The 57671-nt window shown below is 69.7% G+C and carries 49 protein-coding genes and 1 tRNA gene (2 of these 50 running past the window's edge); 29 read left to right on the forward strand and 21 right to left on the reverse strand.

Features of this window, described 5'->3' with window-relative positions; genetic code table 11:
• Window positions 1–513, forward strand: the 3' end of a protein-coding gene (locus LXT21_RS02565; protein WP_254036476.1) for a periplasmic substrate-binding domain-containing protein. Its footprint begins 858 nt before the window's first position; 513 of the gene's 1371 nt are visible here — the last part of the coding sequence; its start codon lies beyond the left edge, outside the window; the stop codon is at window positions 511–513.
• Between the two features lie 391 nt (window positions 514–904).
• A complete protein-coding gene (locus LXT21_RS02570) occupies window positions 905–2578 on the forward strand; it encodes an ATP-binding protein (protein ID WP_254036477.1) in 1674 nt (557 codons plus the stop codon).
• Between the two features lie 423 nt (window positions 2579–3001).
• Here LXT21_RS02570 and LXT21_RS02575 read toward each other — a convergent pair whose 3' ends face one another.
• Both LXT21_RS02575 and hpf read right to left on the reverse strand, forming a co-directional pair.
• Window positions 3002–5083 carry an MXAN_5187 family protein gene (locus tag LXT21_RS02575; protein ID WP_254036478.1) on the reverse strand — a complete coding sequence of 694 codons (2082 nt, stop codon included), beginning with the start codon at window positions 5081–5083 and terminating at the stop codon, window positions 3002–3004.
• Between the two features lie 145 nt (window positions 5084–5228).
• On the reverse strand, window positions 5229–5588 hold the full coding sequence (gene hpf / locus LXT21_RS02580) for a ribosome hibernation-promoting factor, HPF/YfiA family (RefSeq protein WP_254036479.1): 360 nt from the start codon (window positions 5586–5588) through the stop codon (window positions 5229–5231).
• Window positions 5589–5753: 165 nt separating this feature from the next.
• On the opposite strand from hpf, the gene LXT21_RS02585 reads away from it, so the two are divergent.
• Both LXT21_RS02585 and LXT21_RS02590 read left to right on the forward strand, forming a co-directional pair.
• Entirely contained in the window at window positions 5754–6140 is a 387-nt protein-coding gene (locus LXT21_RS02585) for a response regulator (RefSeq protein ID WP_254036480.1), read from the forward strand.
• Between the two features lie 84 nt (window positions 6141–6224).
• On the forward strand, window positions 6225–6671 hold the full coding sequence (locus LXT21_RS02590) for a DUF2007 domain-containing protein (protein WP_254036481.1): 447 nt from the start codon (window positions 6225–6227) through the stop codon (window positions 6669–6671).
• A 6-nt stretch (window positions 6672–6677) separates the two neighbouring features.
• Here LXT21_RS02590 and LXT21_RS02595 read toward each other — a convergent pair whose 3' ends face one another.
• Window positions 6678–7631, reverse strand: a complete 954-nt coding sequence (locus LXT21_RS02595; protein WP_254036482.1) for an N-acetylmuramoyl-L-alanine amidase-like domain-containing protein — start codon at window positions 7629–7631, stop codon at window positions 6678–6680.
• Complete coding sequence (locus LXT21_RS02600) at window positions 7628–8620, reverse strand: HEAT repeat domain-containing protein (RefSeq protein ID WP_254036483.1); 993 nt, start codon at window positions 8618–8620, stop codon at window positions 7628–7630. The genes LXT21_RS02595 and LXT21_RS02600 overlap by 4 nt, the downstream gene beginning before the upstream one ends.
• Before the next feature lie 150 nt (window positions 8621–8770).
• Between LXT21_RS02600 and LXT21_RS02605 the strand changes: the two genes are divergently transcribed.
• Window positions 8771–9088: a DUF4398 domain-containing protein gene (locus tag LXT21_RS02605; RefSeq protein WP_254036484.1), complete on the forward strand. Its 318-nt coding sequence runs from the start codon at window positions 8771–8773 to the stop codon at window positions 9086–9088.
• Between the two features lie 17 nt (window positions 9089–9105).
• Window positions 9106–10521: an OmpA family protein gene (locus LXT21_RS02610; protein ID WP_254036485.1), complete on the forward strand. Its 1416-nt coding sequence runs from the start codon at window positions 9106–9108 to the stop codon at window positions 10519–10521.
• Window positions 10522–10726: 205 nt separating this feature from the next.
• Here the strand turns inward: LXT21_RS02610 and truD are convergent, their stop codons facing one another.
• The 3 genes from truD to LXT21_RS02625 are packed head-to-tail and all read right to left on the reverse strand — an operon-like array spanning window position 10727 to window position 14117.
• Entirely contained in the window at window positions 10727–11752 is a 1026-nt protein-coding gene (gene truD / locus LXT21_RS02615) for a tRNA pseudouridine(13) synthase TruD (protein WP_254036486.1), read from the reverse strand.
• Window positions 11749–13101, reverse strand: a complete 1353-nt coding sequence (locus LXT21_RS02620) for a DUF4388 domain-containing protein (RefSeq protein WP_254036487.1) — start codon at window positions 13099–13101, stop codon at window positions 11749–11751. The genes truD and LXT21_RS02620 overlap by 4 nt, the downstream gene beginning before the upstream one ends.
• An 8-nt stretch (window positions 13102–13109) precedes the next feature.
• Window positions 13110–14117, reverse strand: coding sequence for a DsbA family protein (locus LXT21_RS02625; RefSeq protein ID WP_254036488.1), 1008 nt, complete (start codon window positions 14115–14117; stop codon window positions 13110–13112).
• Window positions 14118–14170: 53 nt separating this feature from the next.
• Between LXT21_RS02625 and LXT21_RS02630 the strand changes: the two genes are divergently transcribed.
• Together LXT21_RS02630 and LXT21_RS02635 are read left to right on the forward strand one after the other, a co-directional pair.
• Complete coding sequence (locus tag LXT21_RS02630) at window positions 14171–15232, forward strand: asparaginase (RefSeq protein ID WP_254036489.1); 1062 nt, start codon at window positions 14171–14173, stop codon at window positions 15230–15232.
• Window positions 15233–15304: 72 nt separating this feature from the next.
• The gene (locus LXT21_RS02635; RefSeq protein ID WP_254036490.1) at window positions 15305–16216 is read left to right on the forward strand and encodes a GGDEF domain-containing protein; all 912 of its coding nucleotides are present in this window, start codon (window positions 15305–15307) and stop codon (window positions 16214–16216) included.
• 58 nt (window positions 16217–16274) lie between these two features.
• On the opposite strand, the gene LXT21_RS02640 is transcribed toward LXT21_RS02635, so the two are convergent.
• Complete coding sequence (locus LXT21_RS02640; protein ID WP_254036491.1) at window positions 16275–17864, reverse strand: HEAT repeat domain-containing protein; 1590 nt, start codon at window positions 17862–17864, stop codon at window positions 16275–16277.
• Window positions 17865–17994: 130 nt separating this feature from the next.
• On the opposite strand from LXT21_RS02640, the gene rpsU reads away from it, so the two are divergent.
• The 6 genes from rpsU to LXT21_RS02670 all read left to right on the forward strand — a co-directional run bounded on the left by rpsU (window position 17995) and on the right by LXT21_RS02670 (window position 23731).
• On the forward strand, window positions 17995–18189 hold the full coding sequence (rpsU, locus tag LXT21_RS02645; RefSeq protein WP_002614080.1) for a 30S ribosomal protein S21: 195 nt from the start codon (window positions 17995–17997) through the stop codon (window positions 18187–18189).
• Between the two features lie 95 nt (window positions 18190–18284).
• Complete coding sequence (locus LXT21_RS02650) at window positions 18285–18743, forward strand: GatB/YqeY domain-containing protein (protein WP_254036492.1); 459 nt, start codon at window positions 18285–18287, stop codon at window positions 18741–18743.
• A 332-nt stretch (window positions 18744–19075) separates the two neighbouring features.
• The gene (gene dnaG / locus LXT21_RS02655; RefSeq protein ID WP_254036493.1) at window positions 19076–20887 is read left to right on the forward strand and encodes a DNA primase; all 1812 of its coding nucleotides are present in this window, start codon (window positions 19076–19078) and stop codon (window positions 20885–20887) included.
• A gap of 92 nt (window positions 20888–20979) precedes the next feature.
• A complete protein-coding gene (rpoD, locus tag LXT21_RS02660) occupies window positions 20980–23106 on the forward strand; it encodes an RNA polymerase sigma factor RpoD (RefSeq protein WP_254036494.1) in 2127 nt (708 codons plus the stop codon).
• A gap of 91 nt (window positions 23107–23197) precedes the next feature.
• The gene (locus LXT21_RS02665; protein WP_254036495.1) at window positions 23198–23572 is read left to right on the forward strand and encodes an MGMT family protein; all 375 of its coding nucleotides are present in this window, start codon (window positions 23198–23200) and stop codon (window positions 23570–23572) included.
• An 86-nt stretch (window positions 23573–23658) separates the two neighbouring features.
• Window positions 23659–23731, forward strand: a tRNA-Ile gene (locus LXT21_RS02670).
• A 58-nt stretch (window positions 23732–23789) separates the two neighbouring features.
• Here the strand turns inward: LXT21_RS02670 and LXT21_RS02675 are convergent.
• Window positions 23790–24278: an Lrp/AsnC family transcriptional regulator gene (locus LXT21_RS02675; RefSeq protein WP_254036496.1), complete on the reverse strand. Its 489-nt coding sequence runs from the start codon at window positions 24276–24278 to the stop codon at window positions 23790–23792.
• A gap of 64 nt (window positions 24279–24342) precedes the next feature.
• On the opposite strand from LXT21_RS02675, the gene LXT21_RS02680 reads away from it, so the two are divergent.
• Complete coding sequence (locus LXT21_RS02680; RefSeq protein WP_254036497.1) at window positions 24343–26448, forward strand: M3 family metallopeptidase; 2106 nt, start codon at window positions 24343–24345, stop codon at window positions 26446–26448.
• Window positions 26449–26485: 37 nt separating this feature from the next.
• Here the strand turns inward: LXT21_RS02680 and LXT21_RS02685 are convergent, their stop codons facing one another.
• On the reverse strand, window positions 26486–26992 hold the full coding sequence (locus LXT21_RS02685) for a hypothetical protein (protein ID WP_254036498.1): 507 nt from the start codon (window positions 26990–26992) through the stop codon (window positions 26486–26488).
• 166 nt (window positions 26993–27158) lie between these two features.
• Between LXT21_RS02685 and LXT21_RS02690 the strand changes: the two genes are divergently transcribed.
• Together LXT21_RS02690 and sigJ are read left to right on the forward strand one after the other, a co-directional pair.
• The gene (locus LXT21_RS02690) at window positions 27159–28148 is read left to right on the forward strand and encodes a hypothetical protein (protein WP_254036499.1); all 990 of its coding nucleotides are present in this window, start codon (window positions 27159–27161) and stop codon (window positions 28146–28148) included.
• Between the two features lie 110 nt (window positions 28149–28258).
• Window positions 28259–29155 carry an RNA polymerase sigma factor SigJ gene (gene sigJ / locus LXT21_RS02695; RefSeq protein WP_254036500.1) on the forward strand — a complete coding sequence of 299 codons (897 nt, stop codon included), beginning with the start codon at window positions 28259–28261 and terminating at the stop codon, window positions 29153–29155.
• Here the strand turns inward: sigJ and LXT21_RS02700 are convergent.
• A complete protein-coding gene (locus LXT21_RS02700) occupies window positions 29143–29628 on the reverse strand; it encodes a carboxymuconolactone decarboxylase family protein (RefSeq protein WP_254036501.1) in 486 nt (161 codons plus the stop codon). The two genes, sigJ and LXT21_RS02700, sit on opposite strands and share 13 nt — an antisense overlap.
• A 189-nt stretch (window positions 29629–29817) precedes the next feature.
• Between LXT21_RS02700 and LXT21_RS02705 the strand changes: the two genes are divergently transcribed.
• Both LXT21_RS02705 and LXT21_RS02710 read left to right on the forward strand, forming a co-directional pair.
• A complete protein-coding gene (locus tag LXT21_RS02705; RefSeq protein ID WP_254036502.1) occupies window positions 29818–31125 on the forward strand; it encodes a hypothetical protein in 1308 nt (435 codons plus the stop codon).
• Between the two features lie 163 nt (window positions 31126–31288).
• Window positions 31289–31492, forward strand: coding sequence for a YjzC family protein (locus LXT21_RS02710; RefSeq protein WP_254036503.1), 204 nt, complete (start codon window positions 31289–31291; stop codon window positions 31490–31492).
• A gap of 26 nt (window positions 31493–31518) precedes the next feature.
• On the opposite strand, the gene LXT21_RS02715 is transcribed toward LXT21_RS02710, so the two are convergent.
• From LXT21_RS02715 to LXT21_RS02740, 6 genes are all read right to left on the reverse strand, one after another.
• Entirely contained in the window at window positions 31519–32145 is a 627-nt protein-coding gene (locus tag LXT21_RS02715; protein WP_254036504.1) for a DUF2306 domain-containing protein, read from the reverse strand.
• A gap of 86 nt (window positions 32146–32231) precedes the next feature.
• Entirely contained in the window at window positions 32232–33374 is a 1143-nt protein-coding gene (locus LXT21_RS02720; RefSeq protein ID WP_254036505.1) for a hypothetical protein, read from the reverse strand.
• A 78-nt stretch (window positions 33375–33452) separates the two neighbouring features.
• On the reverse strand, window positions 33453–34364 hold the full coding sequence (locus LXT21_RS02725) for a CheR family methyltransferase (RefSeq protein WP_254036506.1): 912 nt from the start codon (window positions 34362–34364) through the stop codon (window positions 33453–33455).
• Entirely contained in the window at window positions 34342–34914 is a 573-nt protein-coding gene (locus LXT21_RS02730; RefSeq protein ID WP_254036507.1) for a chemotaxis protein CheW, read from the reverse strand. Before LXT21_RS02730 ends, LXT21_RS02725 begins: the two co-directional genes overlap by 23 nt.
• A gap of 11 nt (window positions 34915–34925) precedes the next feature.
• Window positions 34926–36587, reverse strand: a complete 1662-nt coding sequence (locus LXT21_RS02735) for a methyl-accepting chemotaxis protein (RefSeq protein WP_254036508.1) — start codon at window positions 36585–36587, stop codon at window positions 34926–34928.
• Between the two features lie 2 nt (window positions 36588–36589).
• On the reverse strand, window positions 36590–38338 hold the full coding sequence (locus tag LXT21_RS02740; protein WP_254036509.1) for a chemotaxis protein CheA: 1749 nt from the start codon (window positions 38336–38338) through the stop codon (window positions 36590–36592).
• A gap of 587 nt (window positions 38339–38925) precedes the next feature.
• Here LXT21_RS02740 and LXT21_RS02745 point away from each other — a divergent pair.
• A complete protein-coding gene (locus tag LXT21_RS02745; protein ID WP_254036510.1) occupies window positions 38926–40617 on the forward strand; it encodes an LVIVD repeat-containing protein in 1692 nt (563 codons plus the stop codon).
• 106 nt (window positions 40618–40723) lie between these two features.
• Window positions 40724–41314 carry a hypothetical protein gene (locus LXT21_RS02750; protein ID WP_254036511.1) on the forward strand — a complete coding sequence of 197 codons (591 nt, stop codon included), beginning with the start codon at window positions 40724–40726 and terminating at the stop codon, window positions 41312–41314.
• A gap of 27 nt (window positions 41315–41341) precedes the next feature.
• Here the strand turns inward: LXT21_RS02750 and LXT21_RS02755 are convergent, their stop codons facing one another.
• Entirely contained in the window at window positions 41342–42121 is a 780-nt protein-coding gene (locus tag LXT21_RS02755) for a DNA/RNA non-specific endonuclease (protein ID WP_254036512.1), read from the reverse strand.
• A 399-nt stretch (window positions 42122–42520) separates the two neighbouring features.
• On the opposite strand from LXT21_RS02755, the gene LXT21_RS02760 reads away from it, so the two are divergent.
• A complete protein-coding gene (locus LXT21_RS02760; protein ID WP_254036513.1) occupies window positions 42521–45427 on the forward strand; it encodes a PQQ-dependent sugar dehydrogenase in 2907 nt (968 codons plus the stop codon).
• Here LXT21_RS02760 and LXT21_RS02765 read toward each other — a convergent pair.
• Window positions 45388–45870, reverse strand: a complete 483-nt coding sequence (locus LXT21_RS02765) for a DUF4267 domain-containing protein (protein ID WP_254036514.1) — start codon at window positions 45868–45870, stop codon at window positions 45388–45390. The genes LXT21_RS02760 and LXT21_RS02765 overlap by 40 nt on opposite strands.
• Before the next feature lie 145 nt (window positions 45871–46015).
• On the opposite strand from LXT21_RS02765, the gene LXT21_RS02770 reads away from it, so the two are divergent.
• The 5 genes from LXT21_RS02770 to LXT21_RS02790 all read left to right on the forward strand — a co-directional run bounded on the left by LXT21_RS02770 (window position 46016) and on the right by LXT21_RS02790 (window position 53146).
• Window positions 46016–46951, forward strand: a complete 936-nt coding sequence (locus LXT21_RS02770; RefSeq protein ID WP_254036515.1) for an AraC family transcriptional regulator — start codon at window positions 46016–46018, stop codon at window positions 46949–46951.
• 115 nt (window positions 46952–47066) lie between these two features.
• Window positions 47067–47948: a DUF6973 domain-containing protein gene (locus LXT21_RS02775; RefSeq protein ID WP_254036516.1), complete on the forward strand. Its 882-nt coding sequence runs from the start codon at window positions 47067–47069 to the stop codon at window positions 47946–47948.
• A 30-nt stretch (window positions 47949–47978) separates the two neighbouring features.
• Entirely contained in the window at window positions 47979–48335 is a 357-nt protein-coding gene (locus tag LXT21_RS02780; RefSeq protein WP_254036517.1) for a hypothetical protein, read from the forward strand.
• 75 nt (window positions 48336–48410) lie between these two features.
• Window positions 48411–49466 (forward strand): hypothetical protein, encoded by a 1056-nt coding sequence (locus LXT21_RS02785; RefSeq protein WP_254036518.1) that lies wholly within the window; start codon window positions 48411–48413, stop codon window positions 49464–49466.
• A gap of 98 nt (window positions 49467–49564) precedes the next feature.
• A complete protein-coding gene (locus LXT21_RS02790; RefSeq protein ID WP_254036519.1) occupies window positions 49565–53146 on the forward strand; it encodes a chitobiase/beta-hexosaminidase C-terminal domain-containing protein in 3582 nt (1193 codons plus the stop codon).
• Window positions 53147–53200: 54 nt separating this feature from the next.
• On the opposite strand, the gene LXT21_RS45305 is transcribed toward LXT21_RS02790, so the two are convergent.
• Both LXT21_RS45305 and LXT21_RS02800 read right to left on the reverse strand, forming a co-directional pair.
• Complete coding sequence (locus LXT21_RS45305) at window positions 53201–54421, reverse strand: M57 family metalloprotease (protein WP_323393989.1); 1221 nt, start codon at window positions 54419–54421, stop codon at window positions 53201–53203.
• Between the two features lie 242 nt (window positions 54422–54663).
• On the reverse strand, window positions 54664–55560 hold the full coding sequence (locus LXT21_RS02800; RefSeq protein WP_254036520.1) for an AraC family transcriptional regulator: 897 nt from the start codon (window positions 55558–55560) through the stop codon (window positions 54664–54666).
• 156 nt (window positions 55561–55716) lie between these two features.
• On the opposite strand from LXT21_RS02800, the gene LXT21_RS02805 reads away from it, so the two are divergent.
• Both LXT21_RS02805 and LXT21_RS02810 read left to right on the forward strand, forming a co-directional pair.
• Window positions 55717–56466, forward strand: a complete 750-nt coding sequence (locus tag LXT21_RS02805) for an SDR family oxidoreductase (RefSeq protein WP_254036521.1) — start codon at window positions 55717–55719, stop codon at window positions 56464–56466.
• 370 nt (window positions 56467–56836) lie between these two features.
• Window positions 56837–57671 carry the 5' end (the start) of a tetratricopeptide repeat protein gene (locus LXT21_RS02810; protein WP_254036522.1) on the forward strand. 1040 nt of this gene lie beyond the right edge of the window, so the window shows 835 of its 1875 coding nt (coding positions 1–835); the start codon lies at window positions 56837–56839; the stop codon falls past the right edge of the window.

Here is a 57671-nt window from a genome sequence, read left to right on the forward strand (position 1 = left end):
CGGCCCACGGCGCCCCCGGCGGGCCCGGCCCACAAGGTGACGCTCATCTACGACACGGCGCTCGAGGACCAGCGCGCGGTGGCGGAGCGCATCCAGGTGAAGCTGCATGAACGTGGCTACACCGTGGCACTGGAGCCCTTGTCGCGAGCGGCCCTGCGCACGCGGTGGGCCAAGGGCGACTTCGAGTTGATGCTGCACGCGCTGATGCTCCCACCCGCGCCAGGCCCCGCGTTGGCCGTGGTGCTGGACGCGGGTGGGCGCAAGGACCTGCTCGGCGTGGAGCTGCCCCCCATCGGCGCGTTGACGGACATGGCGGCGCGCGACGCGCGGGCCCGTGAGCGTGCGTTGGCGCTGGCCGCGACGCTGCCCCTGTTGCCGCTGTATGCGCAGGGACTGGGCGTGCGCGCCATGCCGGAGGTCGGAGGGCTCGCCATGGATACACAGGGCCTGCCGACGCTCGACGGCGCGTTCCTGCTTCCAGCCGAGGGCGCCGCGATGGGAGGGCGCCCGTGAGCATGGCGCGGTGCCCTCGCGGCGAGGGGGCGAGGCAAGCAGGGCCTGCCAACGCTCGACGGCGCGTTCCTGCTTCCAGCCGAGGGCGCCGCGATGGGAGGGCGCCCGTGAGCATGGCGCGGTGCCCGCGCGGCGAGGGTGCGAGGCAAGCAGGACCTGCCAACGCTCGATGGCGAGTTCCTGCTGCCCGCCGAGGGCGCCGCGAGGAGAGGACGCCCTCGAGCAAGGCGCGGTCTCCACGCGTCCCGGATGAACGGCAAACAGGGTCTGCCGCCGTTCGATGGCGCGCTCCCGCGGCCCATCGAGTACGCCGCGATGGGAGGCCAGCCGGAAGCGTGTCGACATGGCGTCCGCACGGCACGGCTGAGCGGCACGTGAGGAGGAGCCACCCTTGAGACTGAGGACCCGACTGGCGCTCGCCTTCGCGCTGCTCGCGTTGGTGCCTCTCGCGGTGGTCGTCCTGCCCACGCTGTCGCGCCTGCGTGACACCCTCTCGCGCGAGCTGGATGCCCGCATGGAGGCGGCCACCCTCAGCGCGAAGGAGTCGCTGGAGCGCTCGGCCGCCACGGCCCGTCGCGCGGTGGAGGAGCTGGTCGAAAGCCCCGCGATGGAGGACCTGGCCCGCGAGGCGCGTGAGCGCCCCACCCGCGCCATCCAGGCCGGCACGGCGGAAGCGCTGATGAAGACGCGCGGACTGACGGTGCTCGCGCTCTTCGACCGGGGAGGCACGGTGTTGTCCTCGGGCCACCTGCCCGCGCGGCGCGGCGACCCAGACCCCGTCCTCTTCGCCGTCACCCGCGAGTCGTCCCCCAAGCCGGTCCCCGTCCGCGTGGAGGTGCGCACGTCATCGGGCCTCCGGCAGATGCCCGCGCTCGTCACCGCGCGCCCCATCGACTACGGCGACCTGCGCCTGTGGGCCGTGGGCGGTGTGCTGCTCGATGACAGCCTGGCGCAGCACCTGGCGAGACTGACGCAGGCCCAGGTCACGCTGGTCTCGGGAGAGAATGAGCTGGCCCGCGCCGGAACCGCGCTGCCGCCCACGGTGGCGCGCGAGCTCCCGCTGGGGGACACCGCCACGGTGCGACTGGTCTTCAGTCGCGCCGCCGCGCGCGAGGCCGAGGAAGGCGTCATGCGCGCGTTCGTCCTGCTCGCGGGCCTGGGCGGTGCGTTCGCGGTGCTCCTGGGACTGCTCGTGTCACGGTGGATGACGAGGCCCGTGGAGGCACTCACCGAAGGTGCTCGCCGCGTGGCCGAGGGCGCGCTGGACGTGCAGGTGACGGCGGACGCCACGGGTGAGGTGGGAGAGCTGGTCCGGACGTTCAACCACATGACGTCCGAGCTGAAGGCCACCACGGAGCGACTGGTGGCCAGCGAGCGCATCGCCGCGTGGCAGGAGGTGGCGCGGCGGCTCGCGCATGAAATCAAGAACCCGCTCACCCCCATCCGCATGTCGCTGGAGACGCTGCTCGCCGCGCAGGAGGCGCGCCATCCGCGCTTCCCGGAGCTCTTCAAGGAGAGCGCCGGGGTGGTGCTGGAGGAGGTGGACCGGCTGCGGCGCATCGTCGACGAGTTCAGCCGGTTCGCGCGGATGCCCAAGCCGCAGCTCTCGCCCGTGGACCTGTCCGAGCTGACGCAGAGCGTGCTCGCGCTCTACGCCACGCCGCCCGAGGGCATCCAGATCCTGCCCGCCCTGCAGACGGGCGTGGTGGCGCGGGTGGACCGGGACATGCTGACGCAGGTGCTGGTCAACCTGGTGAAGAACGCCGAGGAGGCCATGGCCGGCAAGGGTGGCAACCTGCGCGTGCGCGTGAAGGGCACGGACACCGACGCGCTCATCGAGGTCGAGGACAGCGGCCCGGGCATCCCCCTCGAGCACCGGGCCCGCATCTTCGAGCCGTACTTCACCACCAAGGACGGAGGCACCGGGCTCGGGCTCGCCATCGCGGCGCGCATCCTCCAGGAGCACGGCGGCAAGCTCGAGGTCGGCGGAGAGCCGGGCCAGGGCGCGCGATTCAGCGTCGTGCTCCCCCGCGCCGAGGGCATCAGCGCCGTCGGCGTCCGGTAGGCCGCGCCCCTCGCTCCGGAACAGAGCGCGCGGACACGGCGCGGCAAGCCATCCCGCCTCGAGCCAACACACAGCGCGCACGCCAGCGAGCAGCGAGTCTCGCCAGTGCGCGGGTCTCGTGATTGCGCGGTGCCTGGAACAGGGTGCAGCGAGCCCATCGCCTGGAGTCGACACCTCGTGCGCGGGCCCTCGAGCAAGGCGCCTCGTGCAGGCGAGGACCTGGCACCGCCCCGTGCTGCACGGCACCTGGGTCGAGGCGTGAGTCCGCCTTCGATGTGCCACCGCGGGAGCACACGAGAAGCGCGGGAGCACGGCGCCTCGCACGGGTTCCAGCCACCGCGTGACTCCGCCCCCAGAAACGAACGAAGCCCGAGGCGACCTGCGCCCCGGGCTCCGACTGTCACCTCACGGTGAACGCCGCGCTCAGTCCTTGACGGGCGTGGCCTTGAGGGCGGCCTTGCCCTCCTTCACGTAGACCTGGAAGCGCACCGTCTTGCACGCGTACTTCTGGACGAGCTGTTCCTTGTTCTTGCGCAGCTTCTGCACGAACTTGTCGTACGTCAGGCCGTCCGCCGGCTCCCCACAACGCTCGCGCGTGGTGATGAACTCGCGGAAGACCTCCTGGAAGTGCTGCTCCTCGGAGAGCGCCACCGCGGAGTTGCCCGAGGGCCCCGCGCCCGGCAGCGGAATCGCCGCGGGAGCCGCCCCACCCCGCGCCGGCAGCGGAATCGGAGCATCGGGGGGACGCGCACTCGCCTGGAGCAGCTCGCGCGGGATGGCCGCGACACGGGTCGTCTCCGGGTTGTCCGGAGCCTGCGCCGCCGCCAGGGCGAACGGATTGGCCGCCTGCTGCAGCGAGTACGCCGCCGTGGGCTGGTCCTCGAACGCGAACGCGCCCCGACGAGGCGAGGCCGGCGACAGGGACTCACCATTGGGCTCCGGCTCGAACGGCATGGACGACGCGGAACCGAACGGCGTCGCGGGCGGCACGGCCGGGGGAGGCGGCGCCGAGGGAGGAGGCGCCGGGAACGGGAACGGCTCGGCCTGGCCGAACGGATCCGCCCCACCGAACGGGCTCGAAGGCGCCGCCGAGGGAGGCGGCAGCGCGAACGGATCCGCCATCGGCGCGGGCGCCGCGGGAGGAGGCGGCAGCGCGAACGGGTCCGCCCCGAACGGCTGAGCCGCCGCGGGAGCCGGCGCCGCATGGGCGAACGGGTCCGCCCCGAACGGCGGGGCCGCGGGAGGCGGCGGCGCGGAAGCGAACGGGTCCGGCAACGGCCCCGGCGTCGGCGCGGGAGGCAGCGGCGAGGACGCGAACGGATCCGGCAACGGTCCCGGCGTCGGGGCCGCGGCCACCGGCTGCGGCGCGGGCGGAGCATGCTGCGCGGCGGGCATGGCCGCCGGAGCGCTCGCCGCCATCGCGGCCGACAGGCTCAGCGTGTCGGAAGAGCCCTGGACCTCGTCACCCGAGGCCCGGGCGCCGCCCATCATCGCGGCCCACACCAGCGTCAGCACCAGCAGGCCCGCCAGCGCGAAGAGCGCGTTCTGCTGATAGTCCGCCAGCGCGCCCAGCACCGCCTGCGTCCCGGCCACGGAGAACACCTCCACCGAGGTCCCCTCCAGCGCGCGACGAGAGGCCACCGCCAGCGGCGCCTGTCCCCCCATCACATCCCCGTCGGTCAGCATCGGCAGGGCGATGGGCCCCAGGTTCTGCAGGGCGCCACGGCGCACCACCACGCCGTTCGTGTTCGCGGCCACCTGCGCCAGGGACCCCTCCGCCAGGAGCTTGTCCGGCCCGAAGGCCGTCACCGAGTCACCCTTCACCAGACCGAGCGCCGTGACGCCCGTGGCCTGCACCGCGGCCTCCAGCGCGCCCTCGTCGAACAGCGGCGCGCCCACCACCAGCGTCACCGCCGGCTGCACGCCGAAATCCCCGCCCCACAACACCGGCACCGCGGCGAACACGTGGGTCGTCCCCAGCGCGTCCACCACCGTCGTGCCCGCCTTCGCCAGCGCGGCGACATCCAGCTTCGCGGTGTCCGAGGAAGGCTCGCCGCCCACGACCGCGTGGAACGCCGCGTCCGGGGCCGCCAGCGCCACCACCGCGCCCTTGAGCTCCTTGGGCAGCACGGCCTCGGCGGCGGTGCGGATGGCGGAGAAACGCTCGGCCGTCAGCGGCTGCAGCGCGGCCTTGTCGTCCTCCTTGTCCTTGTCGCGGGAAGAAGAGGCGCCGTACTGAGGACGCGCGGGCGTCGCGGGCTTGGGCGGCTGCAGCGCGTGCACCGCGCTGGCCACATCCGGAGTGGCGGCCAGCTTGAGCGCCAGCGCCTGGACCTCCGCGCGACGCGCATCCACGCGGCGGGCCACCTCCGTCACGCCCGAGGCGGACTGAGCCGTGGCTCCTTCCACCGCGCGCGCGCGAAGCGGTCCCGACAACATCGGGAGATGAGCAAGCCCCAGTCCAATGACCAGGAACGCGAAGAGGAGGAACTTGAGGCGGACCATCGCCGTCCTTTAGCCCATGGGTGAAGGGTTCCGCTTATAGCGTTCACCATTCGGACCCAGCAAGATTCGGACAGCGGACAACTGGGGCCCGGCCGCCTGGCCCACAGCCAGGAAGACCGGGCCCTACACCCTGATACGTCTTGCGCTAATAGGTGGGCACGTTCGCCGCCACGTCGTCGGGCAGCCCGTCCGTGCGCACCTCGCGGCGCCGCTCCACGGCCTTGCGCACGCTGCGCTCCAGCCGGTCACGCGCCGCGTCGATGGCCTGGAACAGCGTCTCCGCCGCCTCCGTGACGTGGATGGCCGCGAAGTTCGGCATGCGCACCGTCGCCCGACACTCCTTGTCCACCCCGCCCTTGGGGCCGTTGATGTCCACCAGCGAGATGTCGATTTCCGCCGCCTCGTCGTCCGCGTACCGCTCGATGTGGCTCACCAGATGTTCCTGCAGATAGTCCCTCAGGGAATCCGTCAGGGTCAGATGCACGCCCCGCATCAACACCTTCATGGCATCACCTCCGGGGCCAAAGATGGACAGTCCCGCGCGGATGGACAGCCCATTGCCCCACGGTGAGGGACGCTCTTCCGCCCGGCTGCCCTCCGAGCGGCGCGGCACGCGAGGCGCGGCGCTCGCGGCGGACGTTTCCGACAGGTGCCAGGGTTACCCAGACGCATGGGCGCCGACCGAATCAAGGTCCTCCTCGTCGAGGACGACGCAGACAGCCGGGAGCTCCTCGCGGAGCTGCTCGAGTTCGACTTCGACGTCGTCACCGCGAGTGACGGCCTGTCGGGCTTGAGGGCCTTCGAGAGCGCGCATCCGGACGTGGTGGTGACGGACGAGTCGCTGCCCGGACTGACGGGCACGGAGCTGGCCCGGCGGGTGAAGGCCCGCTCCGCGCGCACGCGCGTCATCCTCGTCTCGGGCTACACGCAGGTGGATGGCGCCGAGCACTGCGACTTGATGCTGCGCAAGCCCATCGACGTGGAGCGGCTGAGCAGCGCCGTGGGCAGGCTGGGAGCCGAGGCCCGCCATTGGCCCGGCGACGACGCCCGGCAGTGAACGGAAGGATGGGCCCCAGGTGCCGCGACGGGACACCGGACCTACCATGTCCCTCCAGGACATCCACGGGCAGGAGGGACGGACATGAGATACTGCGCAAGGTGCGGCTCGGAGTACCGGGATGACATCGAGCAATGCTCGGACTGCCCGGGCAACCCCCGGTTGGTCGAAGCCGGAGAGATGAACCGCCGGGGCCTGCCGTTGCCCCACGAGCTGGACCAGCGCGTCTTCGCGCGCGCCGGGACGACGGACAACCCCCTCATGGTCGAGGTCTTCACCGGCATGCTCGAGGAGCGGGACATCCCCGTGCTCGTGCGCGCGGGACGCTCGGGGGTGGTGGACAAGCTGACCACCGGCAACCTGCTGCCCTGGTGGGAGATTCTCGTCCCCGAGGAGCTGCGCGAGCGCGCCGCCCTGCTCATCGAGCGCGAGCGCGCCGAGGAGGCGGCCACCACCGATGAGGCCGTGAGGGCCGCCGAGGAGGAGGAGCGGGAGACCGAGCGCTCCTCACCCCCGCCGCCCGCCTTCTGACGGCCGTCAGGGCGAGCGCACCACCGCGCTCGGCGGAGGGCTGTCCGGCCTTCGCGCCTCGAACAGGCTCACCCCGGTGACCTTCCACTTCGCGTAGCGCGAGTTGCGCGTGAGGAAGGTCTCCAGGTCCTCGTCCACCACGCGGTTGTAGCCGCCGCGCGAGGCGTGACGCAGGAAGGTGCGGTGCTTGCGCTGCACCACGAAGCCCAGGTGGGTGATGCGCGTGGCCTTGAGCGGGAGGTCCTCGCGCATCACCACCAGGATGGTGCCGGAGGGGATGTCACGCGCGTGCGCCATCACCTTCTCCAGCGGAATCATGTTCAGCGCGTACGTGCCCGTCGGCTGACGCTCCAGGGGCAGTTGGAGCGACTGCGAGGAGCGCGACTGCCAGGTGGCCTTCGTCAGCGTCTTCGTCACGCCGACGGTGTCCGCACCGCCGAGCGTGCGCGTCACGTCGCGCAGGAAGCCCTTGCGGATGTTGTTGGGCAGCCACTGCGCCTCCATGAGGTGGTTGCGGTCCTCGTACGAGGGCGTCTGGGCGTAGCGGATGTGCTCGAGCAGCGAGGCCACCTCCGGCTCGGTGTGCGCCAGCCCCAGCGCCATCGACTGCTCGACGAAGGTCAGGCAGTCCACCGCGTCCAGGCGGAAGGTCGGGTCGGGGTCCACACCCGAGCCCTCGCCCAGCGGGGACAGCACGTAGGGCGTGTTGATGAAGCGCGCGCTCATGGAGAGCAGCCGCTCGGAGAGGGGCGCTTCGGTCGCCTGGGCCACCAGGGCCGCGAAGGCGCTCGCGTCCAGGCCCGTCCAGCCGTTGGCGCGCGCGGGTGAGGCCGTGGCCGCCTGGGCCGCGGCGGAACCGGATTCGACGAGCCGCGCGGCCCCGGGCGCGGCGACCTGCTTCGAGGAGTCCACCGGCGCCTGGGTGAGGAGCGCCGCGGCCAGCACCACCGCCCACGTCATGGCGCCACGCCCGCCCTTCGCAGGATCACCTTGCGGCGATCATCCTGGAGCTGGAGCGTCTCCAGCTCCTTCTCGTAGGCCAGCTTCTCGTCGCTCTTGGCGTTCCAGGACGCCAGCACCAGCCAGTCCAGCATGGACGGGTCGCCCCCCTGGTAGAGGATGCGCGCGGCGCCCGCGGCGAGCGTGCGGTCCTTGTCCTCCAGGAGCGGCTTGAGCGCGGGGCTGGCCTTCTTCGCCACCACGCCCTCGAACAGCTCCAGCCCCTGACGCCGCTTGAAGCGGTCCGAGTCGCCGAGCAGCTTGTTGGCGAAGGCGAAGCCCTCCGGGGCCCCCAGCCGGCACAGGCCGCGCGCCGCCGCGAAGCGGGTGCTCTCCGAGTCGTTCTCCAGGAACTCCTTGAGGGCCTTGGCCTGCTTGGCGTCACCGGCCTCGCCCGTGGCGGCCAGCATCGCGGCGCGCACCTCCAGCTCCTGCTCCTCCTTGGCGGCCGCCATCAGGGCCTTGCCCACCTTGGGGTTGCGCGAAGCGCCCAGCGCGCGAGCGGCGTCCCGGCGCACGCCGCTGCTCTTGTCGGCCAGGAGCGGCAGCAGCACCTGGACGTTGCGGCTCTTGATGCGGGCCAGGCCCTGCGCGGCGTACATGCGCACCGTGCTGTCCCCGTCGCCCGCGAGCCGCACCAACGCGGGCTCCGCCGAACGCGTGTCCAGCCCCGCCAGCACCGCCACCATGTTGCGGCGGATCCGCTCGTCCAGGGCGCGCCGCAGGGACTCGGTGATGAGGTCCGCGGCGAAGGGCTCCTCGCGCAGGTAGCGCAGGCGGGAGACGGCCGCGGGCACGGCGCCGCCCTGGAGGACCGTCTGGACCACCTTCTCCGTCTCCGCCTGACGCTCGGCGCGCTTCGCGGCGGACGCCTGGGCGGACAGGGCCAGGGGGGACACGAGCAGCGTCAGGAGCAGCAGGAGGCGGGCGGGGAGGACGGGCGGGCGCACGGGAGGGGGACGATGGCAAGCCAGCCGCCGGCCGTCAAAGTCCCTGGCGCCGGGCCGCCCCCCCTCCAACAGGGTCTGCCCGATTCTTGACCCCCCAAGAGGCGATTGATACGACCGATGCCTCTGTCCCTCCTCTAGAGGCGCCACGCTATGAAGAAGCTGACGGTGCTGGTGTCGGTGGCCGGGGCGCTCGCCGCATGCGGCCCCGTGAAGTCCACCGCGAACATCCTCGACGCCGAAGTCCAGATTCAGGCCGCGCGCACGGCCGGAGCCGACAAGCTGGCTCCGTACGAGTGGACCGCCGCGAACCTGTACATCGACAAGGCGCGCGAGGAGGTTGGCTACTCCGACTATCAAGCCGGCGTGGACTTCGCGGTGAAGGCGTCGCGCTTCGCCAACGAGGCGCGCGAGAAGGCCATGTCCGTGTCGGGCAGCAGCGACACCGACGAGAGGACCCCGAACCCGTGACGCACCGAGTGCTCCCGATGACGCGTCCCTGCCTTGCGGCGCTGCTGTCCCTCTTCCTCGCCAGCTGCGTGAGCGGCAGCAAGATTCGCGCGGACACCCAGGTGCTCGCCGCCGACGTCGAGCGCGCCCGCCGCAGCGGCGCGCTGCGCTGCGCGCCCGTGGAGCTGGCCACCGCGGAGGCCCACCTCGACTTCGCCAAGGGCGAGCTGAGCCAGGGCAACAGCGGCCGCGCCGCCTCCCACGTGCGGCTGGCCGACACGGCGGTGGACCGGGCGCTGGAGCTGTCGAAGAGCTGCGGTCCCCGGCAGGTGCTGGTGCGCGAGCGCCCCGAGGCCCCGCAGGCGACGACGCCGACGACGCCCGAGCCCCAGAAGCCGCCCCAGGTCGTGGTCCGCATCGAGGAGACGGACAGCGACGGCGACGGCGTGCTGGACAAGGACGACCCGTGCCCCGACCAGGCCGAGGACAAGGACGGCTTCCAGGACGAGGACGGCTGCCCGGACCCGGACAACGACAACGACGGCGTGCTCGACGCCAACGACAAGTGCCCCAACGAGCCCGGCGTCCTGGAGAACCAGGGCTGCCCCGCGCTCGCGCCGACGGACCGCGACGGCGACGGCATCAACGACAACCTGGACAAGTGCCCGGACCAGCCCGAGGACAAGGACGGCTTCCAGGACGAGGACGGCTGCCCCGACCTGGACAACGACAATGACGGCGTCGTGGACACCCAGGACAAGTGCCCCAACGAGCCCGGCCCCATCCAGAACCTGGGCTGCCCGGACCGGGACAACGACGGCGTCAACGACGCGCAGGACAAGTGCCCGGACGAGCCCGAGGACAAGGACGGCTTCCAGGACGAGGACGGCTGCCCGGACCTGGACAACGACGCCGACGGCCTGGCGGACGCCCAGGACAAGTGCCCCAACGAGGCGGGCCCGCCGGAGAACTCGGGCTGCCCGGACAAGGACTCGGACAACGACGGCGTGGTGGACCGCCTGGACGCGTGCGTGGACGAGCCCGGCACCAAGGAGGAGCGCGGCTGCCCGAAGCAGTACAAGAACGTGGTCATCAAGAAGGACCGCATCGAGATCAAGAAGCAGATCCTCTTCGGCTCGGGCTCCGCGAAAATCGTCGGGAACAAGCAGAACAACGCCATCCTCGACGACGTGGCGCAGGCGCTGCGTGACGCCCCCTGGATTGGGAAGGTCCGCATCGAGGGCCACACCGACTCGCTGGGCAAGGACGAGGCGAACCTGAGGCTGTCGCAGAAGCGCGCCGACGCGGTGATGGCGCAGCTGCTGCGGCGCAACATCGACCCGGGTCGGATGGAGGCGGTGGGCTTCGGTGAGACGCGGCCCATCGGACCGAACACCACCAAGGCGGGCCGCGCGCAGAACCGCCGCACGGAGTTCAACATCATCACGCAGTAACTTCCGCCTCCCGCGGAAGCAGGCACAGCGCCTCCCGGGCTTCGTCCCGCGGAGGCGCTTCGCTTTTCAGCAGGGCCGTCGTCGCGGCGGGCATGGGCACCCCCAGGCCCTTGGGCCCGGGAATGGAGCCTGGCGCGAGGCAGCCCTCGCCGGCCGGCGACATCGGCGCGGTGCGGGCAACGCCGCACCGCAGAACGCCCCGAGCTCAGTCGTCCTTGAGCAGCTCGTGGAGGACCTCGGTGGCGTACGCGCCCCGGGGCAGCTCGAAGGTGAGCCACAAGTCCTCGCCCTCGGGCGTCAGCTCGGGCGAGCCCAGGCGGACGCGGTACGGCCTGCGCCCTCCCTCCGTCTCGCCGCCGCCGCGCTTGAAGTCCTCCAGCGTGACGCCCTCCCCCACGAGCAGCTTCGCCTCGACCTCCGCCACCTCGCCCGCCGAGGCCGTCATCTTCGGACCGAACAGCGGCCCCGCCGGGCTCACCTCGAACGCGGCGACGCGAGGCCCGTCGACCTCAGGCGCCTCGCACACGAAGAGGCCCCCCGTCTCCTCCTTGCGCAGCACGTCCCCCAACAGGGCCGTGGACAAGGTGCCCGCGCGCAAGCGGTCCGCGAGCGCCCGGTTGAAGATGCGCGACTGGAAGGCGGAGAGGTACAGCTTGCGCTGGAAGCGCTCCGGCCGCTTCGGCAGGCGCTGCCCCAGCACCAGCAGGCGCCCCAGGTCCGCGTTGTCACCCGCGCGGCCGAAGCGCTGCTCGCCGAAGTAGTTGGGCACGCCGCCGGCGGACAGCCGCGCGAAGGACTCCCGCGCCGCGCCCACGTCGCTCACGCCGCGCAGGCGCAGCCGGAAGCGATTGCCCTTCAGGTGCCCGGTCCGCAGCTTGTTGCCGTGCCGGCGGGACCACAGCACCTGGACACCATCCAGCGCGAAGTCGCCCAGCTTGGGCTCCGCGCGCGCGGGCACCGAGATGAGCTGCCGCGTGACGGCCTGCCGGTCCTTCATGCCCGCGACGCCCACGTCGTCCTCGGACACGCCCAGCGCCTTGGACACCGCGCGCACCACCTCGCGCGTGTCCCGGCCCCGCTTCTCCAGCCACAGGTAGAGGTGCTCGCCCTCACCCGACGGCTGATAGGCGGGGAGCTCCTCGACCTCGAAGTCCTCGGGGACCAGCTTGAAACCACCACCACAGCCGGGGACATCCGCCGTCAACCGCGGCCAATCCGAATCCGTCGTCACGAGCCCTCGAGCGTCGCCAGCAGCTTCTTCACACGACGGGCGAGGTCCTCGTCCGCGCGCGACTCCAACAGCTCACCGGCCTGGAACAACAAGAAGAACATCACGTCGCTGAGCGCCTGCTTGAAGGAGGCCAGCGGCTCGGAGCCCAGCTGCGACTGGTGCCGCTCGAAGGACTCCATCAACTTCGCCTCGGCCAGGCTGCCATCCGCCTGGAAGGCGAGCCCCTCCAACACCGGCGAGGACGACAGCGCCTGCCCGGAGAGCGCGGCGTTGGCGGCGGCGATGAACTCGCGGTCCATGCCCTGCTTGGCCACCTCGTCGCGAATCTCGCGGAAGATGAAGTTGAACACGCGCGCCGCCGGACGCGGGTCCACCGCGGGCGCGGGGCTCGCCGCCTGCGGCTTCTGCGCGGGGGCCCCCTGCCCCACCGGCGGTCCCTGCGTGGGAGCGCTGCCCGTCGCGACGGCCGCGGGCCCCACGGGCACCAGCAGCGGCTTGTCCGTCACCGACGCGAAGCCGCCCTCGAGCAGGCGGAAGACGACCTTGGTGATGTCGAACTCCGACAGCCGCGCCGCGTGCCCCAGCTCCAGGATGGTGCGGCGCCCGTCGACCAGGCCCAGCACCCGGTCCTCGTCCTCCTCCAGCTTGCCGTCGGAGGCGCGCTTCTTCGCCACGTACAGCCGGCCGTGGGGGATGCGCTTGCGGAAGTGCGCCATCTCGTCGATCTTCCGGATGCTGTCCATCAGCAGGCTCTGGGTGGAGAGCTGGATGGAGTGATTCGCCTTCTCGTCCAGCGGCTGGTCGATGAGGAAGAAGCTCCCCTCCCGACACAGCACGATGGCGTGGAAGATCTCACTCACCTGGTGCGTGACGCACTTGAAGAGGTCGTGCGCCTGCAACAGCCCCTTCTCCACCAGCGCGCGGCCCACCTTGGACGGAGGCTGGCCCTTGAGCGCGGCCTCCACCTGGGGACGCTCCACGTAGCCCAGGCGCACCAGCACCTCGCCCAGCCGGTCGGCCGGGTCATCCGAGGACGCGCCCCGCACCTCGCCGTCGCGGAACGTCACCGAGCGCTCACCGCCGGGCGAGTGCACCCGGATGATGCCGCTCCAGCGCGACTGGCTGAGGAAGGCCATCAGGTCCGACAGCGGGAAGCCGCCCGCGTCGCCGGAGAGCACCACCCGGGGCGCGGGGATGCTGCCGCCCTCGCTCGGGCCCCGGGAGAAGATGAGCAGGTCCGGCGCCGTGGGCATCAGCGCGTACGTCCCCGAGCGCCCCGCCAATGGAGAGGGGCTCTGGCGATCCTCGGGGACGAGTTGCCCCGCGTCGATGCGGAACCGTTGCGTCATCTGCCGCGTCAGTCAGCCGCCCAGGCGTTCTTGTTCGTCACCCACTCCAGCTCGTCTTCCATGCTGTGGGTGAGCATCTCCTCCTGGATGAAGCTCAAATCCAGGGCCCGGCCGTTGAAGTACACCGACGGCGTGCCCGACAACCCGGCCGCGCGGCCCTGGTTGCGGAAGCCCTCCAGCTCCTGCTTGTACGAGTCCGACTTGAGCACCGCCGCCAGCCGGTCCTCCTCCAACCCCAGCTTCTTCGCCAGCGCCACCAGGGCCTCGGGCTTGAGGTTGTCCTGGTTCTCGAAGAGCGCGTCGTGCATCTGCCAGAACTTGCCCTGATCTCTCGCCCACAGCGCCGCCTGGGCCGCCGGCACCGCGTTGACGTGGTTGGACAGGGGGAAGGGCAGGTAGCAGAAGCGCACCTGGGAGGCGTTCTTCTTCGCGAAGGCCTCCAGCACCGGCCGCGCCTTGGCGCAGTACGGGCACTCGAAGTCGGAGAACTCCACCACCGTCACCGGGGCGGACGCGGAGCCCATGCACATGCGCTCGTCGACCTTGAACTTCGCGCGCTGCTCGCGGAAGGCGCCGTAGTACTGGGACAGCTGGACGATGACCTCCGTGGCCGGGCTGCCCTCGGACACCATGCGCGCGGCCACCCGCGCCATGCGCTTGGCGTGGCGGCAGCCGGTGTGCGACTTCAGACAGGCGCCCAGCGTGTGGGGGCAGCCGCAGTAGCAGAACTCATCACTGAGGACGGTGGCCAGCTCCCGCTTGGAGACCGCCGACAGCGAGGAGAAGTCCATGCCGGGGATGCCGGAGAGCGCCTGGGAGGGGTCCGCCGGCGGGGCCGCGGGCTCCGGAGGGGGCGCGGGAGGCTTGGCCTGGGCGGCCGGAGCGGCCGGCGCCTGGGTGGAGGCGGGCGCGGAGCCCTCCGGGTTCTTGCAACCCGAGCCGGTCAGCGCCGCGGCGACCAGCAGGGGAACGACAGGCTTCCAGCAGGAGAGGAGCACGCGGCGGGTCTTAGCCACGCGCGAGGGGCTTGTAAAGCAACGCAAGCCTTGCCAAGGAGGGCCCCTTGCCCATGCCCAGAGTCCTGCTGCTGCACACCGGAGGCACGTTGGGGATGGCCGGAGGTCGGCCCTCCGCCCTGCGCCCCGCCGCCTTCTTCAAGACGCTCAAGGCCCGTGTCCCGGAGCTCTTCCAGCTCGCCGACATCGAGCTGCAGCTCTTCAGCAACCTGGACAGCTCCGAGATGCAGCCCGAGCTGTGGCAGCGCATGGCCGCCCACCTGCACCACCAGCTCCAGGACTTCGACGGGGCCGTGGTGACCCATGGCACGGACACGCTCGCCTACACCGCCAGCGCGCTGTCCTTCATGCTGCGAAATCCGCCCTGCCCTGTCGTCCTGACGGGTTCGCAGCGGCCCTTGGGCGAGGTGCGCTCGGATGCCCGGCTCAACCTCATCGACGCGGTGCTCTCCGCGCTGCAGGGGCCGCGCGAGGTCACCATCTGCTTCGACTCGCACCTGTACCGGGGCAACCGCACGCGCAAGGTGAAGGTGTCCGAGTACGACGCCTTCGAGAGCCCCAACTGCCCGGTGCTGGGCACGCTCGGCGTGGACGCGACCTTCGAGCCGGGCCTGCGCGCCCGAGGGCCCTTCAAGCTGTACGAGAAGCTGGATCCGCGCGTCTTCATGCTCAAGGTCTATCCGGGGTTGGACCCGGCCCTGCCCCTGCAGCTGTTGCCGCATGTCCGGGGATTGGTGCTGGAGGCGTACGGGGCGGGCAACTTCCCCATCGCCCCGGAGCTCGGACGCTCGCTCATGCCCCTGTTCGTCCAGGCGAAGGAGCGCGGCGTGCCCGTGGTGGTGGTGAGCCAGGCCCACCGCAACGGCGTGGACCTGAGCCTGTACGAGTCCGGGGCGGCGTCCCTGGCGCAGGGGGCCATCGGTGGCGCGGACATGACCCCTTCCGCCGCGCTGGTGAAGCTGATGCAGGCCCTGGCCTACCACCCCCGCTCCCCGGAGGCGCTGGCGCGGTTCATCCAGACACCGGTGGCGGGAGAGCTGAGCGTCGGACGTAGGACAGTCGAGCCGGAGGTGCCCAGCCGGCCCCGGACGACGCGGCGGATCCACGCGGGATGAGCGATTGGGCCGCGTGGAAGCCGGCAGCATGCTTGCCGCCATGAAAAAACGGCCCATAAGATGGGTGTTGCGATGTCCGAGGAGAAAACTTCCGTCCATTCCATTTCGGACCTGCTGGGCAACGCCCAGCGGCAGAGCGCTTATTTGATTGTCATCAGCGCCAAGTCCGCGGCGGGCATCGGCCGGATGTTCAAGCTGGACCGCTCCGAGGTGGTGCTGGGGCGCAGCTCAGAGGCGCAGTTCCAGGTGGAGGACGACGGAATCTCTCGCAAGCACGCCAAGGTGGTGGCGCTCGGCGACGGGCGCTTCCAGTTGATGGACCTGGCGAGCACCAACGGCACCTACCTCAACGGGCTGAAGGTCAACGCCGCCCCGCTGTACGACGGCGACAAGATCCAGATCGGCTCCAACACCGTCCTCAAGTTCTCCATCCAGGACGAGCTGGAAGAGCAGTACCAGCGCAGCATCTACGAGTCCGCCACCCGCGACGGCCTCACCCGCGTCTACAACAAGAAGTACTTCCTGGAGACGGTGCGCAAGGAGTTCAGCTACTGCCTGCGCCACCGGGTGCCGCTGTCGCTGGTCCTCTTCGACGTGGACCACTTCAAGAAGATCAACGATGCGTACGGCCACCCGGCCGGGGACTACGTCCTGACGCGCATCGCCCAGCGGGTGACCGACACGGTGCGCACCGAGGACCTGCTCGCGCGCTACGGCGGCGAGGAGTTCGCGCTGATGCTGCGCGAGTCCGCCGAGGACCAGGCCCTGGCGTGCGCCGAGCGCTGCCGCCACGCGGTGGACAAGGCCGACTTCGTCTTCGGCGGCACCCCCATCAAGGTGACCATCAGCCTGGGCGTGGCGACGCTCCTGGACTCGGACTTCACCCAGCCCGAGGACCTCATCGCCGCCGCGGACAAGTACCTCTACCGCGCCAAGCGCGCGGGCCGGAATCGCGCCGACGCCAAGGCCATCAGCGGCCCGTGAGTCGTCGCCGTCGGGCGCGGGGTTCCCTCGCGCCCAGGCGTCCTGGCCCCCGCGGACGTCAGTTCCCGAAGCCCAGCTTGCGCAGGCCCGAGCGGGACACGTGCTTGACGTGGGTGTCCGCGTCGCGGGCCGCCGCGTCGGAGAGCGCCGCCGCCGCATGAGGCCCGCCCAGCCGCCCCAGCGCGAGCGCCGCCGCCACCCGCACATCCGACACCGGGTCCTCGCGCAGGCACGCGGCCAGCACCTTCACGTGGGCCGCGCGTCCGATGGCCTCCAGCGCCCGGGCCGCCGCGGCGCGCACCACCGGGTGCTCCGAGCCCAGCAGCTCCGCCGCCAGGTCCCCGCGCGTCGACTGGCGCTGCCCCGCGACGACATCCAGCGCGGCGGCGACCACCTCCGGCGAGGCGTCATCCAGCGCGCGCTCGGTGGCGTCCAGCACCTCGGGCTTGCGCACCGCCAACGCGCCGAGCACCCGCACCGCGCCCGCCCGCACCACCGGCTGCGCGTCCTTCAAGAAGGGCGACAGCGCGTCCAGCCGCAGACCCTCACCCTCGCGGCAGTCCGCAAGCGACGTCAGCGCCTGACCCCGCAGGGGCGCGGGCATGCGCGAGTCCCGGGCGGCCTCCAGGAAGAAGCTCCCACAGCCCTTCTCCCGCTCCATCGCCTCCAGCCACGGCCGGGCCACCGCCAGGTCCTTGCCCTCCAGCCTGCGCTCGGCGGCCACGCGCAAGGACGTGCCCTCCGACTCAGCCAGCCGCCGCGCCGCGGAGCCCCGCACCTTCCGGTCCACGTCCGTGAGCGCGCGCTCCAACTCCTTGCGCGCCAGCGGGCCATAGACGCCCAAGGACAGCACCGCCGTGTCACGCCGTTGGGGCTCGGGCGCCGTCAGCTCCGGCTGGAGCGACTCCAGCTCGCGCGAGTACACGGCGAAGAGCCGGTTCACCAGCACCTCGTCCGCGGGCCTCGCCTCCTCCAGGAGCAGCCGCCCCACCGAGGAGTTCAGGCGCAGCGCCACCGCCTTGAGCGCCGAGGCGCCAATCCCATCCGACGCCTCGGGCCGGGACGCGGTCGCATCGAGCAACACCCTGGCGGGCCGCTTCCCCAGGAAGGCCCCCAGATGCGCGAGCGCGGTGCCCCGCTCCCGAGGGTCCTCCGAGTACAGCTCCACCTCCAACGCCTGGCGGAGCACCTCCCGGCGCGCCCACACCCGCGCCGCCGCCTCGGGCCCCCGGGCCCCCGCGTCGCGCAGGAAGGTGGCCGTGGACTGCCCTGACTCCGCCGCCGCGCGCGCCGCGGTGAGGCAGGCGGGCAGGTCCGACGACGAGGGGGAGCTGGCCACCCACTCGGCCAGCACGCGCTTCTCCGTCAACTGCCGCGCCTTCGCCTCCGCGCGCACGGAGGCCCAGCGCACGCGCCAGTCACCATCCTTGCGGGAGGAGGCCAGCGCCTCGCGCGGCATCGGCCGGACGTTGCCCAGCGGCGCCACCCACGAGTCCACCCGCCCGCCCGACAGACACGAGCCGCACACCCGGGCGCGCAGCGCGCGGTCCGCCACGTGACGCTGGCAGGAGTTCCAGCAGTCGGTCGTCCCGGTGCCACCACGCTGACCGGTCGCCAGCAGCACCATCAGGAGGAGGGCAGGGCTCACGCAGGCGACACTCTAGTCCAACCGCCCGCGGCTTTTCCCGCCTGCGTCCTTGCGTTTTACCGGCCACTGGGACATACCGCTCCCCTTCGAAGTACGCACACATTGACGCATGACGGAAGGAGGTGAACGCATGCCCGGTATCCGAGTGAAGGAGGGAGAGTCCATTGAGAGCGCCCTCAAGCGCTTCAAGAAGGCCACTGAAAAGGCCGGAATCCTTTCCGAGATCCGCAAGCGCGAGCACTACGAGAAGCCTTCCGTGAAGCGGAAGAAGAAGGCCCTCGCCGCCAAGAAGCGCGCGGTGAAGAAGGCCCGCAAGTCGTTCTAGTTGCGAGGCCGGCGTGTGAGCCGGGGCGCCCAAGTCAGGTGCCCTGGCTCCCGTCGTCTGCAATCCCCCGAATCCCAGCCAGCGGAGTTGCGAAGATGGCCACCCTCAAGGAACGGCTCGACGCGGACCTCAAGGACGCGATGCGATCCAAGAATGAGCTGCGCACCACCGTCATTCGGGCGATCAAGAGCGCCGTGAAGTACAAGGAAGTGGAGCCCGGTGCCTCCGCCCTCGACGACTCGGGCGTGATGAGCGTCATCACCACCCTCATCAAGAAGGGCCGCGACTCCGCGGACCAGTTCAAGGCCGCCAACCGGCCGGAGCTGGCGGAGAAGGAGGAGGCCGAAATCGCCGTCCTCCAGAGCTACCTGCCCCAGCAGCTCACCCCCGACGAGCTGGTCGCCGCCGTCCAGGCCGCCATCGTCGAGGTCGGCGCCAAGAGCGCCAAGGACATGGGCGCGGTGATGAAGAACCTCTCCCCCAAGCTCCAGGGCAAGGCCGAGGGTCGCGCCATCTCCGAGGCCGTCAAGGCGGAGCTCGCGAAGCTCGCCTGAAGTCCCCTGTCCCACCCCTTCGGAGGCCGCCCGGCGTATCCGGTGGCCCCCCGGAGTGGAAGGCTCGGGGTGAGCGGAAACTTGCTCCCCCGGCCCCCCGTCATTAAGTGCCTGGGCCAGCCCTGGCCTATCGCCCCTCTCCAGGGGAGATAGCCACCGGGCCGTAGGAGCCCCAACGTGTCCCCACACCCTCACGACGCCTCGCGCTTCCGGTCCTCCGCCCTGCAGGGTGGGGAAATCCACCGGGTTGGCGACCGGACGGGCGACGTCAGGCCCGGCTGGCAGGATGTCGGCGGTGCGCCCGCCCTGACGCGGGCCCAGGGGTGGGCGACATGATCCCGGAACACAAGATCCAGGAAATCCTCGAGCGGGTGGACCTGGTGGGCCTCATCTCCCGGCACGTGGAGCTGAAGAAGTCCGGCCGGGAGTGGAAGGGGCGCTGTCCCTTCCACCAGGAGAAGACGCCTTCGTTCTACGTGGTGCCGGAGAAGCGCTTCTATTTCTGCCATGGCTGCCGGGCCAGCGGCGACGCGGTCTCCTTCGTCCAGCGCTACCTGGGCAAGACGTTCCTGGACGCCGTGCGCGATTTGGCGCGCGAGCTGGGCATCGACCTGGAGGCGCAGCAGGACCCCGGCATGAAGGAGCGGCAGCAAATCAAGGAGGCCACGGACCTGGCCGCCGAGCACTTCCGCTCGCTGTTGTGGCACCAGGACGAGGGCCGCTCCGCGCGGGCCTACATCGCCAGCCGCGGCGTGTCGGATGAGACCGCGCAGGCCTTCGGGCTGGGCTGGGCGCCCCACGCGTGGAGCCTGCTCGCGGAGCGCTGCCAGAAGTCGGGCATGCTGGACTGGGCCATGAAGGCCGGGCTCGTGCTCAAGCGCAACACGGGGGACGGCTGCTTCGACTTCTTCCGCAGCCGGCTGATGGTGCCCATCCGCGCGCCGGAGGGCAGGCCCATCGCCTTCGGTGGCCGGCTGGTGGGCGCCGACGAGGGCCCCAAGTACCTCAACTCGCGCGAGTCGCGGCTGTACAACAAGAGCGAGACGCTGTTCGGCATGGACCTGGCGCGCGACGAGCTGCGCAAGCGCAAGTCCGCCATCCTCGTCGAGGGCTACTTCGACTGCATCGGCTTGCACCAGGTGGGCGTGCGCCACGCCGTGGCGCTGTGCTCCACCAACCTCACCGCGGGACACATGCAGCTGCTCAAGCGCGCCGAGGCGCGGGAGCTGGTGCTGCTGCTCGACGGAGACTCCGCGGGGCTTGCGGCCGTGGAGAGGCTCGCCGGCCCCCTGCTTGCCGCCGGGGCAACCGCTCGTGTGGCGCTGCTGCCCCAAGGGGATGATCCAGACACCTTCGCGCGTCGTGTGGGGCAGGACGGTGTGGAGTCGCTCATCGAAGGGGCGCAATCCCTCACCACCTACCTGTTCGCCACCCTGCTGCCCCAAGGCAAGGCGGCCACGTTCGAGGAGAAGATGGCGGCTCTGGAGCGACTCAAGCCCGTGGCGGCGCAGGTGCCCGTGGGGCTGGTGCGCTCGTCGCTCTTCGCCGCCCTGGCCGAGCACTTCGGCTGGCGCGCCCCGGACGTGGAGGCCGCCCTCCGCAGCAAGGTCCCCACGCCCAAGCCCGCATCCTCGGGCACTCATGACGCCGCCGCCGCGCCTGCCCGCCCGCTCCCCGAGAAGCCGCCGCCTCCCATGGAAGCCCTCTACGTGGCGGCCGTGCTGAGGGAGCCCCGGCTGCTCGGCCGCGACCTCTTCCGCGTGTGTGACGAGCTGTCGCACACCGGCCTTCGAATGACGCTCATGCACGCCACCTCCGGGCGGGGCGCCAATGACGCCCTCTATGAAGCCTCCGAGGGCGTGAAGCGGGCCATCGAGACGTCCTGGCGCCAGCTCCCCTCGGAAGGACAGGAGCTGGAGCAGGCGTTCTCCACCATCTGCCAGGAGATCATGGTGCGGCGCATCAACGAGCGTCTTGCTTATATAACCCGTGCGACGGAGCAGACGCTGGGCGCGTTCGACCTCACGGAGGAGACGCGCCAGCTCCAAGCGGAGCGGGTGGAACTGCTGGCGCTCAAGAAGCGTGTCCTGGAGGAGCTCAAGCCGGCCTCCGCGGGAACAAAGGCGCCCATGCAACCGGTTTGAGTTCGCGTTTGTAAGAAACCCTGACTTTGCGGTAGATCGGCCGGCTCGCCCCTGGCCTCAAGCCCCTGAATTTCTTAAGGAGAAGTACCCGAATGCCGACGCAGAAGCCCTCGAAGGCGTCCGTGAAGCCCACCAAGAAGAAGGTGGATCCGGTGATCCGCAAGAAGAAGGCTCCGGACAGTCCCGCGGCGAAGGGCGCTGGGGTGAAGGCGGGCGAGGAGGAGCAGGAGACGCTCGAGGCGAAGGAGGCCCCCGCCGAGGCCGTCGTCGAGAAGAAGAAGAAGAAGGGCGTCGCCGCCGTCTCGGAGGACGTGGACCCCGAGGAGGCCGCCGAAGAGGCCGCCGCCGCCGTCGAGGTGGACCCGGACGCCGTCGAGGACGACGTCGAGGAGGACCCCGTCGCCGAGCGCAAGGAGGTCAAGGACCTGCTCGCCCAGGGCCGCGAGAAGGGCTTCCTCACCTACGACGAGGTGAATGACGCGCTGCCCGCCGACATCGTGTCGTCCGATCAGATCGACGACGTGATGAGCATGTTCGGCGACAACGACATCGAGATCGTCGACGCGCAGAAGGCCGCGCAGAACAACGAGATCAAGCCCACCGTCACCGTCGAGGAAGAGAAGGAAGACGTCGACGAGGACGAGAAGGACGAGGACGACGAGCCGGGCGGCAAGTCGAACGACCCGGTGCGCCTGTACCTGCGCAAGATGGGCAGCGTCAGCCTGCTCACGCGCGAGGGCGAGGTCGAAATCGCCAAGCGCATCGAGGAGGGCGAGAAGGAAGTCTTGCGCGCCCTGCTCGCCTGCAAGGTCGCCGTCGAGGAGATCCTCGACATCGGCAACAAGCTGAAGACGGCCAAGCTGCGCGTGCGCGACGTCATCAAGGACGCGCCCGAGGAGGCCCAGGCCGAGGGCGCCGAGGAGGCTCCCGAGGAGGTCGGCGAGGGTGACGCCCCGGCGCAGCTGGCGCAGAGCGAGCTCAACAAGATCGAGCAGATCTGCAAGCAGATCGAGCGCTTCCGCAAGTTCGCCAAGGACTGCGACGTCCTCGAGGAGGAGCTCGCCTCGAAGAAGAAGCTGACCGAGGTGCGCAAGAAGGAGCTCAAGCAGGAGATGAAGGACCTCCGGACCAAGATGATGGAGGTCTTGGAGGAGATGCGGCTGAACAAGAAGCAGGTCGACCGCATCGTCGTGAACCTCAAGTCGCTCATCGAGCGCGTCGAGAAGGCCGAAGACGAGCTGCGCGACCTGGAGCGCCGCTACGGCATCTCCATGAAGGAGCTTCGCCCGCAGCTGAAGGAGTCGCGGGAGAACCCCAACATCGGCAAGAAGCTGCAGAAGCAGCTCAACCTCACGCCCGAGCAGCTCGAGGTGCTGGACCGCGACGTGCGCACCGCGGTGCGGAAGATCAAGAAGGTCGAGGAGGAGGCCAACCTCCCCGTCGATGCGCTGCGCCGCAACTACGACGCCATCCGCCTGGGTGAGAAGCGCGCCGAGCGCGCCAAGAGCGAACTGGTGGAGGCCAACCTGCGCCTCGTCGTCTCCATCGCGAAGAAGTACACGAACCGCGGCCTGCAGTTCCTGGACCTCATCCAGGAGGGCAACATCGGCCTGATGAAGGCCGTGGACAAGTTCGAGTACAAGCGCGGCTACAAGTTCTCGACCTACGCCACCTGGTGGATTCGTCAGGCCATCACCCGCGCCATCGCGGACCAGGCCCGCACCATCCGCATCCCGGTGCACATGATCGAGACCATCAACAAGCTCATCCGCACCAGCCGCTACCTGGTGCAGGAGATTGGCCGCGAGCCGACGCCGGAGGAGATCGCGGAGAAGATGGAGCTGCCGCTCGACAAGGTCCGCAAGGTCCTGAAGATCGCCAAGGAGCCCATCTCCCTCGAGACGCCGATTGGCGAGGAGGAGGACAGCCACCTGGGCGACTTCATCGAGGACAAGAGCCTGGTGTCGCCCGCGGACGCGGTCATCAACATGAACCTGGCGGAGCAGACCCGCAAGGTGCTCGCCACGCTGACGCCGCGCGAGGAGAAGGTGCTGCGCATGCGCTTCGGCATCGGCGAGAAGAGCGACCACACGCTGGAGGAGGTCGGCCAGGACTTCGAGGTGACGCGCGAGCGCATCCGTCAGATTGAAGCCAAGGCGCTGCGCAAGCTGCGCCACCCGAGCCGCTCCAAGCGCCTGCGCTCCTTCGTGGAGAGCTGACGCTGACTCCAGGCCCTCTGGCCTGAAGCAAGAAGGCCCCCGCTCCCATTCGTGGACCGGGGGCCTTCGTGTTTCTAGAGTCCCACGCGGCATGGCGCTCTTGAGACCGAGGACGAAGACGCGGGTGAAGGAGGCGGAGGCGGCGCCGAAGCGCGCGCCCTTCACGGAGGAGGTGTGGCGCACGGTGCGCTCGATTCCGCGTGGAGAGGTCCGCACCTACTCGCAGGTGGCGCTCTATGCGGGGCGGCCCGGCGCGGCGCGCGCCGTGGGACGGGAGATGGCGATGCTGCCCACGGGGAAGGAGGTCCCCTGGTGGCGGGTGACACGCGCGGGAGGAGTGCTTGCGCCCATGGTGGCCCACGAGCAGGCGAAGCGGCTGCGCGCCGAGGGCGTCGAGGTGCAGCAGCGAGGACAGACGTTCCGCGTCAAACGGCAACAGGACACGACGCCCAAGGCCAGACGCTGACGTGTGAGGACGCGGCGTGGAGTGGCGCTTGCCAGACCCGCGTGCGCGGAGTTATGCCCAGGCCCACGCGGGTTGCACACGCCTGAGGGCCCTTAGCTCAGCGGTTAGAGCTGTCGGCTCATAACCGATTGGTCCCTGGTTCGAATCCAGGAGGGCCCACTCCCCTCACCTTCCGCGCACCGACTCGGGTCGCTCCACCGGGACACCGTGGCTGCGGTCAGCGCGGTGGAATGCCCTCGCCATGCGCGTGGTCCACCGGCAGCCTCAGGCGCGTGTATGAGAACACCAGCGACGTCTCGATACGACTGACCTCCGGCCGGCTCGTGAAGGACAGGATGGTCAGCCGCCGCAGGTGGTCCGTGTCCCGGCACACCACGTGGACGAGGAAGTCCGTGGTACCGCCCAGGCAGTAGACAGCCACCGTCTCTGGCAGCGAGCGCAGGTGGTCTCCGATGTTGCCGAAGGCCTCGCCGACGTGGAGCCGGAGCTGGACGGCGATGAGCGCCTGCAGGCCGAGCCCCAGCGCGTTGGCGTCCAGGTCCGCCTGATACCCCTTGATGACGCCGTCCGCCTCGAGCTTCCGCACCCGCGTGAGGCACGACGAGGGAGCGAGCCCCACCTGCGCGGCCAGTTCCTTGTTGGACAGCCGCGCATTGTTCTGAAGGGCGGTCAGAATCGCGCGATCGATTCGGTCGAGCTGGGGCATCTGGGTCTCCCGGGCGAATTCCATTCGATGGAGGGACGACAATCCTCGCTCATATTCTGTCTTCATGCCCCTGAACAGAATCGGCGTGTTCGTCTTCCTCGTGGCGGGCCTGGCATCCGCCGCCCCGGCCACTCCCACCAACCCGTTGCTGGAGCCATGGACGGGCCCCCATGGCGGAGTGCCGCCCTTCGACCGGGTGAAGGTCGAGCAGTTCGAGCCGGCGTTCGAGGTCGCGATGGAGGAGAACCGGCGCGAGCTCGCCGCCATCCTCCGCGTGAAGGAGGCCCCGACGTTCGAGAACACCATCGCCGCGTTGGAGGACGCGGGCCGGACGTTCACCCGCGTCTACGAGGTCTACAGCGCCTGGTCCAAGGTGATGAACACGCCCGACTTCCAGCAGGTCGAGCGCACGATGGCTCCCAGACTGGCGGCCTTCTGGGACGAGCAGTCCCAGGACCTCGCCCTCTTCCAGCGCGTCCAGGCCGTCCATGACTCGCCCGAGATGGCGCGGCTGTCGCCCGAGCAGCGGCGCCTCGTCCAATACTACTACCGGGACTTCGCCCGCTCCGGCGCGAAGCTCGACGACCCGGGCCGCAAGCGCATCGCCGAGCTCAACCAGCGCTTCGCCGCCCTCTCCACGTCTTTCCGTCAGAACGTGCTCGCCGACGAGGCGAACGCGGTGGTCATCGACGACGAGGCGGACCTCGCGGGACTGCCGGAGGCCCTGCGCAAGGCCGGGGCGACCGAAGCCGAGGCACGCGGCCTGAAGGGCCGGTGGGTGGTGTCCAATACCCGCTCGGCCGTGGCGGACTTCCTCACGTACCTGGACGACAGGGCGCTGCGGGAGAAGGTGTGGCGCAACTACGACAGCCGGGGGGACCACGGCGACGCGCACGACAACAACGCCATCGTCAGCGAAATCCTCACCCTGCGCGCCGAACAGGCCCAACTGCTGGGCTTCCCGACGTTCGCCCACCGGCAGCTCGAGGGGACCATGGTGGCCACCCCCGAGCGCGCCCTGAAGCTGCTGATGGACACCTGGACTCCGTCCGTCGCGCAGGTGCGCGCGGACGTCATCGCGATGCGGGCGCTGGCGCGGCGCTCCGGACTGACGGAGGACCTCGCTCCGTGGGACTACCGCTACTTCGCGGAGAAGGTGCGCAAGGCGAAGTACGACTTCGACGACACCGAGGTGAAGCCCTACCTCCAGCTCGAGAAGCTGAGGGAGGGCATGTTCTGGGTGGCTGGCGAGCTGTTCGGCTACACCTTCGCTCCCACGGCCAGCGTGCCCGTCTATCACCCCGACGTGCGCGTCTTCGAGGTGAAGGAGCGCGCCAGCGGGCGTCACGTGGGGCTCTTGTACTTCGATCCCTACGCGCGCCAGGGCAAGTACAACGGCGGCCAGACGGACCCGTACCGTGTCCAGGAGCGATTCCGGGGAGAAGTCACCCCCCTCGTGACGAACAACCTGCCCTTCGTGAAGCCAGGGCCCGGCGAGGCGGCGCTGGTCGGCTGGCGCGACGCGCTGACGCTCTTCCACGAGTTCGGCCACGCATTGCAGGTGCTGAACTCCAACGTGTCCCATCCCTCGCTGAGCGGCGGCCGCGTCGTACGCGACTACGGGGAGTTCTCAGGCAAGCTGCTGGAGCGCTGGGTGGCGACGCCCGAGGTGCTGGGACGCTTCGCGGTGCACCACAAGACGGGCAAGCCGATGCCCCAGGCCCTGCTGGCGAAAATCCAGAAGGCCGCGACGTTCAACCAGGGCTTCTACCTGGTGGACTTCCTCACCTCCGCGCTGGTGGAGATGAAGCTGCACCTGGCGAAGGAGCAGCCCCTGGACCCTGACGCGTTCGAGCGCGACACGCTCCAACAGCTCGGGGCCCCGGCGGAGGTCGGCATGCGCTTCCGGATGCCGCACTTCACCCATGTCTTCGAGGGCGACTCGTACGCCGCCGGCTACTACATGTACCTCTGGGCGGACGTGCTGGCCGCCGACGCGTTCGCGGCCTTCAGACAGGCGCGGCGGCTGCACGACCCCAAGGTGGCGGCGCGGCTGCGGCAGCACGTGTTCTCCGTGGGCAACACCGTGGACCCATTCGAGGGCTACCGCGCGTTCCGCGGTCGGGACGCCACCAGCGAGGCCCTGCTGCGCGAGCGCGGCATCCACTGACCGATTCTCGCGAGGCGGAGCGCACACGGCACGCCCCTCATGGCCCTCGGGGACAGAGCAGGTCGACCGACTTGATGCGCATCGCGCCATCCACGTTCGGGTCCCCCGTCTGGTCTCCGCTGGCGAGGGTGCCGTTCGACGTGAAGTTGTTCCGCGTGAGCTTCGCGACGCCGTCGATGCTCACCGTCGCGACCTTCGCCGCGTCCACCGACAGCGCGTAGACAGGGTACGCGCCATCGACCACCGGGAATGCCACGGACTGTGTTTCGTCCGCCCATCCGATGGCCGCACTGTCCAGGTAGAACCTCCGCGAACGCTCCACGGCGGTGCCGGGCGGCGGCGTGAAGCGCCCGAGAATGGCCGCGCCGCTGTCGAGCACGTTGTGACGGTCCACCGACTCCACCTGCAGCGTCACCTCGAGCTGGAAGGGCCTGGTGCCGTCGAATGCGTTCTCCCGCGCGATGAGAAGTCGCCCGCTCGTCCTCCCACAAGTGACGGTCGACGTCGCGGGCAGGCACACCTCGCAGGCGTTCGTTTGTGACACGAAGTGCTACTCAGCCTGTGACACGGAACGCTACTCATCGAGAAGTCAATCAACACCCATTGTGAACACTCTCTGAGACAGTCAGGCTGCATGTGCAACTCTTTGACGGAGGTCACACATGTTCCCCTCGCAGTCTGGCCTGACTCGTTGCGCGTCGAGGTTTTCATTGCTCGCGTTCCTCGCCGCCCTGAGCGTTGTCACCTGGAGCGGGCCCGCCCAGGCGCGCACGCCTGGCGGTGTCATCGGCGCCGGTTATTACGAACACATCGGCCCGCCCAAGTGGGTCGAGTTGGCCTGCAAGTACACGGCGGTCTACTCCCCGTGCCACTGTCCACCGCCCACCGTCGCCCCTTTCGATACCGCCATGGGCTGCTCCAACGTGAGCCAGGAGTGGGCCAATCGGGATGCATTGAACTCCTGCACGAATCTCTGCTCGAAGGCCGCCAAGGATTCTCCAGGGGCCGGCGGCGGCATCAACGGCGGCGTCGTGGGGCGCCCGGGGGGCCCGCAGAAGGGCGGCGTCTCGATTGACGGCGCTGGCACCGTGGCATCCCTGGAGTCGGAGGGCTTCGTGGGGTTCGTCCCCTTCCACAGGGAGCCGCTCTTCGGCACGCAGAAGGAGCAGCTGGCCGAGGCCGTCGCGGACGCCACGCACGTGCCCTGGGTGTTCCTCGATGGCATGGGCGAGTCCATCCAGTGGGAGGACCCGCACGGCTCGGCGGCCTTCGTCCAGGCGTACTGGAGCGAGCGCGGCGCGCCCCGCCCCATCGGCCACTGCAAGCACTCGCTCCAGGTCTCCTGCCCACTCGAGAGCGTGAAGCTCGGCGACAGCCTCCAGGTCTGCTCGGGCGAGAGCGAGGATGACGCCAAGGCCATCGCCGAGACGAGCTGCGCGCCGCTGCGCTACGACGCGCTGAGCCGCACCTGGAAGGCGTGGGGCCTGTTCGGCATCCCCGATGAAGGGCCCTATCGCGTGCCGACCGCCACGGTCCTCGCCGTGGGGCACCACACGTTCCTCGGCTTCATGCCCTCCAGCCTGGAGGCCCTGGGGCCCTACGAGGACTGGAACAAGCTGGCGGAAGAGCTGCTGGAGCGCACGCAGGGCACCACCGTGTGGCTCGCCGGCCCGGCGAAGTACTACTCCGCCAAGGAGTAACGCCTCACCGCATCCCGCCTCGCGGCTCGTCTGCGAGGCGGGTCCTCACGGGGTGCGGCGCGGCCTGTCACGGGGTAGGAGGCTCATCCGTCCTACGCTCCAGGATGACCATGACCGCGCCCCCTCCCCCGCCGACCGTCGAAGCGCCGCAGCGCCACCGCCCGCGGCTGCTGGGGCTCGCCTACCGGATGCTGGGCGAACTGGCTCCCGCCGAGGACGTGGTGCAGGACGCCTATCTGCGCTGGCACCAGGAGGGCTCGCGGGACATCCAGAACGCGGAGGCGTGGCTGGTCACGGTGGTGAGCCGACTGGCGATAGACCGGCTGCGCCGCGCCGCCACCGAACGCGCCGCCTATGAGGGCCCCTGGCTGCCGGAGCCCGTGCTGACTGAAGCGCCCACGCCGGAGCAGGCCGCGGAGCGCGCCTCGGACCTGTCAGTGGCCCTGCTGGTGCTGCTCGAGTCGTTGAAGCCCGAGGAGCGCGTGGCCTTCCTGCTGCGTGAGGTCTTCGGCGAGGAATACGAGACGCTGGCGCGCGTGCTGGGGCGCAACGAGCCGGCGGTGCGGCAACTGGTGCACCGGGCGCGAGAGCGGGTGCGGGAGGGCCGTCCGCGCTTCCCCTCTCCTCCCGAGGTGAGGGAGCAGCTCCTGCAGCGCTTCCTCTTCGCGCTCGGCACCGGGGACCAGGCGGCGCTGGTCTCGATGCTCGCCCCGGGCGTGACGTTCACCAGCGATGGAGGCGGCAAGGCCTACGCGGCGCGCAAGCGCATCGAAGGCGCCGAACGCATCATCCGGATGTTGCTCGGGCTGCGGCAGAAGCTGCGCGGCGCGATGGAGCACCGCATCGTGTCGCTCAACGGGCAGCCCGCCGCGCTCACCTTCCGCGACGGCGCGCTCTTCCACGCCACGATGCTCGACGTGGACGGTGAGCACATCCGCGCCATCTACCGCGTGCTCAACCCCGACAAGCTCCAGCGGCTCGAGCGCGACGCCATTCATCTCGCGTGAGTCACGTCCCCAGGCGGCGTGCGCAGGGGGACACCGATGCGATTGAGCGCGTTGATGAGCGCCACCTGTGCGACCAGCGCCGCGAGTGACGCGTCGTCGAACGCCGCTCGCGCCGCGTCCCACACCGCGTCGGGGACGCCCTCCGGCCCCAGCTGGGTCGCGGCCTCGGTGTACGCGAGCGCGGCCCGCTCCGCGTCACTGAAGAGCAGGGACTCGCGCCAGACGACGACCTGATGGAGGCGGTCCTCGGACGCTCCCAGCTTGCGTGCTTCACGCACGTGCATGTCCACGCACAGGACGCAGCCGTTGTGCTGCGAGGCGCGAATCTTCACCAGCTCTCGGATGCTCGCAGACAGTGGGCCCTCCCGCAGCGCGGCGTCCACGGCGAGGAAGGCTCGGTAGGGCGCGGGGGCGAGCGTGGCGATGTCCAAGCGGGGACGAGGATGTGACGAGTCGTTTCGCGATGCCTGCATGAAATGGCCTCCTGTTGGGTTCGCACAGAAGACGTGCGGCCGTTTCGCCTGTGACAGCCGGAAGCCGCGGGCCCTGTCGCACCGGGCTGCGATGAACCTGGAGTCGCCACCCTGGGAAGAAGTTTTCCCATCCCCGCCGGGCACACGCATTGCTGGGATTCCCGTGACAGCGAGAGTCAGGGAGGACGGATGCGAGGCGGATGGCGATGGGCAACGGCGGTGGGCATGGCGGTGTTCCTCGGCGCATGTGGAGAGTCCCCGGACAAGGACACCCCTGATGGCCCGGGCCCCTGGCCCACGGATGCGGTGAAGGACTACGCGACGGCGTTCGGCGTCGGCGCGGGAGTGCGGAGCATCGGCGTCGACGAGGGCCACAACATCTGGCTGCTGAAGGGCGACGAGATTGGCGTGCTGCGGCCCGGCGACACGGCGCCCACATGGACGCGCGGAGTGGGACAGGCGGCGGGAGGCTTCGGGCGGGACCAGAAGGCGCTCGGCTCCACCGTCATCTGCGGGGGTGAGGAAGGGCGCGCCTACGTGGGTTACCACACGTACGAATTACAGCCGGAGGTCCCGGACAAACCGCACGCCTACATCCCAGGACCTGGGGAGGAGCACTACACCGAGGAGCGCTTCGCGGAGTACCAGAAGGGCGACCTGGACGCGGTGCGCGTGGAGTCCGACGGCACGGTGGTGCTGGAGGAGCATCTGTGGCGCAGCGCGGGCGTGTCCGGCGGACAGCAGCAGCTCGGCATCCGCAACACCAATGACTTCCACTACGACGAGGACCGCTCGGTGCTCGCCTGTCAGCGGGTGATGCGCGGCAGGGACCGGGGCGATGTCTACATCGGCACCAACCACGGCGTGACGTTGATTCGAGACCTCACGTACAACAGCCACCGCCACGCGGCCTGGTATCTCGAGACGCCGCGCGCGGACGGCAGCGTGTCCCAGTCACTCCAGGCGGGGTTCAACTGGGGGCTCGGCATCGGACCTGGGGGTGAGGTGCTGGTGGCCAATGACTGGCTCGTGGGCATCCTGCAGCCGAACGGCGTGTTGGCGGACTTCGACAGGGAGCTCACCTGGGAGGGGCCGGTGCCCTGGAGCTACAAGGGGCACAACGCGCAGCTCAACAGCCTGGAGTCCTTCGACCACTGGCGCGCCATCGCTCGCACGAAGGCGTGGACGACCTGGGTGGGCAGTCGTGACTTCGGCCTGTGGCGCATGGAGCAGACGGACCGCTCCAGCGCGAACTACACGCGCATCACCACCCTGCCCTCCTCCAACGTGACGGCGCTGGCTGCCACCGATGGGGGCATCGTCTACGTGGGCACGCAGGACCAGGGACTGTGGCGCATCGAGGAGGATGGGACGACGCTCAACCGCGTGGAGACCGCGAACGGGCGACAGGTGCTCCAGCTCGTCTACGACCCCACCGTGGCACCGGCCATGCTCTATGTGCTGACCGACCTGGGGCTGACCGTGCTGCGGGAGTAGCACGCACCAATACATCCACCCGTGCCGTGAGGAGCTCACGGCAACGGGTCTGTTTTACCTACCACTTGAGTGGTATGGCTCGCGCCCATCCATGGATTCAAAGTCTCACGCTGTGCCAATCGGCACGACAACCCGTCTCATCAGGACGGAAGTGGAGACCACCATGGCGACCGTGGGAGAGCGATTCAAGACAGGAACGACGTGCCCCGTCTGGGGCAACTACATCTTCGATGGATATACGGACAACACGACCACGCCAGCGCCGACCAGCGAGGAGCGCGTCATCCAGCTCAACGTGGGCGCGACGTTCCCGCCCGTCAGGTCCACCAACAAGGGGGCGTACTGGAAGCTCGCGCGAATCCTGTAGTCAGTATGACTCCCACGCAGGCAGCGTCACGAAGCCACGAGTTCACGCATCGGGAGCTGCCTGCGTGACATGAGGTAGGCCACGCCGAGGTTGGGGACCCAGCAGAGCCACGCGACGATTCGGTAGGCCGTGACGAAGTCGCCCAGCGAGTGGACCAGCACGGGCATCCACAACCTCAGCGTGACCGCCGCGAAGCACGCAGCGAAGCTGTAGGTCATCATGAGCCGGTGCTCCTCGACCCGCCGGTTCCTGATGAGCCACCAGGCCCAGGCCGTCGTCGCGAGCCAGATGACACCCAGGCTGACGAAGCCCGACGCGGCGATGAAGCCTCCCGTGGCGAAGAAGCCGATGTACACGGCCGCGAGCCCGCTCAGGAAGACCGCCCCGACATAGATCTTCCCGAGGCTTCGGTGCGCCCGCGGATACCGGAGCCGCAACCTCGCGACGAACTGCGTCCAGCCCACCGCCAGCGCGAGCCCGCCCATCGCGATGTGCACATAGAAGGCCGCATTCCAGACGAGGTCCATCAGCAACGCCTCGTCCTTCGAGCCGCGAATCCCGAAGGTCGAGCCCGCGAGGAAGTAGCTGATGGGATACAGCCCCACCGCCACGCAAAGGAAGCCGAAGACGAACCAGCGTGCCTTGCGTGTCATCGTGGAGACCCAGGGTTCGAGATGGAGCGGCGCCGCGCGAACATCAATCGCCCACGGTTACGGACCGCGCCCCGCTCGATTGCATCTCACTCCGGAGAAGACGGCGCACGCAGCTCCATCTTCAGCGACTGCTTGCCCACCCACTCACCGCGCAGCAGGTTCTTCCCCACCTCCAGCCGCAGACTCCCCGTCGAGTTGCCGTCGGCGTCCCGCTCCTGCAGCTCGAGCTTCCCGCCCTCCAACCGGCCGTCCACCTCAATCGGCTTGCGGTGCTTCTCGTAGAAGTACACGCCAGAGACCGAGTCATCGCGCTGCCGCTCCAACATCATGACGATGGGCATCTTGCCGATTCGCCCCCGCAGCACCTGGCCGAAGACGTCGCCGGACACCCCCTGCCCCTCCCCCAGCAACACCCGCTTGCCGTAGGCCGTCAGATGCGGACGCAGTGAGTCGTAGGACAGCGCCAGGCTGACCTTGTCGACGTCGTCGAGCGCGCGCGACGCGTGATTGCTGCAGCGTCCGGCAATCATCCGCGCCTCCGCCCCATCGAACTCCCAGCGCTCATGGAAGTAACTCCTGGTGCGCTCCTCCTCCGCATTCGCCTCCACACCCTCCAGACACTCACGGTTGAACGCGAGCCGCTCCTCCAGGTTCTCCACCGTGTCGCTCGCGGGCGTCTTCTTGCTCGACGGCTTCAGCTCCCGCTCATACCGCGCGACTTGTTCCCGATAGAGCCGCAGCTTCTCCTTGTGCATGCGCAGCACCAGCGCGCGCACACCCGCAGGAGTGAACAACTCTCCCGGGTTCACCTGCCGCCCCGTCCGCGTGTCGAAGGTGTAGGCCACGCTGTACGACTCGCAGTAGGCCCCGCAGCCCTCGACATCGAAACGAATCGTGAGCAGGCGCCCATCGTTCCGCGTCACGCTGAAGCTCTGCTCGGAGAGACCCGACAAATCGAGCCCATCCGCCGGCAACCGCGCCGCCACCTTCGTGGGCGTCAGTGCCTTGAACCGACCGATGAACAAACCGTCGTTGATGTTGGCGCCCACCTCCGGCGTGCCGTGGGTGACCAGCGCCATCTGGAGGTCACCCACCGGGAAGACACTCTCCGCCTCCGGCTTGGGGATGACCTTCAGCGTGCGCACCTCCAGGCCCTCCGCCCCTGCCCTCCCCGTGAACAGCACGGCCAGGAGCGGGAGCAGCACGAGACGGACGGGAAGGCGCTTCATCGGCAAGACCTCGGACAGGATGACCACGCCGGCATCCTGCCTCACGGCCTCACCGAAGGGCATCCCGAGGAGCACGCCTCAATACCGCGGCGTCGCCCCGAGACGAGGCGTGTACACGTTCGCGCTCACAGAGCGGACATCCACGTCGACGCCAATCAGGCTTTCCGCGTGCCCCAGGAAAAAATACCCCGTGGGCGCGAGCCGCTGAAGCATCCCGCCAATCACCCGGCCCCGCGCCTCCGCGCCGAAGTAGATGAGCACGTTGCGACAGAAGATGAGGTCGAACGGCCCCGGAGGCCACTCGCCGGGCGCGTTCAGGTTGACGCGCGCGTAGCGCATCAGCGCCCGCAGCTCCGGCCCCGCCTTCATCATGCCTTCCTGTGTCCGCACGCCCTTGAGCATGTACGCCCGCAGCAACGGCGGAGGAATCGTGGCCGCCCGCTCCAGCCCCCACAACCCCTCCTGCGTCCGCTCCAACGCCCACGTGGACAGGTCCGTCGCCAGGACCTCCAGGCTCCACCCCGAGCCTCGCGGGAACGCCTCCAACAAGCACATCGCGAGCGAATACGGCTCCTCCCCCGTGGAGCACGCCGCGCTCCAGACCCGGATGCTCCGGGCCCGACGCCCCGCGTTCGCCTGCGCAATCCAGTCGGGGAAGACGCGCTCGCGCAGCAGCTCGAAGTGCTGAGGCTCGCGGAAGAACGCCGTCTCATGGGTGCAGAGGCTGTCCAGCATCCGCACCTTCTCGGCCTCGTGCCCCCGCTCGGTGACGTACGCGTAATACGCGCCGAACGACGTCAGCCCCAGCTCCCGGAGCCGACGCGAGAGCCGGTTCGCCACCAGCGCATCCTTGGACTGCGACAGGTGGATGCCCGCCTCTCGCTCCACCAACGCCTGGAACAGGGCGAGCTCCCGCGCGGTCAACACCGGGGGCGGGGCGAGCAGCCGCGTGAAGTCGCTCATCGCGTCAGCCGTTGCCGGGAGCCTCATCCGGAATGGGCTCGACGACGACGGGGACGGGCGTGTCCAGCGTCTCGGCCCCGGCGGTGGGCTCCGCGGAGGCCGTCTCCAGGCTGAGCAGCTCCGCCACCGACAACAGCCGGTCCAGGTCCAACAACAGGATGAACGTGTCCTCGTGTCGCCCCAGGCCCAGGAGGAAGTCCAGGCGCACGCGCGTGCCGAACGCCGGCGGCTGCTCGATGTCCTCCGGCCCCAACTCCAGGACCTCGCTCACCGAGTCCGCCAGCAGGCCCATGGCGCTCTGCCGCCCGTCGAGCGACACCTCGACGATGACGAAGCACGTCCACCGGGTGATGGGCCTCGGCGGCAGACCAAACTTCACCGCCAGGTCCACCACCGGCACCACGCTGCCTCGCAGGTTGATGACCCCCTGCACCGCCGCGGGCATGCCCGGCACCCGGGTGATGGGGCGGTGCTCGATGATCTCCCTCACCCGCAGGATGCCGACGCCGTACTCCTCCCCCGCGAGCATGAAGCTCAGGAAGTTGGACCGGCCGGACTTCTCGATGGAGTCGCTCATGGCTCGGGCGCCTAGAACCGCTGGAAGTCCTGGTTCGAACCCGGCGCCGGTGACGCGGGCATCGGGCCCTGCGCCGCCGCGAACAGCGACCTCGCCGGGGACGAGGGCGGACGCTGCGTGGGCGGCTTCGGCAGCGACAGCCCACGCCCCCCATACCCCGAGCCATCCGCGAGGCGGAAGAACGTCATCATCTGCAAGAGCGACTCGGCCTGCGTCGCCATCTCCTCGGCCGTGGAGGACAGCTCCTCCGCCGCGGACGCGTTGCGCTGGGTGACCTGGTCCACCTGCACCATCGCGCGGTTCATCTGCGACACGCCGATGGCCTGCTCCTTCGACACCGTCGTCACCTGCTGCACCAGCTCCGCCGTGCGGCGGATGCCCGGCACCAGCTCCGCCAGCAACTGCCCGCTGCGCTCGGCGACCCGGACGCTGGCGCTGGCCAGCGCGCCAATCTCCTTCGCGGACTTCTGGCTGCGCTCGGCCAGCTTGCGCACCTCCGTGGCCACCACCGAGAAGCCCCGGCCATGCTCACCCGCGCGCGCCGCCTCCACCGCGGCGTTCAGCGCGAGCAGGTTCGTCTGGTAGGCAATCTCCTCGATGATGGAGATGCGCTCCGCGATGGCGTTCATCGCGTCCACCGTCTCCTTCACCGCGCGCCCGCTCTCCTCCGCGTCACGCGCGCCCTTGACCGCCATCTGCTCCATCTGCCGGCTGTTCTCCGCGTTCTGGCTGATGGTGAGGTTGAGCTGCTCCAGGCTCGCGGTGGTCTCCTCCACCGAGGCCGCCTGGGTGCTGGTCCCCTGGGACAGGCTCTGAGAGGCGGCCGCCACCTGGGTGGACGCGGAGGACAGCGAGCCCGCCGCGCCGCGCACCTCGCTGATGACTCCCGACAGGCGGTGAATCATCTCCCGCATGCCCGTCATCATCTGCCCCGTCTCGTCCTTGCCGCGAACGGAGATGCTCGCCGTCAAATCACCGCCCGTCACCTGCTCGGTCACCTGCACCGCCTCGGTCAGCGGGCGGACGATGCTCCGCGTCAGGATGAAGGACAGCGCGCCCGCGAGCATCACGCCCAGCGCGCCGCCGAAGATGAGGGTGTCGTACAGGAGCTCCACGAGCCGCGCGACGTCCTCCGCGCGCCGCGTCTGCAGCGCGGACTCCTCGGAGGCCACCTCGGTGAGCAGCGAGCGCATCCGGTCCGCCATCTCCTTGCCACGCGCGCCCTTCACCTCCTCGAAGATGGCGCTCAGGTCCGCCTTGCCCGCGACGACCTCGCGACGACGCGCGATGGTGGACTCGAGGTACTGGCCCTGCCACTGCTGGGCCAGGTCCCGGACCTCCTGCAGCCGCTCCTGCTGTCGGGAGCTGGCCAGGGTCAGCTCCCGGATGTGATTGAGGTTCTGGGCGAGGCTGATGCGCGCCGCGGTGTAGGAGTCCAGGAAGCGGTCGTCGCCCGTGATGAGGAAGCCGCGCTGGCCCGTCTCCAGGTCGGAGAGGTCCCCCTCCAGCGTCCGCACCGTCATGAGCACCTCGGTGCTCTGCTTGCTCCCGACGTCCGCCGCCGCGGTGCGGCTGAGCGTCGAGTACGTCGCCAGCACGACGCCGATGAGGATGACCACCAGGGTCGTGAAGGCCAGCAACAATTTGCGGGTGATGCTCAGGTTGTCGAACACGTTCAGGTCTCCGGAGAAGCGCGGGAGAAAGAGGCGCGAGGGTCGGCGCCCGGCGTGAGCGCGCTCTCGAGGAAGAGGGATTCAGGGGACTCGGCGGCGCGGCGGATGGCCCGGCGCACCAGCGCGGAGGTGTCCAGGATGAGGCCCACCCGGCCATCTCCCAGGATGGTCGACCCGGAGATGCCGGGCGCATCCTGGAACAGCCGCCCCAGGGGCCGGATGACACGCTGCCCCTCGCCCTGGAGATGGTCCACCGCCAGCCCGACGATGCCGTCCGGGTGTCGCAGCACGACGACGTTCTCCCGGCCCGGCGCCGTGCCGCCCACGCCGAAGACGCTGCGCAGGCGCAGGTAGGGCAAGGGCTGTCCGCGCAGCGCCAGCATGCCGGCCTCGTCGCCCGTGCGTTGGGAAGCGGGGAGCTCCAGGCACTCCTGCACCAGCTCGATGGGGACCACGTAGACCTGGTCACCCACGCCCATGGCGAACCCCTGGATGACGGCGAGCGTGAGCGGCAACCGGAGCGTCATCGTGGTGCCGTGGCCCTCCCGGGTCCGCACGGCCACCGTGCCGCGCATGGCCTCCACGTCGCGGCGGACCACGTCCATCCCCACGCCGCGGCCCGACAGCTCCGTCACCGCCCTCGCGGTGGAGAACCCAGGCTCGAAGATGAGCCGGTCGACCTCTTCGTCCCGCAGCCGCTCCGGGTTCGCCACCAGGCCCCGCTCGCGGGCGCGCTCCCGGACGCGCTCGCGCTGGATGCCCCGGCCATCATCGGACAGCTCCACCACGACGCCCCCCGCCTCGTGGACGGCCCGCAGGCGCAGCCGACCACACGCCTCCTTGCCCGCCGCCTGCCGCTCGGCCGGTGCCTCGATGCCGTGGTCCAGGGCGTTGCGCAGCAGGTGGAGCAAGGGGTCTCTCAGGGCCTCCAGCACCGCCGTGTCCAACGTGACGTCCTCGCCCTCCAACTCCAGCAGGGCCAGCTTCCCCTGCGCCCGGGCCAGGTCGCGGACGGTGCGCAGGTGCTGCCGGAACAGCGGCCCGACGGGGACCATGCGCACGCGCATCACCTCGTCCTGGAGCTCCTGGAAGAGCGGGTCCATCTCCCGCTGCTGGGTGAGGGCTTCGTCCCAGCTGGCGCCAGAGGCCTCCGCCTCCATCAGGAACTGCGTCATGCGCCCCCGCGCGATGGACAGCTCCGCGGCGAGCGTGACGATGCGGTCCAACCGCTCCACGTCCATGCGCAGCGAACGGCCCCGGGGCATCGCGCGGGCCTCGCTCCGCGGCGGGGCGTCCTCGAACGGGACGACCACCGTGGGCGGAGGGCTCGCGTCCTTCGACTTGCCGGTGGCCCCACCCTCGAGCAGGCGGGCCAGCTGGGCCTGGTGCGTGGGCCCCAGCTGGTCCACGCCCGCGAGCGCGGCCCGCGTCAGCTCCCGCAGGTGGTCCACCGCGCCGAGCAACAAGGAGACCCAGGGCTCGCCCACCGCGAGGCGTTGGTCGAGCAGGGCCTGGATGAGGTCCTCGGCCCCGTGGACGTAGTCCGTCAGCGATTGGAAGCCGAGCGAGCTGCCACTGCCCTTGAGGTTGTGGGCCAGTCGGAAGAGCGCTCGCAGGTGCTCGTCGTCCGGGCGGGCCTCCAGCGCGATGAGGGTCTCCTCCATCGAGGAGAGCAGCTCCTCCGCTTCCTCGGAGAAGACGGCCAGCACCTGCTGCCACTCCGCCCCCATGCCTGGAGGGGGTCCCTTCATGTCGGCGCTCACGTCTCACACCTCACCAGGTGGACGTGCGTCCCCAGCAGCCGGGCCCCCAGGCCGGGGGGCGCCACGAAGCAACACATCGGGTCGGAGGTCATGAGGATGGACTTCGAACAACAGTGTCACGAATCGGACACGACGCTATCGCGCATGGATAAAAGTTTCAATGTCTCGAATCAATTCATGCCAACCCCGACGAGCACGAGTCGTGATGAGTCATTGCGGGGTGTTTCCGACCTTGGCCGGGGCGCGTCGTACCCGTCAATCCCAGACACATCGTGTCGACACGGGAAGTGCGACACGCGCCAGGCGTGACTCCACTCCGCGCGCGACGTCGTCCACGGACTCGCGAGAATCACGGCCCGGGTGGAATCAGGGTCCGGGCGTCGCCAACACGGGTGCGTGCTGAGAACTCACGCGGTGCAAGTCGCCGGCCAGGGTGGCCTGAAACCCGGGTTTGGCGCGCCTCCCGGCCAGACTTCCCTCCGTGGCGCAAACACTCCCGAGCCCTGGAGCAACGGCGGCCTGAGCCGTCCGGAGGGCAGGCACACTGCCTGGTTCTCCCACTCCGAGGTCCGTCCGTGACACGCACCCTCCGCACCCTAGGGCTCCTTCTCTCCACGTTGTGTCTCACCTCGCTGACGGGCTGCGACGACGACACCCCCTCCACGCCCGACGCGGGCCGGGACGCGGGCATCGATTCGGGCTCCGACTCGGGACAGGACGCGGGCGGCGACGCGGGTCCCCAGGAGGTCCCCGACGCGGGCGGCGACGCGGGCCCCTATGTCTGGGACGGCACCTACGTGCCGCTGGAGGAGACGGGCGATATCGACGACCAGGGCCTGCTGGCCACCTGCAAGTACGACCCGAGGAACGTCCCCGCCGCCATCTGCAATGAGCTGGACCGCGCCGACCTCTTCGATTTGTCGCAATGTGACGTGACGACCCTCGGCGCGCTGCCCGCGGAGGGCATCTATCAGGTCGAGCTGCGGGGGGAGCGCGCGCTGGCGGATGGAGGCACCCGCATCATCCCGTCCGGGGCCGGCTTCCAGCTGCGGGGCGATGGCGGCACGAGCACCCTGTATGACACGCCCCTGCTCAAGCTCGACATGGAGGCAGACCGCTTCGTCCTGCAGGGCCAGCAGACCCGGACCCAGCTCGTCATGAACCTGACGGGCTGCGAGACGAAGGCGCCCAACATCCTCACCGGCTGCTTCGCGTATTGCACCCGCGGCAGGTTCTCCTTCGGCGGCACCTTCGAGGCCCACCGCGTGGCGCTCCAGGGCGCCGAGCCCCAGTCCTCGGGCGGGCTCGAGCTGTTGTCCGAGCGCCGCGTCCCCACGGGCCACGCCGTGGACGTCCACGTCGCCAAGGGACACGCGTACGTCGTCTCCCTCCCCGTCGGGGAGCAGCAGGGCGGGCTCGCCGTGTTCGACGTGAGCAACCCGCGCAGCCCGGTGCAGACCGCCGCCATCAGCCTGCCCGGGGACAACTTCTGGAACAGCGCGTGGGCCAAGGGCGACGCGCTCTACATCGCGAGCAGCGCCTCCGGCTTCATCGTCTACGACATCTCCCAGCCCGCCGAGCCGCTCTTCGTGCGCAGCGTGGCCACGGGGGGCGCGGGAGGCGCGCACACGGTGCTGGTGGAGGGCAACTTCCTGTACGCCATGGACCCCATCTCCGGCACCTTCATCTACGAGCTGACCCACCCCTTCGACCCGGTGCTGCGCGCCGTCATCCCGGGTGGGCCGCATGACGCCTTCGTCTACGAGGGGCGCCTGTACCTGAGCGACTCCTTCGACGGCTACGCCATCCACGACCTGTCCAACCTGGAGGACATCCGCGAGCTGGGCCGCTTCCCCCGGCCGGATGGCTTCGCGCACCACAACGCGGTGGGCACCTTCGGCGGGAAGACCATCGCGTTCGAGGGCGGCGAGTTCAACGCCTCCCACGTGCGCGCGCTCGACGTCAGCGACCCGGCGAACATCGTGAAGATTGGCGCCTTCAAGATGCGGCGGGTCACCTCCATGCACAACCTCATCCTGCGCGGCAACCTGCTCTACATCGCGTGGTACCACGAGGGCCTGCGCGTGGTGGACGTCTCCAATCCCACCCAGATGCGCCAGGTGGCGCACTACCACGTGTTCCGCGAGACGGACCCGCTCCGGGGTGACAACATCTTCGAGGGCCTCTTCGGCATCCGGCTGCCAGGCGACGGCCACGTCTACACCGCCGAGTCCTCCCGAGGGCTGATGATCTTCAACGAGCTGTGAGCCTCAGCGGCCCCCGGGTACGCCCGGGGGCCGGTATCCCAGGCATTGGCGGTCGCGACAGGAGGGTGAGGTACGCTGGGGCTGGACTCCGTCAGCCAAGGCCCCCATGACCGCACAGCGCCACGACACCGTCGAGTACCGCAAGCACGGCTTCGAGCTCGCGGGGGTCCAGGGCACGGGCCTGTTCGAGCCCTCCGCCCACGCGCTGACGCCCTGGGCCATGTCGACGGCCTGTCAGCGGGGCTTCCTCTGCCGCTACCGTGTCGCGGACAAGCGGCTGCTGCTGGAGGAGCTGCGCATCGGCTTGTCGGCCCAGGAGGAACAGGCCGTCCGGGAGGGCCACGGCCCGCCGCTGTCCGGGCAGCTCCCCACCTACGTCAGCGAGACGCACGAGCGGGTCGTCTACACGCGCCTGCGCGCCCCCGTGGCCTTCACCGGGGGGCTCTTGGTGGTGGACGGCTTCAACCGACGAGCGCCCTTCCACGAAGGGCTCCACCCCGCCTGGGGACGCAAGCGCGTCCAGGAGCTCCTCTTCGAGGGGGGCCGACTGGTGGAGGAGCGCGACTGTGACGGGGTGATGGCGCGGGTGCACGAGCAGGCGCGCGAGAAGTCCCTGGAGCTGGAGCTCGCGCCCCACCGGGCGCAGGTCGCCCAGTGGCTCGCGGACGCGTTCCGTCGGGACTACGGCGCGGACTGAGCCGTGGCGCGCGCGGTCGGACGTGCCTCAGTTGCAACCCTGGCCCGTCAGCCAGTCCACGCCCCGGGTGCGCGAGGCCGTGCCGCTCGAGCCTCCCCCATCCGTGTTGGAGAAGGACAAGGACACGCTGGCGCCGGACGTCTGGTTCCGGATTTCCATCGTCAGGTTGTTGGGAATCAGCGCCGTGGTGTTCGGATAGTTCGCGCCGATGGTGTAGCGCAGCCGGCCGCTGGGCAGGCTCCCGCACTTGGCCATCTTGTTCTCGAGCTGCACCCAGTTGCCGCGGTTGAAGTTGGAATCCTGCGGCACCAGGTTCGCCCGCCCGCCCCACCCGCCCAGCTGTGAGCCGATGAGGTGCCCCCCGTCATAGTCGTTGCTGGGGTTCTCCGCGTCGCCCCACTGCCCCACGCTCGTCTGACACGCGTCGATGCGCGGCGCCGCGACGATGGCCGGCAGGTTCTTGTAGGCCCGGCTCGGCCGACCCGCGGTGTCGAGGAAGTAGTACTCGCCATCGAAGTTGTGCCAGATGCTCCGGTCACTCGCCGGGAAGAACTTCGGGCAGTCCCGGATGGCGGCCCCGGTGACGCCCCCGTGGAGGACATAGCCGACGCCGTACGGCTTCAGCGCCTCGCGAATCTCCGCCTCCGTGTGGCTGTCGAAGAAGGCCATCAGGCCGCTCGACCCACCGAAGTCCTGCTCCATCTGGCGGGCGACGTCATCGCCTCCCAGGTCGGAATCCAGGGCGCCGCAGCCGCCGAACCACAAGACAGACACCACCGCAACGGAAAGCTTGCTCAGGATGCGCATCCTCTTGGCTCCCTTTGGGCCGACCTTCACGACTTCGGGCAGCGTGTTTACCAGGAGACATAGAACTGAAATGCGTGAACTTCCAGCAAACTGAGAAGAAACGCGCCGGACCGTCTCCACCGCCTGTTGGCACCCGGCGCGCGCGTCTTCCGCCTCAGGTTCAAGGCTCCAACAGCACGCGACAGAGCGGTAGGCCGAGGTGTGCGGGCCCACGCACCGCTCACGTGCATGTCACGTCCCCGCTCTTGCGAACATGCTTTCAATGTAAAACCGGGAAGCAACATCCCCCTCATCCACGCGGCCCGACAGCGGCGTGAACCTGTTCGACCGGGAGAGACAACAATGCAAACACAGGCAAGCAAGTGCGCAGGCGCAGGGTGGCCCAGGCCGCTCGCGCTCATGGGCGTGGCGCTTCTCTTCGTCACAGGTTGTTCGACGCCTTCGTCGGAGCCCTCGGACCTCGCCGACGCGAGGGCTGGCGCCGTCATCCAGGACGCCAACTTCGCCGACTCGGTCTTCGTCACCGGCCTGAGGGGTCCGACGACGATGACGTTCGCGCCCGATGGGCGCCTGTTCATCTCGGAGAAGAGCGGAGCGCTGCGCGTGGTCCAGAACGGCCAGCTCCTGGCGACTGCGTTCATGACGCTCGCCGTGGACACCGGCAACGAGCGGGGGCTGATGGGCGTCGCGTTCGACCCCAACTTCGAGAGCAACCAGTACCTGTATGTCTATTACACGTCGGTCGACGGCACCATCCACAACCGGGTCAGCCGCTTCACCGCCAACGGCAACGTGGTGGTCCCCGGGAGCGAGCTGGTGCTCGCCGACCTCCCGACGCTCGACGCCGCCAACCACAACGGCGGCGCGGTGCGCTTCGGGCCCGATGACAAGCTCTACGTCTCCGTGGGCGAGAACGCGGTCTCGTCCAACTCGCAGAGCCTGAGCACGCCGCTGGGGAAGATGCTGCGCTTCAACTCGGACGGCACCATCCCCACGGACAATCCGTTCTACGCGACGGCCACGGGACTCGCGAAGGCGACCTGGGCCATGGGGCTGCGCAATCCCTTCACCTTCGACTTCCAGCCCGGCACGGGGGTCCTCTTCATCAACGACGTGGGTGAAGGCGGCTGGGAGGAGATCAACCGCGGCCAGGCGGGGGCCAACTACGGCTGGCCGATGACGGAGGGCTACTTCACGAATCGCCCGGGGCTGACCCAGCCATTCTACGCGTACCCGCATGGCCCCGGCACGGCCTCCGGCAACTGCATCGCGGGGGGCGCCTTCTACAACCCGCGCCTCTCCGCGTTCCCCGGCGCGTACCTGGGGCAGTACTTCTTCGCGGACTACACCAACGACTGGATTTCGCGCATCCACCCGACCACCGGCGCCGTCTCCCTGTTCGCGACGGGCGTCTCGGGCCCGGTGGACCTCGATGTGGGCCCCGACGGCGCGCTCTACTACCTGGCGCGCGGCACGGGTCAGGTGGGGCGCATCGCCTACACGGCCGCGCTGCCGCCGACCATCGCGCAGCAGCCGGTGAACCTCCTGGTCTCCGCGGGCACTCCGGCGAGCTTCACGGTGTCCGCGAGCGGCGAGCAGCCCCTCACCTACCAGTGGCAGCGCAACGGCGTGGCCATCTCCGGCGCGACGTCGCAGACCTATACGTTGAGCGCCGCGCAGCTCACCGACAACGGCGCGCGCTTCCGCGTGGTCGTGACCAACGGGATTGGGACGGTCACCAGCACGGAGGCGGAGCTGACGGTGACGTCCAACAGGCCGCCGGTGGCCACGATTGTCACGCCCGCCGTGGGCACGACGTACACCGCCGCCACGAACCTGTTGTTCTCCGGCTCGGCCAGCGACCAGGAGGATGGCGCGCTGCCGCCGAGCGCCATGACCTGGAGCATCGTGTTCCACCACGACACCCACACGCACCCCGCCATGCCCGACACCACCGGCATCGCGAGCGGCGACTGGCCCATCCCGAACATCGGCGAGAGCTCGGCCAACGTCTGGTACCGGGTGTTCCTCACGGTGCGCGACTCGATTGGCCTCACTCACACGGTGTATCGCGACGTGCACCCCGTCACCGTCCCCATCACGGTGAGCAGCGTGCCGAGCGGGCTGCAGGTCTTGATGGACGGCCGTCCCGTCCCCGCGCCGCACGCCACGACGGGCGTGGTGGGCGTCCTCCGCTCGGTGGGCGTCGAGTCCCCGCAGTTCGCGAACGGGAAGCTCTGGGCGTTCTCGTCGTGGTCGGACGGCGGCGCGCAGTCCCACGCCTTCACCACGCCCGCAGGCGCGGTCAGCTTCACGGCCACGTTCACGGAGACCGCGGGCGGCAGCTGCTACCGCATCCAGAGCGAGCGCAGCGACAAGTGGCTCGCGGTGGATGGCGCGGGCAAGGTCGTCGCCAGCAGCACGGCGCAGGCGGGCGGACAGATCTTCCAGCTGGTCCCGGTGGGCACCCGGTTCAAGCTCAAGGGGACGGGCGACACGTTCATGACGGTGGTGGCGAACCAGCTGACGATGAGCGGCAACTTCACCAGCGGGGAGTCGTTCACGCAGCACCCTTGTGGCTATGGCGGGCGCACGCGCGTCGGCTTCCAGGCCGCGGTGGGGACGGCGCCTCACTGGAAGGAGTCGACGCCGGATGCGCCCATCCAGAGTGGTGACGGTGGCAACGGCGGCGCCTGCAACCCGGCGGACGGGGGCACGTGGGAGGGCTTCTACCTGGAGCCGGTGGCCTGCTCGGGCGGCACCACGGGCCCGGTGTGCGGCAACGGCGTGCTGGAGAGCGGCGAGGAGTGCGACGACGGCAACACCCAGTCGGGTGACGGCTGCAGCGCGACGTGCACCCTCGAGAGCGGCAGCGCGGGTTGCGTGCGCATCCAGAGTGAGCGCAGCGACAAGTGGCTCACCGTGGATGGGGCGGGCAAGGTGGCCGCCATCAGCACGACGCAGGCCGGCGGCGAGGTCTTCGAGCTGGTCACCAGCGGCACGAAGTACAAGCTCAAGGGGACGAGCGGCGCCTACGTGGCGGTGGTGGCCGACCAGCTCACCGTGAACGCCACGCTCGGCACCGCGGAGGCGTTCACCCGCCACGCGTGCGGCACCTTCGGCGGCCGCAACCGCTATGGCTTCGAGTCCTCGACGGGCACCGGGCGCCACTGGAAGGAGAACACGCTCGCCGCGCCCATCCAGAGTGGCAATGGGGGCAACGGCGGCATCTGCAATCCCACGGACGGCGGCTCGTGGGAGGGCTTCTACGTCGAACCCGCGACCTGCCTGGTGACCGGCGGATAAGCGCCCTTCGTCCCGGGGAGGTCCGCTCGAGCGCGGGTCTCCCCGGGACGCAGCAGCGCCCAGCCCAGGCAGACGCCATAGATGACGGCGGAGCCGTGGACGGCGAACGCGTAGGCGAACGACACGCCCTGCCCCATCACCGTCAAGGCATCCGTGACCGGCATCGCGATGGAGGCCACCACGAAGATGCCGGCCGCCTTGCGCTGACGCGCGGCCACGAGCCCGAAGAGCGCCAGGGCGATGCCGAAGTCCCGCCCGGCCTTGACGCTCATCCACGGAATCGCCTCCGTGCCCGTCAGGGGCAACCCGAACCCGCGAGCGGCCTCCACCGGGTTCAGCAGTCCTCCCACACTCAGGTAGAGCATGAAGCCCCCCAGGAGCAGCGTGAACAGCGCTGTCGGGGAACCGAGCCTCCAGGACAAAGGCGCTGACGTCGTATCCATGGCATCTCCTCCTGCTGCGAGCCGTGTTTGCATGGGAAGAATCTGCCTCCCGGGGCCCGACGTCGCCATCTCCGGCCGTCTCGATTCTTTGTCCGGAACGCTCATCACCTGAGCGCCTCGGGCAGCCCACGACTATGCTGGAGGCATGGACCCCACCCCTGGCTCCGACCTGCTCGGACAGATTCTGGAACACACGCGACTGAGAGGACGGCTCTACTGCCGCACCGTCGCGCGGGCCCCCTGGGGACTGCGCATGGCGCCCACGCAGACGGCCACCCTTCACCTCGTCGTCGCCGGCACCTCGGTCCTCATCCAGGGCGGCGAGACCCTCCCGTTGGGCCCCGGGGACGTCGTGCTGCTGCCGCGTGGAGATGGACACGCGCTCGCGGATACGCCCCGCAGTCCGAAGCTGGCGCTGGAGACGTGGCTCGCGAACCGGAGCGAGGACGCCTCGGCCTTCGTGCTGGGTGGCTCCGGCGTGGAGTCGCGCTTGCTCTGCGGCTCCTTCGCGTTCGACGAGCCGGGCATGCACCCCGTGCTGCGCCTGCTCCCCGAGCGGGTGCATCTGCGAGGCGCCTCCGAGGAGGCGCGGGCCCTGCTGCCCACCGTGGCCCTGCTCGACCACGAGGCGTCACGGGCCGACCGGGGCTCGTCGCTCGTGGTGTCACGGCTGCTCGACATCCTGCTCGTCCAGGTGCTGCGCGCCTGGGCCGAGACACAGCCCCCTGGAGGCGCGGGCTGGCTGGGCGCGCTCGGGGACAAGACGCTCGCGAGCACGCTGGGCTGGATGCACGCGGCCCCTGGACAGAACTGGACGGTGGACGCGCTCGCGAAGCGCGCTGGCACGTCACGGGCCACGCTGGCGCGTCGATTCACCCACGCGGTGGGAATGGCGCCGCTGGAGTACCTCACGCAGCTGCGGATGCAGGAGGCCTCACGTCACCTGAGACAGGGCCAAGAGGGGCTCGCGAGCATCGCCAGCCGCGTCGGCTATGAGTCGGAGTTCGCCTTCAACCGCGCCTTCCGTCGACACATGGGCATGCCTCCTGGCGAGTACCGGCGGACGGCCCAGTCAGGATGACCCCAGGCGCTCGAGCCCCTCCACCTGTGCGGGCTGGCCCGCATCCCACTCGCGCAACTTCTCCCACCCCACGTCGATAATCGGAGAAGTCCTATTTCCAAGGGGGGACCACGCCATGTCCATCGCATCCATCGGCAGGGATGTCATCGGAAGCATCACCCGACGCCTCGGAGCAGGCGGAGCCGAGCAGGCGCGAGCGACAAACGAGACGACCTCCTCGAATCCCTCCGCGCCTTCACGGCGCGCGCAGGTGCCGGGGTGGGATGGCAGGGATGCCTTCGAGGCCTCCCGGGCGTCCGGACCTTCCGAGCCCGGCAGCACGGCCCGTCCGGACCTCGCTCAGATTCAGCGCGACTTCCAGACGGCGGATGACGCGGTCGTCAGCTGGAGCCCGAAGGCGGGCGGCGTCGTCCCCATCCCCTTCGCGCCCGAGTTCGAGGTCACCGCCACCGAGGGGCGCATGCTGGACGGGCTCGCGGCTCAGCGGGGGCTCGTGGGGCTGAACACCTTCAACAACATCAAGGACCAGGCCCTCGAGACGTCTTCGCGGCTCTATCCCACCACGGGCACGCCCCCGAGCCATGTGCCGCAAGATCGGGTGGACGAGTGGAGAGGCCAGGATGGCCACCGCGACGCCTTCCGCCACGCCTATTGGAATGCGCTGATGACGCGCGAGTTCGGCGCGGAGTGGACGAAGCAATTCGCCACGGCCCACGAAGGCATGCCGTTCAACGCGGCGGACCGCGAGGCGATGGACCTCTACAACAACCAGGTCGGCCGGCAGATTGCCCTGGACAACCCCAATGCCTCACCCGAGGAGCTGGCCACCCTGGTCCAACAGGCCGTGACCGACGGCAAGCTGGTGCTGTTCGACCAGCAGAACCAACTGCAGTGGAGCAACAAGGTTCCCGTCGACCAGCACGGACTGTCGAACCTCGTCCCTGGCACCGGGGGACAGCCCGTCCCCCCCGGGGACGTCTACGCCGACCCCTACTGATAGGTGACAGTCACGCCGAGGATGGGGAACATGCGGCGTCGGGCAGGGATTGGCGCCGTGCTGCTCCTGCTCACAGGCCTGGGGGTCCACGTGGTGTCGACAACGCAGAAGGGTGCCTTCGACTCGGAGCAGTGGAAGGCACAGCGGGGCAGTGGCGCGGACAAGAATCCGCGCGTCGGCATGGTGGTCGCGCTCAAGCAGCACCACCTGAGGGAAGGCATGAGCCGCGAGGATGTACACACGCTGCTCGGCGAGCCGGAGCAGCGCCGAGGGACCAGCGAGGTCTACGAGCTGGGCGTGTCCCCCGTGGGCGTCTCCTACGAGTACTTCATCATCGACTTCGACGCCCAGGACCGGGTCACCCGGTTCCGGGTGACGCGGAGCTGAGGGGGCGCCGGCGCCGCGCGTGAAGTGGCTCCCGCGCGGATGGGAGACCTGCGTGGGGTGTGTCACGATGAGACCATGTCTCGTCCTCGCGGCCCCCTCTTCTGGATCCTCGTCACGCTCGGTGGTGTCTCCGCGTTGTGCTGCAGCGGCTCGCTGGGGCTCATGGCCCTGGGCTTCTTCGCCACCTCCGACACGGCGACGCCAGTCGGCAACAGTGGCGTCGCGCGGGGAGGGACTCCCGGTGAGCCCGGCGGCTTCGGGCTCGACGCCCCCCAGGGTTGGTCCCAGCGCGAGGGCGGCGGCTTCATCACCGAGTGGAAGGACCGGGGCGACACGCTGGGCGTGGAGCTGATCCCCCTGGGCAGCGTGCCCGGCCTCGGTGACGCGGAAGCCAGGCTCTCGCGCATGTGGAGCGAGCGCATCGGCGCGGACTGGAACGACGTCAAGCCGAACCCCCTGGTGCTGCGCCGCTTCGTCGCGAACGGTGCGCGGGCGCACTTCACCTCCGCGACGGTGTCCCACAAGGGCAATGGCCGGCGCTTCCGCCTGAGCCTCTACCTGGTCGAGGCGGGAGACCGGCTGGAGTCGCTGGTGTTCATCCAGAGCTACGTCTCCGAGGGTGGCGTCGTCGCGGCCCAGGGGATGATGGCGGAGAGCTCCTGGGGCACGTCCCACGTCCGCGTCGAGGACGCCTTGAAGGGCGTGCGCGGAAGCCCCGTGGGCCTGCCCCTGGTGACGGACTCCGAGGTGACGGGGAGCTTCGTCCACGGCTCCACCACCACGGGGCAATGGGTCAATACCTTCACCGGAGGCACCACGATGCGGGCGGTGACGTCCCGCTCGGACTACGTCTTCAAGCCCGACCACGCCTTCCAGTTCAAGTACGTGGGGGGCTCGGGTCCCGCGGGGGCCATGGCGTTCGGCACCGAGTCGGACACGGGGACCTGGAGCGTGAAGCATGACGTGCTCACGCTCGCTGGAGCGCAGCGCACACGCCGCTACCTCCTTATTGGCGCGGCGCGCACGCCCGAGGGCAAACGCACGCTCTTCCTAATGCCCGAGCACCCGGGATGGTCCCTCCAGCCCGGGGCCATCGGCATGAGCGGCGAGCTGTACGTCGAGAAGGAGTAACGCCTCCCTCGGCGCACACGCCCTGGCATCCATTTCCACCCACCTTGCACCAAGAACAGCAAAACATGTAAATCGGCACATTCCGGGAGATTCCCCACATGTGTCGAACCCACGCGCGGCTCATCGCTGTCACACTCGCCCTGCTCGCCATGGAAGCCCTCGCGAGCAATGACGTGCGAGGCAATCTCGAGGGGGTGTATTGGAGGAACTCGACCTACCTCGTGGAGGGGTGGGCGTGTGCCTACGGCATCTCCGAGTCGGTCGACGTGGATGTCTATGCCGGCGCGCCGTGGCCGATGGGGACGATGCTGGGCGGCACGCGCGCGGATGTCCTGTCGGAGCCGGGGGTCTCCACGGCATGTGGCAGCAGCCTCAACCGACACCGCTTCCGCTTCCAGCTCCCGCAGCACCTGCTCAAGCAACACGCGGGCAAGCCGCTCTACGCCTACGCCCACCTGGTCGCCCATGGCGTGAACAACCTCGTCCCGGGGTCGGGGCAGATCTCCATCCCCGCGTCCCCCTACAACGGCCTGGTCAGGGGGTCCGTCGAAGGGGTGTATTGGCGGACGGATGGCTACTACCTGGAGGGGTGGACGTGCGCCTATGGCGTCAACCAATCCGTGGAGCTCAACGTCTACGCGGGCGGGCCCTGGCCTTCAGGGACGCTCTTCCACGGGGGGCTGGCGGACGTCGCCTCCGAGCCCGCCTTGAGCGCTGCCTGCAACACGTCCCTGGGACGACACCGCTTCCGGATTCGTCTGTCCGACCCGGTCCTCGCCCAGTTCCAGGGCCAGCCCTTGTATGTGTATGCCATGGTGTCCGGCACGGACATCACCGACCTGGTCGCCGGCAACCCGACGGTGCCCGCCGTCGCGACGGTGCTCGCGCCCTCCCCCACGCCCGTGGCGGGCACCTACAACACCCCCGTGAACGTGACGCTGTCCTCCTCGACCAGCGGCGCGAGCGTCTACTACACCCTCGACGGCACCACGCCGACGTGCGGCGCGGGGAGCCTCTACACCACGCCCATCCCGCTCTCCTCCGCCACGACCGTCCGGGCCATCGCATGCAAGAGCGGCTCGACCGCGAGCACCGTCACCACGGCCGCGTATGCCTTCGCCGCGGCGCCCCCGCTGTTCTCGCCCATCGGTGGCACCTACAGCAGCGCGCAGAGCATCACGCTGTCGACCACGACGCCCGGCGCGACGCTCCACTACACCCTCGACGGCAGCACGCCCGTCTGCGGCGCGCCCTCGCTCACCTACTCGGTGCCCTTCACGGTGAGCATGACGCGCACGGTCCACGCCGTCGCCTGTCGCGCGGGCTTCACCAGCAGCACTCCGGCCAGCGCCACCTATACCCTCTCGATATCGAACTGGACGGGGCCCGCCGCCTCCATCGTCACCGTCAACGGCGGCAAGCGAATCTCCGTCAACGGGCAGGTGCTCAGCCCGCTGCACCACGCCTTCAACCTCCAGGCGTGCAAGACCGACTGCGTGGCGGAGGATGCCGTCATCGACCTCCAACTGGCGGAGCTGGCCAGGACGCAGACGTTCGGCACGCGCTTCGTCGTGGAGGTGGCCTCCATCGGCTACCGGGGCGCGGGCGCCATCAACCGACTGGCCACCCGCCTCAGGAAGGTCCGTCTTGCCTACCCCGGGTTCGACCCGTACCTCATCGTCCGGTTCGACCTCTTCGACATCGAGGAGTCCACCGGGAGCTGCGCCCCGGGAGAGGACTACCAGTCCTCGACCTACATGGCGCTCTACAACAATCAGGGGACGCGCTACTCCGCCAATGCGCTCTGCGGACAGGCGAACGGCGTGCTCAAGCCCTACAAGCGCATCAACGCGGCGTGGCTCACGACGCGCGAGGTGGAGATCTCCACGGTCGCGGACCTGCTGGAGGCGGAACCGGAGACGCGGGGACGGGTGATTGGCCTGAGCTTCACGTATCTCGCCGGGGGCGAGTTCTTCTACGCGCCCCGCCATGTCAGTGGCCACGACACCGGCGCGGTCTTCCCGTGGGATCCGCTCCACACCTCGGCGTTCTTCTTCCAGGATGACTCCGGCACGCCCGCCGCCACGCTCACGAATCGGATGACGGAGAACTTCGGCATCTTCCTGGCGGGGAGCACCAAGGCCGCCGCCGTGCAGCTCTCCCGCGCCGAAGTCGACAACCTGGTCGCCGCCATCTCCCGGATGGCCGCCCACGTGAAGAACATCACCGGCGGCAAGGCGCTGAACAAGGTCTTCTACGGGTACTCCTACGGCCCCAACGCGCGCCGCGCGTTCTCCATGCACCATGGGCTCGCCACGCTGCTGTTGGACCCGAACATCGACATCGTCGCCGCGCCCTTCTCCTACCAGCAATCGCGCAGGCTCGGGTTCGGGCTCTCCCCGCAGACGTCCATCGAGGCCGTCACCCGGAGCGGCAAGCACTTCGAGTTCGAGGGGGACATCCGCACGCACTTCGCGGTGCTCGACGACCCGTGGCGCCACGCCACCACGATTGAGGAGACGAACCGGCTGCTGGTGCGCGATGGGCTCACGGCGGCCATCCACGGCACGGGGCTCTACTACTTCGACCTGAACGCCCTGGGATGGCTCGGGCGCCCCGACAGCCCGACGGAGACGGCGTCGCTCTGGAACACCCTCAAGAACACCAGCACGCTGGCGTCCACCGTGGCGAGCACCGGCAGCGTGTACGCGCCACAGATCGCCGTCTTCGTGGACGAGCAGTCCGTGTCGCACTACCCCCTGGACGGCCTGGGAGGCGCCCCGGCCTACCAGTTCGCGACCGCGACCATGATGGGGCAGATCGAAGCGCTCTCCCGCGTGGGAGCGCCGGCTCAGCATTACCTCCTGTCCGACCTGGCGACGCTGGACACGTCCCACCTGCGGCTGGCCATCTTCCCCGACGCCTACAAGCTGTCCGTCGCCGACAAGCAGCGCATCCAGCAGAAGCTCGCGGGCAACGGGCGGACGCTCCTCTACCTCTATGCCCCTGGCGTCATCGATGGCAACGGCGACGCCGCGGACGCCAATGTCTCGAGCACCCTGGGCATGCCGGTGTCGCGGCGCACGAACACGCCGGCGTTCGCCGCCACGTCCTACATGGATGGGAGCGGGTATCCCCACGATGGACTGGGTGGCCCCCTCTCGTTGGGCAACTTCCCGCTCCAGTACCGCGTCGACGTGGGGGGCACCGGCGCGGCCCTCTGCCCGAATACCTCGGCGGTCAACTGCATCGACTCGCGCATGCTGTCGCGCTACGCGAACAGCACCGACGTGGCGTTCGCCGTCAAGCGCGTCTCGGATGCCTCCGGAACCTACAAGGTCGCGTTCGCCGCGGTCCCAGGCGTCCCCACGTCCATGCTGCGCGACGTGGCGCGCGACGCGGGGGTCCACGTCTTCTCCTGCACCCCGGGTGGAGCCTGCATGGACGCCGTGGTCGAGGCGTCCGACAACACCTTGCTGCTGCACGCGGTGGGGCCGATGACCACGCTGAACATGCCATTGACCCGGAGCGGCTGCGGCTTCAGCGTCTCCGAGTGGGTGGGCATCACGACGACGACCAGTCCCACCCTCGTCCCCATCCCCTGCACGGGGAACCAATGCCAGGTCAACGTGAGCGAGAGCCTGGGTGTCCGCGTCTACCGGCTGACTCCCTCCTGTTGAAGACAGGGAGAGGACGGAGCAGCTCCCGCGGGGCCGCGCGGGAGCCCTCCGGCGTCACGGGAGGAAGAGGACGAACGTCTCCCACGCGCCGATGGCGGAGCGGTTGGCGTTGACCGCGCCCGAGGCATTGCCACCACCGCCGTTCTCCGCCACCACGTACTGTCCATTGGAGGCCTGGAGGGCCACGCGGTCGCCGGCCTGGAAGCGGCTCCTGCCCTCCAGGTTGATGAGGCGGAAGGTCTCCCAGCCCTGGGCGGTCGCGCGATCCGCGTTGACCACGCCGCCACCACCGTTCTCCGCCACCACGAATTGACCGTTGGCCGCGCGCAGGTTGACGAGGTCGTTGCTGAGCAGCTCGCCGCCGTTCAGGTCGACGTAACCGAAGCGCTCCCAGTCACCGATGGCCGTCCGGTCGGCGCCCACGAACGTGCCGCCGCCATTCTCCGCGACCAGGAAGTTCCCCGTGGCCGTGCGGAAGGACAGCCGCGAGCCCGCGGCCTGCGGATACAGCGCGAGCAACGCGGTGACGTCGCTGCCCGTGAACTCACCGGTCTCCGCGGAGCGGAAGCACGAGTTCATGATGGAGCCCCCGACGGTCGCCGTGGTCGGCGTGCCCGGGATGTGGATGGCCCCCACTCCAGCGTCTCCCTCGCCGCCACCGGTGCCGCAGCTGATGGTCCGGTTGTAGAAGTCCGAGTGGCGGAAGCCGATGGTGTGACCCAGCTCGTGCGTGATGACGTGCTCGATGACGTCGACGCCGTACTGGCTGAGCCGTCCGCCGATGGTGATGGACGCGAACGGCAGACCATTGGCCGGGAACCCCGCCACGCCGCCATTCAGGTTCGGGTCGATGTTGGCCTGGATGGTGAAGCTGCAACCGGTGCTCGGCGCGCGCGCCATCGTGAAGCGCAGGGAGCGCTCCGTGTAGTTCTGGATGGCCAGGTCCAGCGCCGTGCTGAACACCCCGGTGAAGGCGGAGCCATTGACACAGATTTTCGTCACGGCCGCGCCGACGAGGTTCGTCGTGCGGTACTGCTCCTCGGAGGCGGAGACCTGCGACATCTCACGGGAGGCCTCCAGGGTGACCTCCGCGTCCCTGCCGACATAGACGCGCTCTCCCACGACTTGGATGTCATTGGAGGGAAAGCCCACCTCCATCAGGTTGTCGACAATCTCCTGCGTGGGTGCGGGCTGCTCTCCACAACCCCACGACAGGAGGCTGCTCACGGCGATGGCGAAAAGGAGGGACTTCGGGGACTGGGGGGTTGGATACACGGGGCATCTCTTCGCGAAGGCTGGGCGACGGCAGGCCTGCGCTGCTCGAGCCTTCTCGCGAGCAGGCCTCCAATGCCTATCGACCCCTGTGCGCCGACGGCGATGAAAGCGCGGGGGGCCGGTGTCCGCGTGTCGACTGGCGCTCACGGCGTCGCGGCACCGCACAGCCAGGTTCCTCGACTCCACAATGTATCGGTATCAAGGTCCGAGAGCGCGCGCCGCGGATGCGGGCGCCCCCGGGGTCAGCTCGCGCGCGCGTAGCGCCCCGGAGACTGGCCCACATGGCGGCTGAAGGCCGTGGTGAAGGTGCTCGCCGAGCTGTAACCCACGCGCTCGGCCACCTCGTGGATGCTGAGCTCCCGGCCGCGCAGCAGCCCCCGCGCGACGGCCATCCGCCAACCGAGCAGGTACTCCATGGGGGCCAGCCCCACGGTGTGTGAGAAGCGGTCGAAGAACGCCGAACGGGAGAGCGCCGCGCTCTTCGCCAGCTGCGCCACCGTCCACGGGCGAGACAGGTGACGGTGCATCTGCCGGATCGCCGGCGCGAGCCGCGCATCCGCCAGCCCACGGAGCAGCCCCGGCGGCGCGTCGTCCCCCGACGTCGAGCGCAGCGCCTCGATGAGCAACAGCTCCACCAGCCGCGTCAGCACCAGCTCCCGCCCCGAGCGCTGCTCGCCTGTCTCATCGCCGACGAGCCGCACCAGCAGGGAGAGCCGCTCGACGCCGCGCACGTGCACCACGGCCGGGAGCAAGGACACCATCAGGGCCGCGTCCGGCGAATCGAAGACGAAGTAACCGCCGAGCAGACGCACCTCCGGGCGGCCTCCCCGTCTGCCGTGGCGAACCTCGCCTCGTGGAGACGCGGCGACCTTGGGGTCCACGCGCTCGGGCATCACCGGCTCGAACCCGGAGATGGTGAAGCCCGGCGTCGCCGGCAGCAGGACGAAGTCGCCCTCCTCGAGCGTGATGGGCACCTGCCCGTCCACCGCGAGCCGACAGCGCCCCTCCAGCACGGCACAGAAGCTCGGCTGGCCGAAGTCCGAGTAGCGAACACCCCAGGCGCCAGCGCCGCTGATGCCTTTCGAGAAGACCGCCCTGGGCTGGAGCAGCGCGATGACTTCCGACAGCGGGTCGCTCATGCGCTGGACTCTAGCAAAAGAAATCCGGACGTCCTGTGGTGGAGCGTCCAGATGGCTGCGCGTACCTTGGGTTCATCGACGCCGCGAACCGCGGCAGGGAGTCGACATGACCGCAACGTACGAAGTCACGGGTGGCTGGACGCTGGAGGCTCGCTCATGAAGACGGTGCTCATCACGGGGTGCTCCTCCGGCTATGGACTCGAGACCGCGCGCCACTTCCACGCCCAGGGCTGGAACGTGGTCGCCACCATGCGGACGCCCCGTGCGGACCTCCTCCCGTCCTCGGAGCGGCTGCGGGTGATATCGCTCGACGTGACGAAGCCCGCGAGCATCGCCGCCGCGCTGGAGGCGAGCGGGCCCATCGACGTGCTCGTCAACAACGCGGGCATCGGGCTCATGGGGGCCTTCGAGGCCACGCCGATGGCCACGGTGCGCGAGGTGTTCGAGACGAACGTCTTCGGGGTCATGGCGATGACGCAGGCGGTGCTGCCCCTGCTCCGCGCGCGCGGGTCGGGCGTCATCGTGAACGTGACGTCCAGCGCGACGCTGGCGCCGATGCCGCTCGTGGCCGTCTACACCGCGAGCAAGGTCGCCATCGAGGGCTTCACGGAGTCGCTCCGGTTCGAGCTCGAGTCCTTCGGCCTGGAGGTGAAGCTCGTCGAGCCGGGGTACTGCCCGGGCACGCGCTTCACCCACAATGGAGGCCCCCGGATGGAAGGACTGTTCCCCCAGCCGTACGCGCCCTTCGCCCAGCACATCTTCGCGTCGCTCGGACAACCGACCGCCGTGACGCGCGAGTCGGACGTGGCGCAGGCCGTCTGGCGGGCCGCGAACGACACCTCGGGAGCGCTCCGCTTCCCCGCAGGCCCTGACGCGGTCGCGTTGGCCCTGGCCCGCTCTGCGTAGCCGGCCCGCGGGCACGGCCCCGCCCTGTTTCCATGAAGACAAACACGCGTCTCATGAGACGCGTGGCCGCGCTGTCGAGCCAGTGGCAGCAGCGGCGCCGCGCGAGGCTCCCGCTCGGAGTCAGGAACATCCCGGCGGGCCACGGACTCCACTCCGACCACGGGGTGATGGAGGAGGGCGTGCGCGGCCAGCGACAGGGCAGGCCCGTCGGGCGAGCACACGGAAGCCTTACTCGCCTCTCGAAATGACGGCTCCGCGGTGGCGTGATACCCTCCACCGCCGCGGCGCTGTCAGGTCGACCTGCTCCCCATCGCCAACCGTCACCGGGAGTCGGCCCGGTCCTGACGGGCTCCGCATGAGGGGGGACACAATGAACACACGTCGTGTCGAGAGATTCGAGGCGCGTTGCGCCCTGGTGGCGCTCTGCCTCCTGGGGCTGTCCTGCGTGAAGCGCCCCGTGGACTACGCCCGCGAGCATGCGCAGACGCTCGCTCCGGCGAAGCTGGAGTCCACGTCGAAGGCGACGGTGGGGGCCGTCCAGAAGCTCCGGGTGCGCGTCTACGCGGATTCGGACTACCGGGAGCAGGTGGTGCGCTGGCGCAGCAGCATCGTGTCCCAGCTGCAGCGCGCGAGCGCGGTGGTGCGGGGCCCCCTGGGCGTCGAGTTCGAGCTCGAGTCGACGCGCGAGTGGGCGCATCGCGGCGTCGAGGGGGAGTTGGAGGGCTCGCTGAGCGCGTTGGAGCTGGCGGACCCGGGCGAAGGCGTGGACCTGGTGGTGGGGCTCGTCTCCACGCTCAAGTTCTACACCGCCTCCCATCACGAGCTGGGCATGGCGCGGATGTTCGGACGCCACTTCGTGATTCGGGAGATGGGCAACCCCGATGAGGTCCGCGCCATCATGGAGGCGCTCGTGCACCTCCCCCAGGACGAGCAGCAGACGCTCTACCAGCAGCGCAAGCAGCACAAGGAGACGTCCGTCTTCCTCCACGAGTGGGCGCACACGCTGGGGGCGTTCCACGTGAACAACTCACACTGGATGATGTTCCCTCACTACGGGTCGAACCAGGGGGCCTTCTCGCCGCAGACGCTGTCCCTGCTCGCCACCAGCCTGCGACACGCCTCGAAGGCCCGCCACGACGAGGCGGCCGCGCTCGCCTGGGCGAACGAGCTGTGGGCGCTCTTGACCTCGACCCCCTGGCCGGAAT

Origin of the sequence: Myxococcus guangdongensis (genome assembly GCF_024198255.1) — a bacterium.
GTDB lineage: Bacteria > Myxococcota > Myxococcia > Myxococcales > Myxococcaceae > Myxococcus > Myxococcus guangdongensis.

Coding starts and splice junctions, on each gene's coding strand:
- LXT21_RS02780 (WP_254036517.1), top strand. CDS start 47,979: ATGCGGCGTCGGGCAGGGATTGGCGCCGTGCTGCTCCTGCTCACAGGC.
- LXT21_RS02590 (WP_254036481.1), top strand. CDS start 6,225: ATGAGATACTGCGCAAGGTGCGGCTCGGAGTACCGGGATGACATCGAG.
- LXT21_RS02575 (WP_254036478.1), bottom strand. CDS start 5,083: ATGGTCCGCCTCAAGTTCCTCCTCTTCGCGTTCCTGGTCATTGGACTG.
- LXT21_RS02805 (WP_254036521.1), top strand. CDS start 55,717: ATGAAGACGGTGCTCATCACGGGGTGCTCCTCCGGCTATGGACTCGAG.
- sigJ (WP_254036500.1), top strand. CDS start 28,259: ATGACCGCGCCCCCTCCCCCGCCGACCGTCGAAGCGCCGCAGCGCCAC.
- LXT21_RS02610 (WP_254036485.1), top strand. CDS start 9,106: ATGACGCGTCCCTGCCTTGCGGCGCTGCTGTCCCTCTTCCTCGCCAGC.
- dnaG (WP_254036493.1), top strand. CDS start 19,076: ATGATCCCGGAACACAAGATCCAGGAAATCCTCGAGCGGGTGGACCTG.
- rpsU (WP_002614080.1), top strand. CDS start 17,995: ATGCCCGGTATCCGAGTGAAGGAGGGAGAGTCCATTGAGAGCGCCCTC.
- LXT21_RS02765 (WP_254036514.1), bottom strand. CDS start 45,870: ATGGATACGACGTCAGCGCCTTTGTCCTGGAGGCTCGGTTCCCCGACA.
- LXT21_RS02755 (WP_254036512.1), bottom strand. CDS start 42,121: ATGCGCATCCTGAGCAAGCTTTCCGTTGCGGTGGTGTCTGTCTTGTGG.
- LXT21_RS02775 (WP_254036516.1), top strand. CDS start 47,067: ATGTCCATCGCATCCATCGGCAGGGATGTCATCGGAAGCATCACCCGA.
- LXT21_RS02790 (WP_254036519.1), top strand. CDS start 49,565: ATGTGTCGAACCCACGCGCGGCTCATCGCTGTCACACTCGCCCTGCTC.
- LXT21_RS02730 (WP_254036507.1), bottom strand. CDS start 34,914: ATGAGCGACTCCATCGAGAAGTCCGGCCGGTCCAACTTCCTGAGCTTC.
- LXT21_RS02785 (WP_254036518.1), top strand. CDS start 48,411: ATGTCTCGTCCTCGCGGCCCCCTCTTCTGGATCCTCGTCACGCTCGGT.
- LXT21_RS02675 (WP_254036496.1), bottom strand. CDS start 24,278: ATGCCCCAGCTCGACCGAATCGATCGCGCGATTCTGACCGCCCTTCAG.
- LXT21_RS02800 (WP_254036520.1), bottom strand. CDS start 55,560: ATGAGCGACCCGCTGTCGGAAGTCATCGCGCTGCTCCAGCCCAGGGCG.
- LXT21_RS02620 (WP_254036487.1), bottom strand. CDS start 13,101: ATGACGCAACGGTTCCGCATCGACGCGGGGCAACTCGTCCCCGAGGAT.
- hpf (WP_254036479.1), bottom strand. CDS start 5,588: ATGAAGGTGTTGATGCGGGGCGTGCATCTGACCCTGACGGATTCCCTG.
- LXT21_RS02720 (WP_254036505.1), bottom strand. CDS start 33,374: ATGAAGCGCCTTCCCGTCCGTCTCGTGCTGCTCCCGCTCCTGGCCGTG.
- LXT21_RS02605 (WP_254036484.1), top strand. CDS start 8,771: ATGAAGAAGCTGACGGTGCTGGTGTCGGTGGCCGGGGCGCTCGCCGCA.
- LXT21_RS02705 (WP_254036502.1), top strand. CDS start 29,818: ATGCGAGGCGGATGGCGATGGGCAACGGCGGTGGGCATGGCGGTGTTC.
- LXT21_RS02585 (WP_254036480.1), top strand. CDS start 5,754: ATGGGCGCCGACCGAATCAAGGTCCTCCTCGTCGAGGACGACGCAGAC.
- LXT21_RS02725 (WP_254036506.1), bottom strand. CDS start 34,364: ATGAGGCTCCCGGCAACGGCTGACGCGATGAGCGACTTCACGCGGCTG.
- LXT21_RS02700 (WP_254036501.1), bottom strand. CDS start 29,628: ATGCAGGCATCGCGAAACGACTCGTCACATCCTCGTCCCCGCTTGGAC.
- LXT21_RS02740 (WP_254036509.1), bottom strand. CDS start 38,338: ATGAAGGGACCCCCTCCAGGCATGGGGGCGGAGTGGCAGCAGGTGCTG.
- LXT21_RS02710 (WP_254036503.1), top strand. CDS start 31,289: ATGGCGACCGTGGGAGAGCGATTCAAGACAGGAACGACGTGCCCCGTC.
- LXT21_RS02630 (WP_254036489.1), top strand. CDS start 14,171: ATGCCCAGAGTCCTGCTGCTGCACACCGGAGGCACGTTGGGGATGGCC.
- LXT21_RS02595 (WP_254036482.1), bottom strand. CDS start 7,631: ATGACGTGGGCGGTGGTGCTGGCCGCGGCGCTCCTCACCCAGGCGCCG.
- LXT21_RS02750 (WP_254036511.1), top strand. CDS start 40,724: ATGACCGCACAGCGCCACGACACCGTCGAGTACCGCAAGCACGGCTTC.
- LXT21_RS02650 (WP_254036492.1), top strand. CDS start 18,285: ATGGCCACCCTCAAGGAACGGCTCGACGCGGACCTCAAGGACGCGATG.
- LXT21_RS02680 (WP_254036497.1), top strand. CDS start 24,343: ATGCCCCTGAACAGAATCGGCGTGTTCGTCTTCCTCGTGGCGGGCCTG.
- rpoD (WP_254036494.1), top strand. CDS start 20,980: ATGCCGACGCAGAAGCCCTCGAAGGCGTCCGTGAAGCCCACCAAGAAG.
- LXT21_RS02665 (WP_254036495.1), top strand. CDS start 23,198: ATGGCGCTCTTGAGACCGAGGACGAAGACGCGGGTGAAGGAGGCGGAG.
- LXT21_RS02635 (WP_254036490.1), top strand. CDS start 15,305: ATGTCCGAGGAGAAAACTTCCGTCCATTCCATTTCGGACCTGCTGGGC.
- LXT21_RS02715 (WP_254036504.1), bottom strand. CDS start 32,145: ATGACACGCAAGGCACGCTGGTTCGTCTTCGGCTTCCTTTGCGTGGCG.
- LXT21_RS02770 (WP_254036515.1), top strand. CDS start 46,016: ATGGACCCCACCCCTGGCTCCGACCTGCTCGGACAGATTCTGGAACAC.
- LXT21_RS02760 (WP_254036513.1), top strand. CDS start 42,521: ATGGGCGTGGCGCTTCTCTTCGTCACAGGTTGTTCGACGCCTTCGTCG.